This window comes from Ruegeria sp. HKCCD6426 (assembly GCF_057221115.1).
In genome coordinates this window covers 288,358-345,635 of sequence record NZ_JBWVBF010000005.1, presented here as the reverse complement: position 1 = coordinate 345,635, position 57,278 = coordinate 288,358, and the positions used below count along the sequence as shown (strand labels likewise).

Annotated in this window: 53 protein-coding genes (2 of these 53 only partly in view); 26 read left to right on the top strand and 27 right to left on the bottom strand. The window is 57.2% G+C overall.

Going from position 1 to position 57,278, the window contains the following annotated elements; translation table 11 throughout:
• From AC2TDA_RS16530 to AC2TDA_RS16490, 9 genes are all read left to right on the top strand, one after another.
• Nucleotides 1-122, top strand: the 3' portion of a protein-coding gene (locus AC2TDA_RS16530; RefSeq protein WP_480879809.1) for a hypothetical protein. Its footprint begins 820 nt before the window's first position; the window shows 122 of its 942 coding nt (coding positions 821-942); its start codon lies off the left edge, out of view; it ends in the stop codon at nt 120-122.
• Entirely contained in the window at nt 109-585 is a 477-nt protein-coding gene (locus AC2TDA_RS16525) for a hypothetical protein (RefSeq protein ID WP_480847046.1), read from the top strand. The genes AC2TDA_RS16530 and AC2TDA_RS16525 overlap by 14 nt, the downstream gene beginning before the upstream one ends.
• Nucleotides 582-2,486, top strand: coding sequence for a GMC family oxidoreductase (locus AC2TDA_RS16520; RefSeq protein WP_480879808.1), 1,905 nt, complete (start codon nt 582-584; stop codon nt 2,484-2,486). The genes AC2TDA_RS16525 and AC2TDA_RS16520 overlap by 4 nt, the downstream gene beginning before the upstream one ends.
• Complete coding sequence (locus AC2TDA_RS16515; RefSeq protein WP_480879807.1) at nt 2,483-3,571, top strand: ferritin-like domain-containing protein; 1,089 nt, start codon at nt 2,483-2,485, stop codon at nt 3,569-3,571. Before AC2TDA_RS16520 ends, AC2TDA_RS16515 begins: the two co-directional genes overlap by 4 nt.
• Before the next feature lie 269 nt (nt 3,572-3,840).
• Nucleotides 3,841-4,779 (top strand): LysR substrate-binding domain-containing protein, encoded by a 939-nt coding sequence (locus AC2TDA_RS16510; RefSeq protein WP_480879806.1) that lies wholly within the window; start codon nt 3,841-3,843, stop codon nt 4,777-4,779.
• Nucleotides 4,780-4,919: 140 nt separating this feature from the next.
• Nucleotides 4,920-6,080: an acyl-CoA dehydrogenase family protein gene (locus tag AC2TDA_RS16505; protein ID WP_480879804.1), complete on the top strand. Its 1,161-nt coding sequence runs from the start codon at nt 4,920-4,922 to the stop codon at nt 6,078-6,080.
• Nucleotides 6,080-7,192, top strand: a complete 1,113-nt coding sequence (locus AC2TDA_RS16500; RefSeq protein ID WP_480879802.1) for a CaiB/BaiF CoA transferase family protein — start codon at nt 6,080-6,082, stop codon at nt 7,190-7,192. The genes AC2TDA_RS16505 and AC2TDA_RS16500 overlap by 1 nt, the downstream gene beginning before the upstream one ends.
• A gap of 9 nt (nt 7,193-7,201) precedes the next feature.
• On the top strand, nt 7,202-8,038 hold the full coding sequence (locus tag AC2TDA_RS16495; protein ID WP_480879801.1) for an HTD2 family dehydratase: 837 nt from the start codon (nt 7,202-7,204) through the stop codon (nt 8,036-8,038).
• Entirely contained in the window at nt 8,032-8,844 is an 813-nt protein-coding gene (locus tag AC2TDA_RS16490) for an HpcH/HpaI aldolase/citrate lyase family protein (RefSeq protein ID WP_480879800.1), read from the top strand. Before AC2TDA_RS16495 ends, AC2TDA_RS16490 begins: the two co-directional genes overlap by 7 nt.
• 36 nt (nt 8,845-8,880) lie before the next feature.
• Here the strand turns inward: AC2TDA_RS16490 and AC2TDA_RS16485 are convergent, their stop codons facing one another.
• The 3 genes from AC2TDA_RS16485 to AC2TDA_RS16475 form a co-directional block, all read right to left on the bottom strand.
• Nucleotides 8,881-9,660: a carnitinyl-CoA dehydratase gene (locus AC2TDA_RS16485; protein ID WP_480847058.1), complete on the bottom strand. Its 780-nt coding sequence runs from the start codon at nt 9,658-9,660 to the stop codon at nt 8,881-8,883.
• 3 nt (nt 9,661-9,663) lie between these two features.
• Nucleotides 9,664-11,679, bottom strand: a complete 2,016-nt coding sequence (locus tag AC2TDA_RS16480; RefSeq protein WP_480879798.1) for an acetate--CoA ligase family protein — start codon at nt 11,677-11,679, stop codon at nt 9,664-9,666.
• A 101-nt stretch (nt 11,680-11,780) separates the two neighbouring features.
• The gene (locus AC2TDA_RS16475) at nt 11,781-12,941 is read right to left on the bottom strand and encodes an acyl-CoA dehydrogenase family protein (protein ID WP_480847061.1); all 1,161 of its coding nucleotides are present in this window, start codon (nt 12,939-12,941) and stop codon (nt 11,781-11,783) included.
• 102 nt (nt 12,942-13,043) lie between these two features.
• On the opposite strand from AC2TDA_RS16475, the gene AC2TDA_RS16470 reads away from it, so the two are divergent.
• Complete coding sequence (locus AC2TDA_RS16470) at nt 13,044-13,958, top strand: GlxA family transcriptional regulator (protein WP_480879797.1); 915 nt, start codon at nt 13,044-13,046, stop codon at nt 13,956-13,958.
• A 113-nt stretch (nt 13,959-14,071) separates the two neighbouring features.
• Here the strand turns inward: AC2TDA_RS16470 and AC2TDA_RS16465 are convergent, their stop codons facing one another.
• From AC2TDA_RS16465 to AC2TDA_RS16405, 13 genes are all read right to left on the bottom strand, one after another.
• Nucleotides 14,072-14,737 (bottom strand): D-lyxose/D-mannose family sugar isomerase, encoded by a 666-nt coding sequence (locus AC2TDA_RS16465; protein ID WP_480879795.1) that lies wholly within the window; start codon nt 14,735-14,737, stop codon nt 14,072-14,074.
• Nucleotides 14,738-14,753: 16 nt separating this feature from the next.
• Nucleotides 14,754-15,680: a carbohydrate kinase family protein gene (locus tag AC2TDA_RS16460; protein WP_480879794.1), complete on the bottom strand. Its 927-nt coding sequence runs from the start codon at nt 15,678-15,680 to the stop codon at nt 14,754-14,756.
• 41 nt (nt 15,681-15,721) lie between these two features.
• Entirely contained in the window at nt 15,722-17,626 is a 1,905-nt protein-coding gene (locus tag AC2TDA_RS16455) for a family 1 glycosylhydrolase (RefSeq protein WP_480879793.1), read from the bottom strand.
• 95 nt (nt 17,627-17,721) lie between these two features.
• Nucleotides 17,722-19,626 (bottom strand): beta-galactosidase, encoded by a 1,905-nt coding sequence (locus AC2TDA_RS16450; RefSeq protein ID WP_480879791.1) that lies wholly within the window; start codon nt 19,624-19,626, stop codon nt 17,722-17,724.
• The gene (locus AC2TDA_RS16445; protein ID WP_480879789.1) at nt 19,623-20,483 is read right to left on the bottom strand and encodes an SMP-30/gluconolactonase/LRE family protein; all 861 of its coding nucleotides are present in this window, start codon (nt 20,481-20,483) and stop codon (nt 19,623-19,625) included. The genes AC2TDA_RS16450 and AC2TDA_RS16445 overlap by 4 nt, the downstream gene beginning before the upstream one ends.
• A complete protein-coding gene (locus tag AC2TDA_RS16440; RefSeq protein ID WP_480879787.1) occupies nt 20,480-21,085 on the bottom strand; it encodes a 2-dehydro-3-deoxy-6-phosphogalactonate aldolase in 606 nt (201 codons plus the stop codon). The genes AC2TDA_RS16445 and AC2TDA_RS16440 overlap by 4 nt, the downstream gene beginning before the upstream one ends.
• Nucleotides 21,082-21,975, bottom strand: a complete 894-nt coding sequence (locus AC2TDA_RS16435) for a 2-dehydro-3-deoxygalactonokinase (RefSeq protein ID WP_480879785.1) — start codon at nt 21,973-21,975, stop codon at nt 21,082-21,084. Before AC2TDA_RS16435 ends, AC2TDA_RS16440 begins: the two co-directional genes overlap by 4 nt.
• A gap of 4 nt (nt 21,976-21,979) precedes the next feature.
• Nucleotides 21,980-22,747, bottom strand: a complete 768-nt coding sequence (locus tag AC2TDA_RS16430) for an SDR family NAD(P)-dependent oxidoreductase (protein ID WP_480879783.1) — start codon at nt 22,745-22,747, stop codon at nt 21,980-21,982.
• Nucleotides 22,747-24,456 (bottom strand): IlvD/Edd family dehydratase, encoded by a 1,710-nt coding sequence (locus AC2TDA_RS16425; RefSeq protein ID WP_480879782.1) that lies wholly within the window; start codon nt 24,454-24,456, stop codon nt 22,747-22,749. The genes AC2TDA_RS16430 and AC2TDA_RS16425 overlap by 1 nt, the downstream gene beginning before the upstream one ends.
• A gap of 25 nt (nt 24,457-24,481) precedes the next feature.
• Nucleotides 24,482-25,822: an alpha-galactosidase gene (melA, locus tag AC2TDA_RS16420; RefSeq protein WP_480879780.1), complete on the bottom strand. Its 1,341-nt coding sequence runs from the start codon at nt 25,820-25,822 to the stop codon at nt 24,482-24,484.
• A gap of 22 nt (nt 25,823-25,844) precedes the next feature.
• Complete coding sequence (locus tag AC2TDA_RS16415) at nt 25,845-26,693, bottom strand: carbohydrate ABC transporter permease (protein WP_039543893.1); 849 nt, start codon at nt 26,691-26,693, stop codon at nt 25,845-25,847.
• A gap of 1 nt (nt 26,694) precedes the next feature.
• On the bottom strand, nt 26,695-27,621 hold the full coding sequence (locus tag AC2TDA_RS16410; RefSeq protein ID WP_480879778.1) for a carbohydrate ABC transporter permease: 927 nt from the start codon (nt 27,619-27,621) through the stop codon (nt 26,695-26,697).
• Between the two features lie 60 nt (nt 27,622-27,681).
• Nucleotides 27,682-28,941 carry an ABC transporter substrate-binding protein gene (locus AC2TDA_RS16405; RefSeq protein WP_480847082.1) on the bottom strand — a complete coding sequence of 420 codons (1,260 nt, stop codon included), beginning with the start codon at nt 28,939-28,941 and terminating at the stop codon, nt 27,682-27,684.
• Between the two features lie 142 nt (nt 28,942-29,083).
• On the opposite strand from AC2TDA_RS16405, the gene AC2TDA_RS16400 reads away from it, so the two are divergent.
• The 7 genes from AC2TDA_RS16400 (at nt 29,084) to AC2TDA_RS16370 (ending at nt 35,567) form a co-directional block, all read left to right on the top strand.
• Nucleotides 29,084-29,881 carry an IclR family transcriptional regulator gene (locus AC2TDA_RS16400; protein ID WP_480879777.1) on the top strand — a complete coding sequence of 266 codons (798 nt, stop codon included), beginning with the start codon at nt 29,084-29,086 and terminating at the stop codon, nt 29,879-29,881.
• Between the two features lie 5 nt (nt 29,882-29,886).
• On the top strand, nt 29,887-30,945 hold the full coding sequence (locus AC2TDA_RS16395; protein WP_480879775.1) for an ABC transporter ATP-binding protein: 1,059 nt from the start codon (nt 29,887-29,889) through the stop codon (nt 30,943-30,945).
• A 159-nt stretch (nt 30,946-31,104) separates the two neighbouring features.
• A complete protein-coding gene (locus AC2TDA_RS16390) occupies nt 31,105-32,064 on the top strand; it encodes a dihydrodipicolinate synthase family protein (protein WP_480879773.1) in 960 nt (319 codons plus the stop codon).
• Nucleotides 32,055-32,987 (top strand): 4-hydroxyproline epimerase, encoded by a 933-nt coding sequence (locus tag AC2TDA_RS16385; RefSeq protein ID WP_480879772.1) that lies wholly within the window; start codon nt 32,055-32,057, stop codon nt 32,985-32,987. Before AC2TDA_RS16390 ends, AC2TDA_RS16385 begins: the two co-directional genes overlap by 10 nt.
• Nucleotides 32,987-34,222 carry an NAD(P)/FAD-dependent oxidoreductase gene (locus AC2TDA_RS16380; protein ID WP_480879770.1) on the top strand — a complete coding sequence of 412 codons (1,236 nt, stop codon included), beginning with the start codon at nt 32,987-32,989 and terminating at the stop codon, nt 34,220-34,222. Before AC2TDA_RS16385 ends, AC2TDA_RS16380 begins: the two co-directional genes overlap by 1 nt.
• A gap of 10 nt (nt 34,223-34,232) precedes the next feature.
• The gene (locus tag AC2TDA_RS16375) at nt 34,233-35,267 is read left to right on the top strand and encodes a trans-3-hydroxy-L-proline dehydratase (RefSeq protein WP_480879768.1); all 1,035 of its coding nucleotides are present in this window, start codon (nt 34,233-34,235) and stop codon (nt 35,265-35,267) included.
• Between the two features lie 27 nt (nt 35,268-35,294).
• Nucleotides 35,295-35,567: a hypothetical protein gene (locus AC2TDA_RS16370; RefSeq protein ID WP_480879766.1), complete on the top strand. Its 273-nt coding sequence runs from the start codon at nt 35,295-35,297 to the stop codon at nt 35,565-35,567.
• Here the strand turns inward: AC2TDA_RS16370 and AC2TDA_RS16365 are convergent.
• Nucleotides 35,501-36,082, bottom strand: coding sequence for a YceI family protein (locus tag AC2TDA_RS16365; protein WP_480879765.1), 582 nt, complete (start codon nt 36,080-36,082; stop codon nt 35,501-35,503). The two genes, AC2TDA_RS16370 and AC2TDA_RS16365, sit on opposite strands and share 67 nt — an antisense overlap.
• 48 nt (nt 36,083-36,130) lie before the next feature.
• Here AC2TDA_RS16365 and AC2TDA_RS16360 point away from each other — a divergent pair, with 48 nt between their 5' ends.
• From AC2TDA_RS16360 to AC2TDA_RS16350, 3 genes are read left to right on the top strand one after another with little or no spacing between them, the layout of a single operon-like run.
• A complete protein-coding gene (locus AC2TDA_RS16360) occupies nt 36,131-36,703 on the top strand; it encodes an RNA polymerase sigma factor (RefSeq protein WP_480879763.1) in 573 nt (190 codons plus the stop codon).
• A complete protein-coding gene (locus AC2TDA_RS16355) occupies nt 36,700-37,437 on the top strand; it encodes an anti-sigma factor (RefSeq protein ID WP_480879761.1) in 738 nt (245 codons plus the stop codon). Before AC2TDA_RS16360 ends, AC2TDA_RS16355 begins: the two co-directional genes overlap by 4 nt.
• A gap of 59 nt (nt 37,438-37,496) precedes the next feature.
• Entirely contained in the window at nt 37,497-38,570 is a 1,074-nt protein-coding gene (locus tag AC2TDA_RS16350) for a helix-turn-helix domain-containing protein (protein ID WP_480879759.1), read from the top strand.
• On the opposite strand, the gene AC2TDA_RS16345 is transcribed toward AC2TDA_RS16350, so the two are convergent.
• Entirely contained in the window at nt 38,543-39,433 is an 891-nt protein-coding gene (locus AC2TDA_RS16345; protein WP_480879758.1) for a LysR family transcriptional regulator, read from the bottom strand. The genes AC2TDA_RS16350 and AC2TDA_RS16345 overlap by 28 nt on opposite strands.
• Nucleotides 39,434-39,541: 108 nt before the next feature.
• Between AC2TDA_RS16345 and AC2TDA_RS16340 the strand changes: the two genes are divergently transcribed.
• Together AC2TDA_RS16340 and AC2TDA_RS16335 are read left to right on the top strand one after the other, a co-directional pair.
• A complete protein-coding gene (locus tag AC2TDA_RS16340) occupies nt 39,542-40,543 on the top strand; it encodes a sterol desaturase family protein (protein WP_480847099.1) in 1,002 nt (333 codons plus the stop codon).
• 69 nt (nt 40,544-40,612) lie between these two features.
• On the top strand, nt 40,613-41,437 hold the full coding sequence (locus tag AC2TDA_RS16335) for a 3-methyl-2-oxobutanoate hydroxymethyltransferase (protein WP_480879757.1): 825 nt from the start codon (nt 40,613-40,615) through the stop codon (nt 41,435-41,437).
• Between the two features lie 18 nt (nt 41,438-41,455).
• On the opposite strand, the gene AC2TDA_RS16330 is transcribed toward AC2TDA_RS16335, so the two are convergent.
• Nucleotides 41,456-42,760, bottom strand: a complete 1,305-nt coding sequence (locus tag AC2TDA_RS16330; RefSeq protein ID WP_480879756.1) for a UDP-glucose dehydrogenase family protein — start codon at nt 42,758-42,760, stop codon at nt 41,456-41,458.
• A 160-nt stretch (nt 42,761-42,920) separates the two neighbouring features.
• On the opposite strand from AC2TDA_RS16330, the gene gmd reads away from it, so the two are divergent.
• Both gmd and fcl read left to right on the top strand, forming a co-directional pair.
• A complete protein-coding gene (gene gmd / locus AC2TDA_RS16325; RefSeq protein WP_480879755.1) occupies nt 42,921-44,045 on the top strand; it encodes a GDP-mannose 4,6-dehydratase in 1,125 nt (374 codons plus the stop codon).
• Nucleotides 44,046-44,054: 9 nt separating this feature from the next.
• A complete protein-coding gene (gene fcl, locus AC2TDA_RS16320; protein ID WP_480879753.1) occupies nt 44,055-45,032 on the top strand; it encodes a GDP-L-fucose synthase in 978 nt (325 codons plus the stop codon).
• Nucleotides 45,033-45,062: 30 nt separating this feature from the next.
• Here the strand turns inward: fcl and AC2TDA_RS16315 are convergent, their stop codons facing one another.
• From AC2TDA_RS16315 to AC2TDA_RS16280, 8 genes are all read right to left on the bottom strand, one after another.
• Nucleotides 45,063-46,139, bottom strand: coding sequence for a DUF2793 domain-containing protein (locus tag AC2TDA_RS16315; protein ID WP_480847106.1), 1,077 nt, complete (start codon nt 46,137-46,139; stop codon nt 45,063-45,065).
• Nucleotides 46,140-46,378: 239 nt separating this feature from the next.
• Nucleotides 46,379-47,815, bottom strand: a complete 1,437-nt coding sequence (locus AC2TDA_RS16310; protein WP_480879752.1) for a mannose-1-phosphate guanylyltransferase/mannose-6-phosphate isomerase — start codon at nt 47,813-47,815, stop codon at nt 46,379-46,381.
• A gap of 72 nt (nt 47,816-47,887) precedes the next feature.
• Entirely contained in the window at nt 47,888-48,781 is an 894-nt protein-coding gene (gene galU, locus AC2TDA_RS16305; RefSeq protein WP_480847109.1) for a UTP--glucose-1-phosphate uridylyltransferase GalU, read from the bottom strand.
• Nucleotides 48,782-49,085: 304 nt separating this feature from the next.
• Nucleotides 49,086-50,891 (bottom strand): ABC transporter ATP-binding protein, encoded by a 1,806-nt coding sequence (locus AC2TDA_RS16300; RefSeq protein ID WP_480847110.1) that lies wholly within the window; start codon nt 50,889-50,891, stop codon nt 49,086-49,088.
• Nucleotide 50,892: 1 nt separating this feature from the next.
• Complete coding sequence (locus AC2TDA_RS16295) at nt 50,893-51,822, bottom strand: ABC transporter permease subunit (RefSeq protein ID WP_480847111.1); 930 nt, start codon at nt 51,820-51,822, stop codon at nt 50,893-50,895.
• A 10-nt stretch (nt 51,823-51,832) separates the two neighbouring features.
• Nucleotides 51,833-52,756, bottom strand: a complete 924-nt coding sequence (gene oppB / locus AC2TDA_RS16290; protein WP_480847112.1) for an oligopeptide ABC transporter permease OppB — start codon at nt 52,754-52,756, stop codon at nt 51,833-51,835.
• Nucleotides 52,757-52,821: 65 nt separating this feature from the next.
• Nucleotides 52,822-54,450, bottom strand: coding sequence for a peptide ABC transporter substrate-binding protein (locus AC2TDA_RS16285; protein ID WP_480847113.1), 1,629 nt, complete (start codon nt 54,448-54,450; stop codon nt 52,822-52,824).
• Between the two features lie 391 nt (nt 54,451-54,841).
• Nucleotides 54,842-56,077, bottom strand: coding sequence for a lytic murein transglycosylase (locus AC2TDA_RS16280; RefSeq protein ID WP_480879751.1), 1,236 nt, complete (start codon nt 56,075-56,077; stop codon nt 54,842-54,844).
• A gap of 162 nt (nt 56,078-56,239) precedes the next feature.
• On the opposite strand from AC2TDA_RS16280, the gene AC2TDA_RS16275 reads away from it, so the two are divergent.
• Together AC2TDA_RS16275 and AC2TDA_RS16270 are read left to right on the top strand one after the other, a co-directional pair.
• Complete coding sequence (locus AC2TDA_RS16275; protein WP_480847116.1) at nt 56,240-57,202, top strand: cytochrome ubiquinol oxidase subunit II; 963 nt, start codon at nt 56,240-56,242, stop codon at nt 57,200-57,202.
• On the top strand, nt 57,199-57,278 hold the start of the coding sequence (locus AC2TDA_RS16270; RefSeq protein ID WP_480879749.1) for a cbb3-type cytochrome c oxidase subunit I. Its footprint extends 2,011 nt past the window's final position; only the first 80 of its 2,091 coding nucleotides appear in the window; its start codon is at nt 57,199-57,201; its stop codon lies off the right edge, out of view. Before AC2TDA_RS16275 ends, AC2TDA_RS16270 begins: the two co-directional genes overlap by 4 nt.

Here is a 57,278-nt window from a genome sequence, read left to right as displayed (position 1 = left end):
GCAGGTTGTTTACCGACATGACACCCGTCGCGGTGCAGGTCTTCGAAAGCCCGCCAGCCTGTTTCGAGCCGCGCGGGTTCTACGTGGACGCCATCGATGGAGATCGCCATGACCACGCATGATCAATCGCCCGATTATCAGGCCTTTTTGACCATCAGCGCTGTGTTGACAGGATATGACAGCGCCGAGTTGCAGGGCACAGGCTGCGCAGGGGAATACTGGCATCAGTTCCGACAGGTGCTGCCCGCAGAAATACTGAACCAGTTTCTGTCCCATGCTCAGGCGCTTGGTCAGAATGATGATGATGGGGTTATCCGCAAGATATACCTATCCGACAGATGTCTTGGCCCGGTTGCCCGCTCGCTTATTCAGCTTTGGTATATTGGGCAGTGGGTTCCGCTTTCGCAGGAATGGCGCGAGAGTTACGGGGCCTCGCGGTTTGACGTGGTCAAGATCATCTCGACGCGCGCATACAAGGAAGGGTTGGTCTGGGACGCCATCGGTGCCCACCCAATGGGTGCAAAACAACAGGGTTTTGGGGCGTGGAGTCTTGAACCTCCGGCGAAACGGGGGGTGGATCAATGAATGCGATATCAGACGACGACGTCACCTATGATGTCGTGATCGTCGGCGCAGGATTTGCCGGCGGAATTTTGGCGAAAGAGCTTGTTTCAGCAGGTCATTCCGTTCTGATCCTTGAAGCAGGTGCAGATCACGGCAAATCTTGGGAAACCTACCGATCTTATCTGGATCAGTATTACCTGTCCTTGGCGAAGACGCCGAATTCACCCTATCCGGACTTGCCCACTTTGCCATCGCCGTCTGTTCTGGACATCACGGCGGTCCGGGGCACCGAACCCGACACTAACGGGTATTTTGTCCAACGAGGTCCCCTGCCGTTTGGCAGCAATTATCTGCGTGCTTATGGCGGTACGTCGTTGCATTGGCTGGGTACAAGTCTGCGAATGATGCCGGCGGATTTCGAAATGCAGAGCCGTTTTGGCAAAGGGGTCGATTGGCCGTTTGGATATCAGGAAATTCGATCCGATTATGAAAAAGCCGAATGGGAGATCGGGGTTTCCGCCGACGCTGAAGAACAGACGCCTAAAGCGCTGGGAATTCGAACCTCTGGCCCACATGACGAAAAAGGATACTTCGCCAAGGGCTATGATTTTCCAATGCACTCGGTCCCTTCATCTTATGTGGACAACTTTTTTGCCCGCGCGGATGGAATGCCGATCGTGATTGGCGAGGATGCAAGGAATACCGTCAAGCTAAAGGTTTCACGCACGCCACAGGGCCGGAATTCGACCCCGCGCAAGCCTAAAAATGCCAAAGGGATCCCAGTCGGAGGGGAGACGAGGCGTCAGTTCCGCCCGCGTGGCGCAACGGGGCCATTTGCGTATATGGGCCAGCGATGCGAGGGCAATTCAAGCTGTATTCCGATCTGCCCGATTCAGGCAAAATACAATGCGATGAAGACGCTGGAGGACGCCAAACATACCGGCAAGCATCTTATGACGACGATCACGCAGGCCGTAGCGTCGAAGGTCGAACTGGGTGAAAACGGACGCGTATCGGGCATTGTCTACAAGAAATACCCGTTTCCAGGTGTCGCCCAGTACGATTTGCGCAGGGCCAAGGGCAAACAATATGTTCTTGCAGGTGGCGCAGTCGAGAATGTGACGCTGGCGCTGGCGTCCGAGATTTGCCGAACCAGTGGCGAATTGGGACGCAACCTGATGGATCACCCTTATATGATGACGTGGGGCGCGGCACCCGAACCCGTCGGCCCGTTTCGCGGGCCGGGCTCGACATCCAGCTACGCAAATTTCCGGGATGGGGTTTTCCGCGACCGGACGGCCGCATTCAGGCTGGAGATTGGCAACTGGGGCTGGAATTTTGCCACGGGGGCGCCGAACTCGGATGTGGCGCGTCTGGTGGAACAAGAGAATCTTTATGGCAAAGCTCTGCGAGACAAACTGTATCACGACGTTCAGCGGCAAGTACGTATCGGGACCCTGGTCGAACAACTGCCACGTGCGACAAACCGCGTGACGATTGATCCGGCCTATCGTACGCCGATGGGCGAATATCGCCCGGTGATCAGTTATGACATAGACGATTACTCGCGTGCCGGATTAGCGGCGGCATACGACACATGCGGGCAGATTTTTCAACGGTTGGGTATCCGCAATAATTCGGCTTACGAGCCGTCTGATGCCGGATATTTCACCTATGACGGTCGTGGATACACGGTGTTCGGTGCGGGCCATCTGGTTGGCACCCACCGGATTGGCACGGACAGGCACAATTCGGTGACCAACGATGTGATGCAAACCTGGGACCATGACAACCTTTGGCTGGTCGGAGCTGGATCCATGCCAACGATTGCGACGTCGAACCCGACTCTAACATTGTCAGCATTGGCATATAGGGCCGCCAGGGCCATCAAGGCTGCCGTTCGGAAGAGGAGCGCGACATGACTTCGAATGAAAAACTGTCCGCGGTGCGGAAACGGTTGCGTGGTTTGCTTCAGGATGCATTGATGTTGGAACTCTCCACAATCCCGCCTTATGCCACTGCGTGTTATTCCATACTGGAGCAAGGTCAATACGACCGATCCGAGCCTACCATTGTGAATGCCGAGCCCATCGAAGTGATCCGTCAAGTCATGGTCGAGGAAATGTTGCACATGGTGCTGGTGGCAAATGTCTTGAACGCCATCGGAGGCAAACCGGAACTGAACAACCCCAAGCTATTGCCACGTTACCCCGCGGCGCTGCTGGGCGGGCGTGGTCCGACTGTACATCTACGAAGGTTCACCCCGGAGCAGGTAAAAAGCTTTCGACGGATCGAAACCGCACCGAAAGACACCAGCCCTGCCAAACGGGGGGACTATCACACGATCGGAGGGTTCTACATATACATCCGGGAACAGTTGCAAAAGGCGTGTGATACCTTTGGCGACGGCGCGATTTTTGTCGGTGATGACCAGCGGCAAATCACAAATGCCGACTATTTTGGCGCCGGAGGCGAGGTGATCGAGGTGAGCGGTACACCGGCGAAGCGCCGCAAAGCCGCGTTGAAAGCGATCAAGGAAATCATGGAGGAAGGGGAGGGTGCTGATCTGGGACACAGGGCCGGAGACGGAGACATCATTCCCGGACCTGAAGGTCACGAAGATATTGCGCACTATTTCAAATTCAACGAAATCCTGCACAGCCGGTACTATCACCCTGACGATAGCGTCGACGGCCCGCCGACCGGTGGTGATCTGATCGTCGACTGGAGCGCCGTTTCTCCAATGCGTGACGATCCGACCGAGAGGGATTTCAAGAATGCGCCCGAAATCGCCGCGATATCTGCGGACTTCAATGATGCTTGGTCCGGTCTGCTGGATGGCCTGCAAATTGCGTTCAACAAAGACAAGGCCGCATTGCGTGCTTTGGTTCCGGCTATGTACGACATCAAGTCTCTGGCGCAAAAGTTGATGCGGATACCCTTGCCGGACGGGTCTGGCGAAACCGCCGGACCGACCTGGACCTATCGGGGAAATGGAAAGGGCTGAAACGAAGTTGCAAGTGCTTTTGAAATTGATGGTCTGACCCGAAAGATCATCTTCGATCAGGGCGGGGCGAATACAGCCTGCATCACGGTAATCAGTACGATGATGCGGGCTTTGTTTGCCCGATCCCTAATGAGATAGTCCGGCAGAAGTGCCTGATTGACGCCGCAAAACAGAATGCTGGGTTCATCTATCGACGGACCCAGCTGGCACTCTGTTCCAAATCCGCGATAGCACGACCTCTTTTTCCCGCTGATGTATAGCGATATTGTATGGAAATGGATGTAACTCAGCTTCGAACAATTATTCACGTTGCCGAACTTGGAAGCCTCTCGAAGGCCGCCGACAGGTTGCGTATTGCCCAACCAGCGCTCAGCCGTCAGGTGCGCTTATTGGAAGAGGAGCTTGGTGTTCGCTTGTTCGACCGCCATGGCCGGGGGATGGTCGTCACTGTGGCTGGGCAGGAAGTGCTGCGCCACGCTCAGCGTATCATGAACGAGATGGAAGAAATTCGAGCCTCAGTCGCTGACGAGGGTGCGCCATTAAGGGGACATGTGTCGATCGGTATGTCTCCCACTGTTGCCGACATTCTGTCTGTCCCGCTGGTCTCCGCTTTTCAGGAGCGGCATCCAGAGGCTACTTTGCGCATTGCCAGCGCCTACTCTGGGTATCTTCTTGATTGGTTGCACAGGGGGCAAGTTGATGTTGCAATCCTGTATGAAACCCGGCCGTCACGATCTTTGCGTTCCGATGCGCTTCTTGAAGAAGAACTGCACCTGATTGGATCACCGGACTCAGGTTTGTGGCGGGAAGATCCGGTAAGATTTAAGGCCCTGGAAGACAAAAGGCTGTTGCTGCCAAGCAGCGATCACGGGCTGCGCAAGATCGTCGATGATTGTGCGTCTGGCGCGGGGGTGACATTGAATGTCGGCGTTGAAGCGGACAGTTATTCGACGCTGAAGAATCTCGTGAAAACCGGTCATGGCTATACCATTCTGCCACTTGCACCGATTCACGAAGAGATCACGCGTGGACAATTGGCCCATGCGCCTTTGGTTTCACCCGCTCCGATGCGTCGCTTGATGATGTCTTTCCCGTCCGACCGTCCGACGACCCGGCTGGCGAAATTTGCCGGGAAGGTGCTGGTCGATACCACGCGCGATCTTGTCGAACGCGAAATCTGGTCAGGCAGAATGCTGACGGAAAGCTAGGTTCCAGCCTCGCTGAGATCGAATTTTGGCGCCATAGACCAGCTATCGAATTTTCATATAGCTGATAGCAAAACCTTATCTTTGTATTATCGCACGACGGCAGGTAACAGCAGGAAGACAGATACTATTGGAGCCTGCCCATGTCCGCCCAGACTGAAACCTATTCTGACATACGCGATGGCGTACGCGCTCTTTGTGCCCAGTTCCCCGCTGAATATCATCGCAAGATCGACGAAGACCGAGCCTATCCGGAAGAATTTGTCGACGCCTTGACCCGTGAAGGCTGGATGGCTGCTCTGATCCCCGAGGAATACGGCGGTTCGGGCCTTGGCCTGACCGAAGCCAGCGTAATCATGGAAGAGATCAATCGCGCAGGTGGGAACTCCGGTGCCTGTCACGGCCAGATGTACAATATGAACACGCTGGTGCGGCACGGGTCTGAAGAACAGCGGCAGAAATACCTGCCGTTGATCGCCGAAGGCAAGTTGCGGCTGCAATCCATGGGCGTCACAGAACCGACCACGGGCACCGATACCACCAAGATCAAGACCGCCGCCGTGAAAAAAGGCGACCGCTACGTTATCAACGGGCAGAAAGTTTGGATCTCTCGCGTCCAGCATTCCGACTTGATGATCCTTCTGGCCCGCACCACGCCGCTTTCCGAGGTGACAAAGAAATCGGAAGGCATGTCGATCTTCCTCGTCGATATCAAAGAGGCGATGAAGAACGGCATGCAGGTCAAGCCTATTGCCAACATGGTCAATCACGAAACCAACGAGTTGTTTTTCGACAACCTCGAAATACCCGAGGAAAACCTGATCGGCGAGGAGGGCAAAGGATTTAAGTACATCCTGACCGGTCTCAATGCCGAGCGGACTTTGATCGCCGCAGAGTGCATCGGTGACGGCTATTGGTTTACTGACAAAGTTACCGACTATGTGAGCGAGCGCACTGTATTTGGGCGGCCGATCGGGCAGAACCAAGGTGTGCAATTCCCGATTGCCGAAGCCTTCATCGAAGTCGAAGCGGCCAATCTTATGCGTTACAAGGCGTGCTCTTTGTACGATGCTGGCGCGCCCTGTGGGGCCGAGGCCAACATGGCCAAGTACCTCGCGGCCAAAGCCTCGTGGGAGGCGGCCAACGCCTGCATTCAGTTCCATGGTGGGTTCGGTTTCGCCAATGAATATGACATCGAACGCAAATTCCGTGAAACGCGGCTGTACCAAGTCGCGCCGATCTCGACCAACCTGATCCTGTCTTACGTTGCCGAGCACGTGCTGGGCATGCCGAGGTCGTTTTGATGGGTGCGTTGGACGGCATTCTGGTCGTGGCCATCGAACAGGCGGTGGCCGCGCCGATGTGCACCGTGCGCCTCGCAGATGCCGGGGCCCGGGTGATCAAGATCGAGCGAGAGGTGGGGGAGACAGCGCGAAATTACGATAAGGCCGTCAAGGGGACGTCGGCCTATTTTGCCTGGCTCAATCGTGGTAAGGAAAGCGCCGTCTTAAACCTAAAGGATACGAATGACTTAGAAGTGTTACGCGCGATGCTTCTACAGGCGGATGTGTTCGTGCAGAACCTGGTCCCCGGTGCTATGGACCGGATGGGGTTGTCTCCAGACGCCTTGAAGCGTGATTTTCCGCAACTGATTTCCGTGTCGATCCAGGGTTACGGGCGGGACACGCCTTACGCTGGCATGCGCGCCTATGACATGCTGGTGCAAGCCGAAAGCGGGCTGTGCGCTGTCACCGGAACTCCGGACACTCCGTCCAAGATCGGTGTATCAGCTGCCGATATTGCCACCGGTATGAATGCTCATGCCGCCGTATTGGAGGCCCTCTTGAAGCGGAGCAACACTGGGCACGGCGAACATATCGAGATATCCATGTTCGACGGAATTGCCGACTGGATGTCCGTTCCGCTGCTTCACTTTGAGCACACTGGTAAAGTGACCGGGCGATATGGTCTGTCGCATGCCTCGATCTACCCTTATCGGCCTTTCCGCTGCGCTGACGGAACACTGATCGTGGCGATTCAGAACAACGCCGAATGGTCGCGCCTCTGCGAGGGGGTCGTTCAGCGCCCGGACCTGCTGGACCGACCGGAATTTCAAAGCAATGCCGAGCGTGTTGCAAATCGCGTCTTGCTGGACGACGAGCTCGAACCGGAATTTGCGCGGCTTTCGGTAGATCAGGCTGTCGAGCGACTGGAAAAAGCCGGGGTCGCCTATGGGCGATACACGGAACTCAACGATCTGGGCGATCATCCCGCATTGCGTCGTACATCGGTGTCCTTGCCCGATGGTCAGGTTGTGACCATGCCGCGCCCAGCAGGGCGGGGCGACGGTTTTCAAGCGGGCCCTGTGCCGGGGCTAGGGGACCAGACTGACGCCATCCGAAACGAGTTTAGGTGAGGTCCAACGATGGAGAGCAATACGGACTTCACCCCATGGCTTGGGCGCACAAAATCCGCGGAACCAGAAGCCATCACTCCAAGGTTGATTGCTGGCTTTGAAGCCACGTTAGGTGAAACCACGGCGAAAGTTGAAGGTGCGCCGGCGGGCGTGCACTGGTGCCTTGCGCCATCCTCGGCAAGTCCTGATGAGCTTGGCCCCGATGGTCATCCCGCAAAAGGGGGGTTCCTGCCACCGGTTCCGTTGCCCCGGCGCATGTGGGCCGGTGGTCGTGTTGAGTTTCGCCACCCACTCCAATCGGGTGATGAGGTCTGCAAAAAATCACGGATCAAGTCGATTGATTGGAAAAACGGCAAGTCGGGCAGCTTGTGTTTTGTCACGGTTCGCCACGACTACGCGACCGAACGCGGCGTGGCGATCCGTGAAGACCAGAACATCGTATATCGCGATGCGCCCTTCGGACCTGTGCGACCCACAACCCCGGAAATCTGCACCAAGGTTTTTGAACGGGAGGTCGACGTCGCGGTCGATACGGTGCGACTGTTCCGCTACTCGGCGCTGACCTTCAACGCCCACCGGATCCACTATGATCTGCCCTACGCCAGAGACGTTGAATTCTATCCTGATCTTGTCATTCATGGCCCGTTACAGGCGACTTTCCTGTTGAATTTTGCCTCCAGCGCACGCGGAGCAATGCCCAAGACGTTCTCCTACCGCGGAGTCGCCCCGGCAACGGGCACACAGGCACTGAAATTGGGGCTACGGCGTTCGGACGCCGACACATTTGCTTTGTCCGTCGTCGCACAAAACGGCGTGGAAACTATGTCTGGAGAAGCCACATGGTGAAAAGTTTTCCCTTGATCGCGCCGCTTTTTGTACCCGCCAACAAGCCCGAACGCTTTTCAAAGGCGGCTGCAAGCGGCGCCGATGCAATCATTGTCGATCTTGAAGACGCTGTTCCACCTCAGGAAAAGGGCAGCGCCCGGGAAAATCTGGGCGCAGCGCTATCGAGTGTTCAGGTCCCGGTCTACGTGAGGGTCAACGCTATTGGCACGGAATGGTGCGAGCTGGATCTTAAGGCGGCGCAGAGCATTCCGATTGCCGGTATCATGCTGCCCAAGACTGAAAGCTCTGATGACTTGCATCATGTAGCGCGGAGGCTGGGAAACGACGTCCCGGTTCTTGCACTGGTCGAGACAGCCGTTGGCCTGGTCAAGCTACCAGAAATTTCCTCTGCTCCGAACGTCGCACAGATCGCATTTGGTTCGGTGGACTACTCGCTTGATCTGAATTGCAGCCCTTGCAGGGAAGCATTGTATCAGGCGAGGGTAGAGATTGTCTTACGGTCCCGGGTTGCCGGATTGCCGGCGCCCATTGACGGAGTGTGCACTGAATTATCAGATACAATCGTTCTTGAAGGCGACTGCGCCTACGCGTCCCGACTTGGGTTTGGTGGAAAAATGGCCATACATCCCAGGCAGATTTCGACTATTCAAGCCGCATTTACACCTTCTGATGACATGCTGGATTGGGCGAAACGGGTTTTGAATGCAGAAACCGATGCAAAAGGCGCAGCCTTCCAATTGGATGGCCGCATGATTGACAAGCCTATTGTCGAGAAAGCACGGCGCATTCTCGAAAAGTGGGGTTAACGATCCGCCATTGAGCCTTTTCCCCTCCGCCGAAGATCACTTTCCCTTCCAGACCGGATCGCGTTTTTCGGCAAAGGCACGCGCACCTTCCAACTGGTCCTCGCTGGCGTATAGAACGTCGACTGTGCGCAACTGGCGATTGGTGATGCGGTTCAATGCATCCTGGAACTTACTGTCTTCCGCGTCCCGTACGACTTCCTTGATCGCCGCGTAAACCAGCGGTGGGCCCGAAGCCAGCAAGCGGGCCAGCTCCCACGCTCGGTCCATTAGTTGATCGGCAGCAACAATCTCGTTTACCAGGCCCCACCGGTTGGCCTCTTCGGCGTCAAACCAGCGCCCGGTCAGCAGCAGTTCCATCGCGATGTGGTAGGGAATGCGCTTGGGAAGCTTGACACTGGCCGCATCGGCAACAGTGCCTGAGCGGATTTCAGGCAGGGCGAAGGTTGCATGTTCAGCAGCCAGGATCATGTCAGCTGAGATGGCCAGTTCCAGCCCGCCGCCGCAGGCGATGCCGTTCACTGCCGCGATAACCGGCTTGTTCATATCACGAAGTTCCTGCAGGCCGCCAAAGCCGCCAACGCCATAATCTCCGTCAACAGCATCGCCGTCGGCTGCTGCTTTCAAGTCCCAGCCAGGGCAAAAGAACTTTTCGCCTGCGCCGGTCAGGATAGCGACACGCAGTTCTGGATCATCCCGGAATTCGGCAAAAACCTCTCCCATGATCCGGCTGGTGGCCAGGTCAATAGCATTTGCTTTGGGCCGGTCGAGCGTAACCTCAAGGATCGCTCCTTCGCGGCGGGTTTTGATCGGGTCCATATCTCAGGCCTTTCTTATGAGGGCATCCACTGCAACGGCCTTGTCCGGCGTGCAAAGGAGCGGATTGATTTCGACCTCGCCAAGCGTGTCGGCATTTTGCATGACATAGGCCTGAACGGCCTGAATTGCGCGGATAATTGCATCCATATCAGCCGCTGGCTGACCACGGTAGCCTGCCAACAACGGTGCGATTTTCAGGCTTCCCAGGGCTGCCCGGATGTCATTCGGCGTACTGGGGACCAAAAGAGATGCCGTATCGCGCAGTACTTCGGTCAGGACGCCGCCCGCACCCAGCGTCAGGACGAACCCGTGCGCAGGATCGCGCACAACGCCAACCAACAGTTCGGCCACGGCTCCGGTGATCATCTCTTCGATCAAAATCTCTTCGGTGCCGATATCTGCGGCCACGTCCGCCACATCTGCGGCCTGTACCCCCAAGCGGACAGCGGCATGTTCGGACTTATGCGCCAGCCCGACGCCTTTCACCGCAAATGGTGCTTCAAGTTCTTGTGCAGCGGCACGAGCCTCAGCTGCGCGGCGCACCGTTCGGTTGCCCGGGATGCGCAACCCGAATTCGGCCAGCGTTTGTTTGGCCTCTCCCTCGCTCAGGGTCCGCGTCGCTTCGGCGCTGCCCGGCAGGCAGACGGGATCGGCCGCGGGTTCAGCGACTTGACCCGCTGCGCGTGTGGCAGACAGTGCTTCCCGCAGGCCCATCAGTGGGACAACGCCGCCCTCCATCAGAACCTGCGCGACATCTTCGGGCAGAAGTTCCGGCAGCGTTGCGGCAATGGCAAAGCGCGCACCGGTTTCGGCCCGAACTTTTAGTGCCGCACGTGAAGCGCATGTCCAATCGGCGGCATCGGTGGTCGGGTAGTCGACAATCGAGAAGGTCAGATCAATGTCATCTCCGGTCATCCCTGACCATGCCTGTGCCATCGCTTCTTTGTCGCGCCAGATATAAGTGTGGTAATCCAATGGGTTGTTCAACGCTACCATCGGCCCAAGTGCATCGCGCAATCTCGCTTGTTTGTCTTCAGACAGACGAGGGAAGGTCAAACCGGTACCAACGCTCATATCTGCGATCAGGCTAGCCTCGCCCCCCGAACAGCTAATCGAGGCGATGTTGCCGCCCGGCAGCGGGCCGTAGCAGTGCAGTAATTTCAGCGTCTCTAGGAAGTCGGGCAGGGAAGACAGGCGCGGAATGCCGAGACGGTTCAGCAGGGCTTGTGCCCCGGCATCGCTGCCGGCCAGCGAGGCTGTGTGAGACACGGTTGCTGCCTGCGCCTGCTCGGATGCGCCGACCTTGAGCGCAATCAGCGGGATATCCTTTTTGTGCGCCTTTGCGGCCAGCGCCTCCCATTCGCGGATATCCTTGAACCCTTCTATATGCAGGCCCACCGCTGTTACACGCGGATCGTCAATCAGGGAAGTCGCGATCTGCGCCTGGCTGGTTTGCGCCATGTTCCCGCAGGTCACCATATAGGCAATCGGCAACGCGCGTTTCTGCATGGTCAGGTTAATCGAGATGTTCGAGCTCTGCGTCAGGATCGCGACGCCCTTGTCGACCGGTGTGGCGCCATGTTGGTCCGGCCATAGCAACGCTCCGTCCAGTGCATTGATGAACCCATAACAGTTGGGCCCCAGAATGGGCATGTCACCAGCGGCGGCGATCAACCGATCCTGTAGATCTCCACCGGTGTCGTCCTCAGCTACCGCTTCCGAAAAGCCCGAGGCGAAACAGACCGCGCCGCCTGCGCCCATACGCGACAGTACCTCGACGGTTTCGATTGTAGCGTGACGGTTGATGCCGACAAAAACGGCGTCCGGCGCCTCGGGCAGGTCTTCGAGGTGCCCGTAGACTGAGTGGCCCGCGATTTCTTTGGCTTTGGGATGCACCGGCCAGATTTGCCCCGCATAACCCATGCGTCCCGATTGCAGGATAACCTGTTGGCACCAGGCGCCGCCACCAACGACGGCAATGGTTTTCGGGCGCAACAGCCTGGTAAGATCTTTGTGCATCGACAGTCCTGATCGTATCGTTGGATAGGCCCCGGCGGTGAATCGTTTCAACAGGCTGAGAGCGCGACCCGTTGAATGTTCTTCACCACCGGGAATTGGTCTTATGCACCCAAGGGACGCAAAAGATCGCGGCTGATGATGTGGCGCTGGATTTCGCTGGTGCCATCCCAAATCCGTTCAACACGAGCGTCGCGCCAGAAGCGTTCGATCGGGAAGTCATCCATAAGTCCCATGCCACCAAAGATTTGCAGCGTTGTATCCGTGACCCGTGCCAGCGCCTCGGACGCATATAGCTTGGCTGACGCGATTTCGCGGTTCGATGGCAGGTTCTGATCCAGACGCCAGGCAGCGGACAGGGTCAGCCAGTCGGCTGCGTCGATTTCAGTGATCATGTCCGCGATCTGGAAGCTTACGCCCTGGAACTTGCCGATTGGCTGGCCGAACTGCTTACGCTCGGCGGCGTAGTTCAGCGCGTAGTCAAAACACCGGCGCGCACGGCCGACCGAGAAGGCCGCAACTGTCAGACGCGTGGCGTAGAGCCATTCGTTCATCACCGCGAAACCGCCATCGACCTCCCCCAGCACCTGCGCGTCCGGCAGGCGGCAGTTGTCGAAATACAGGATATAGTTCTTGTATCCCTTGTGGCTGACAGAGTTATAGCCTTCTCGTACTTCAAAGCCCGGTGTGCCCCGATCCACCAGAAAGGTGGTTATCCGCTTCTTCGGGCCTTTCGGGGTTTCATCGACACCGGTGGCAATGAAGACGATAAAGAAATCTGCGTGCTCGGCGCCCGAGATGAAGTGTTTCGAGCCATTGACGACCCAATCACCGCCGTCGCGTACGGCCTGACATTTCATGCCACGCACGTCCGAGCCCGCATCCGGTTCGGTCATCGCCAGCGCATCCATCTTTTCCCCACGCACGGCTGGCAACAGGTAGCGTTCGCGCTGCTCGTCATTGCAGGCCATCAGGATATTTTGCGGTCGACCAAAGAAATGGGTCAGCGCCATGGATCCGCGGCCCAGTTCCCGCTCGACAAGGGTGAAATCGAGATGGGACAGTCCGGCACCGCCGACTTCTTCGGGGAAGTTGCAGGCATAGAATCCCAGATCGATGCACTTCTGCTTGATCTCATTGCCAAGCTCATGCGGTACCTGACCCGAGTGTTCGACGGCTGCTTCATGCGGGTAGATTTCGTTTTCCACAAAGCTGCGGACGGTGGAAACGATCATTTCCTGTTCGTCGGACAAACCAAAGTTCATAGCGCGGGTTCCTTTGATAGGTGATTGACGAATGAAACCGCAGTGCATTATGCAACGGCATGCCAAATTGGTGCCTGTTCGTGCAGAATTGGAATAAATTTGATGCAGAGATTCAACTTTCTTCTGTTTGACGGGTTCTCGAACCTCTGCCTTGCCAACATGGTTGAGCCCTTACGCGCGGCGAACACCCTATCCCGTAAGCCGCTCTATGCCTGGCGATTCTATTCCCCTGACGGAGAGCCCGTTCAAAGCTCTAGCGGCTTACAGGTTTCGCCGCATGACGCGTTGGGTAAAGAAAGCGGCGAAGCGCTGGTCGTCATGCCCTCTTATGGGTATCTTCGGCTGGACACCGCCCAAGTGACGCGCGCGCTCAGGCCTGCTGCCAAACGACATGCAAAACTGGCGGGTCTGGATACCGGCAGTTGGCTATTGGCCCGCGCTGGTCTGCTGGATAACCACCGTGCGACCATTCATTGGGACGAACTTTCGCGATTTGAAGAGACTTTTCCCAATGTCGACGTGGTTCAGGAAAGATATGTGATCGACGGAAACCGGATGACATGCCCGGGTGCGATGGCCGCCTATGAGCTGGCCGATGCTTTGATCCGTGCTGATCATGGGCCGCTGTTGTCCATGGAAGTCGCGCACCTGCTTATGAATCGGGGCACGCCGCAAGCCTACTCGCTTCCGATGAAGTCCGAGCATTCGCTTGTAAACCGCGTGCTGGCCATCATGCAGAACACGCTCGAAACACCGATGCAAATACCGGAGATTGCTAGGCAGTTGGGGTGTTCACAAAAGAAAATAGAATCCTGCATTCAAGCTGACCTAGGAACAACTCCACGTGCGCTATATCGGCGGCTACGATTGAATCTCGCCCGCAAGCTTGTTGCAGAGACCGAGCAATCGGTAGCCGAAATCGCAAGTCGCTGTGGCTATGAAAACCCCAGCGCAATGACGCGGGCGTTTCGGGCTGAGTTCGGACAAACTCCTACTGCTTTCAGAATTGGTGCATGACCCAAGGGGCATTTCTTGCGGGTTGAAAGTGTAAGTTCGCCAAACTTGCCAGCGATTGAGTGCTCTGGACGCTGATGCTCAGGAAACACCGCAGCGGTGGAAGCGATTTGATCCTAATAGTCCGCGACCAGCAGAAAATCGGGGTCGGCGTCTTCCTCGATAGTGGCAAAGCGCGGAATGGGATCTTCGAACACGTTGTCGGTGCGGTCGTCATTGACGGTCGAGACCTCGCCAATCAGGCAGTCCCCTTGTTCTGCCCAGAATGCATGCCAGATGCCGGGCATCAGAGTCACGCTTTGACCCGGCTTCAATCGCAAATGCTCGCCGGGTTGGATCGTGACAGGACAACCGTCACTGGGAACCACGACCGGCGTGTCGCGGTCAATGTCGCCTTCAGGGTTCGAGGCATAGATTTCCATCACCAGGTCGCCACCACCCCGGTTGATGATGTCTTCGGCCTTGAGGATGTGGCGATGCATCGGCGACAGCTGCTTCTCCTGTGAGATCAGAAGCTTTTCCGCATAAAGCATGCCGCGCCCTTGGCCCAGGTCGTTCACGTCGCCGTTCCGCAAGGTGAAAAGGAACAGACCCAGCTCATCGAACCGGCCCTGTCCGTAATCCGTAATATCCCAGCCCAGCCCGCGTTCGCGGATACCTGCGGCTTGAGCGCTGCGCATCTGGTCAGGTGACCAGTCGGCAAAGGGCGGAAGAACAGCGCCAAACGAATGGATGAAGGCCTGCGCCTCAGTCTTGATGCGGTTGATGTCGGAACGTTTCATGGACGTCTCATCTTTTTCAAAGTTCATGCGCCCAGGGTGGATTTGCTCCGGCGCGGGACACGGTTACGGCTGCTACTTCAGCGCCCTTGGCCAGAGCTGCGCGCAGGTTTTCAGGGGGCAGGGCGCGCAGGGCGAGTTTGTTCAAGTGACCGGCTTGTTCCAATTCAGCCAGAACGCCCGCATTGAACGTGTCGCCTGCGCCGACGGTGTCGACAACCTGTACGGGTTTGACGGGTACCGAGACTTCGGTTCCATCTGTCAGATAACCGGTCGCGCCTTCGCTGCCGCGCGTAATGATCACTACGGAGGGACCGGCCTGCAACAACAGAGGTACTTTTTCGGCGAGGCTCTCGGGGCCAGGGATGATCCAGTCCAGATCCTCATCTGACACCTTGACGATGTCACACTGAGCGATCATCCGGTTTAGCCGGGTGCGGTAGCGGGTTTGGTCCGTGATGAAACCGGGGCGAATGTTTGGATCCATCATAACGGCGCGATCCGCACCATGACGTTCCAGCAGGGCCGCATAAGCGTCTGCGCAGGGCTCACATGCGAGGCTGATCCCTCCGAAATAGAGCGCACTTGCGGTTGGCAATTGATCTGGCATGTCCTCGGGACGCAGCATACGACCGGCTGAGTTTTCGTCGACAAAACTGTATGTGGCGTGACCGTCTTGCAGCTGTACAAACGCCAGAGTTGCTGGACGGTCCGACCGGATCAAATGGGTCGTATCCACGTGGCTGGACTGCAATGCGTCTGCCAGTTGTTTTCCGAACATATCTGTCGACAGGCCCGTCAGCATACCTGCCGGCGCGCCCAGACGTCCCAATGCGATGGCCGTATTGAAGATGGCACCGCCGGAATACGGAACATACCCTTCAGTTCCAGAAACCGTGGGTTCGGCAATCATGTCGATCAGGGCTTCTCCGCAGCACAGGATCATTTCAGCGTCCTTTTCAGGTGGCAGGCCTTAATACGGTTTACTTAGTGCTCGAGCGCATTTTTGCAGAAATTGTTAGCGCCAACAATGCCGAATTCATCTTGTTCTGAAACATATAGGTTCATCGACTGGCGCAACGCGTCAAACCGGCCGCCCGCGTTGAAGGCGCGCAGGAAATCCTGCCCAAAGAGCCAGCGGTTTTTTTCCGCGACTCCACCGACCAGAAAGATCCCCCCTGCGGGCACCAGCGCTACAGCCAGATCGCCCATAATAGCCCCCAAGTGTTCTGTGAACATCCGTGCGGTTTTGACTGCGCATGCGTCATTCCCGTCCCGGGCGTCCTGCAGAATGTCTTTTGCGGACCGGACGGGAGTGTCAGATTGTCCTCCGGCAATCCCTACGGCCTGGTACAGGATCGGCAAGCCGGTGCCGCTTAGGAACATCTCGGCTTCCAGCGTCAGGCTGTCGCCAAAGAAACAGTCCGGTGCAATTTTCCGTGCGGCGTCAAACACATCGACTTCATCCCGGTGGCGGGGGGATAGGCCCATATGGCCGCCTTCACCCGAGAGGGTGTGGAAATGCCCCTCGAAATACAGCAGCGCGCCGACCCCCAGCCCAGTACCGGGACCAACGACCAACCGTGTACCCATAGGCGGAGTGGTAGCACCTTGAAGAACCTCGACGTCTTTACTGGTGATCTCGGCCACTGACCACGCAGCGGCGGTGAAGTCATTGATAACAAACGTGTGCTGCGCTCCGGTGGCGCGCGCCAGTTCCGTCTCGGACAAGTCCAGATTGGCGTTTGTCAGGCGGATGCTTCCGTCCTTCACCGGTCCTGCCCCGGCGGCCACCACAGCGCGCGGATCAGTTCCGATCGTGTCGCGTAGGTCGTGCAGTGCTTCGCGCAGATCGGCCAGCGTACCGGTGGGGTGTTTGTGCAGGTCCGTTAGCTCTCCGTTTGTCACCACGCCAAGCCGCGTGTTGGTGCCACCGATATCGGCCACCAGGTTCCAATGATCATGCACATTTCCCGGTGAACTCACCCATGGTGAGGGCATCCCGTCTGAGGTCACGACGGATTTCAAGGCACCTATCGCTGCCTCGTCTGTCGTTTGAAGAAAATACCCCTGCACCGGGAGTGAACTATCCAGCATTGCCGACAAGTTGTCGAGTTGATCAGAAAGGTCAGCCGGTGCTGTGGCAGGTGCAGTAACAAAAATAGGAATGTTCTTGGTGTTATCGCACTGGATGCTCTGAAGACACTCGGCAAGCTGAACCAGATTAGATTCAGGAATTGTCAGGCCGCACCAGTCGACCGGTACTGAAATTGTTTCAAGGTCGTGTCTCCATCCTGCCGGCAAGTGGGGCTCAAGTGTTTCAAGCAGATCGACTGGATATTCGCCGTTAAACATCATATTGAACAGAACAGAGGCTACCGGGGTTTCCGTGCAGATTTCTGCTCCCAGATTGGTCATCCCATAGCCACGCATCGCTTGTATCGCGCGACCATTGGCCATTAGCTGATGATGCATGCTACGGGCCGCGGTACGAAGATCCTGCTTTTGATTGCCGGCAGCCAATCCTGATGGACACTCTATCTGAGGCGCGGCACTGAACACGCGGTCGCCAATGCGGGCCATGACAATCTCGGCGAAATCGCCAAAATAGCTGGCGACGTCGCTATTGCGCCAACCACCCAGATCTTCCAATTCCGGAGGCAAGACAGAGTGGTCCAGTATGCCGCATGGGCGCAGCCCATATTCTAATGCGTCATCAACCAACTTGTCGCAATCATCCAGCGCGACTGGATCAACCTGACCGCGCCCATGCGGGACAACGTGCGCCCAGCAGATCGAAAAGCGATAGGCATCAAACCCGCGAACCGGTTTTGCAGGGGCCGCCAGACCAAAGAGAAAGGACCTGGGAAAATCGGATCGGGTTTTGTTCATTATCACAACCTGTTTGTGGCCTGATCTGCCGTCAAGCCACCTATCAGGTTATGTTAGCGGTATCAATTCTTTCGGATGTCAGATTTCAAAGGCAATCAGTCCGGGTCTGAAAAGACAACGTCACACCCATTGATCTCGATACCGTTCCAGGTGACCGGATCAGCGTTGTAGTTGATCAGCACGTCGTGGCTTGCTGTCTGACGTCTGCGCAAGCCTCCGGGCATAGGGTGGAGGGGCAGCCCGGTCTGTTGAGTGGCCATTGCGATCACTCGATCCCATAATTCATCATCCGGGAAGCCGGCCAGATACCATATCCCGTCAACCCCCTTCAGCGCCGGATTCCCATCTTGGTAGGACAACAAGTCTGGCGCCGTGCCGGATAGGCGCTCCACCCAATGAGCAGCGGTACCGCCGCCTTGTACTGGACGTTCAGAGCCCGGCGGTATTGTTTCGACCAAATCAACATCGCAATCCATGGCCGACAGGCCGGGACGCCCCGGACCGGGGATCTGGAAGTCCCGGGTGATTGCGCCCGTGCGCGGCCCCAGTACGGCAAGGTCGCAGCCTTCGGTCAAATTCTGGACCAATCCTTCGTCGAGTGTAGCCAAACCGGGGGCGAGGATCAGCTTGTAGCGGTCAGGCGGGACATTTGAGGTTGAAACAAAATCAACCGAAAGTCCGGCCCGTCGCAACGCACGATAGGCCGAGAAAACAAGACGGAAGTAATCGAAACCGGCTCCAAGAGGTTGCGTTGCCCACGCCCAGTCCGAGGCATAGTCGAACAGGATTGCCACTTGGGCTTTGTAGAGTGAGACGTCGCCCAGTTTGGCCAGATCATCGGCAGTCTGGCGGGCCTCGGCCAGTCCGGGGGCGTCCCGGACCGAGGGTGTTTGCAGCCCTGCATGCATTTGTTCCTGTCCGAACGGTGCCTGTCGCCAGCGGAAATAGCTAACGACCTCGGCGCCATGCGCTATGGCCTCCAGCGACCAAAGGCGGACCATGCCGGGCAGCGGGGCCGGGTTGTACGGAGCCCAGTTCACGGGGCCGGGTTGTTGTTCCATCACCCACCAGCGCCCGCGCCCAACCGCACGGTAGAGGTCATGGTGAAAGGCCTGCATGTCCGGGTCACCCTGCTGCAGAAAGGCGGATTTGTGCACGGCATCGGCTTCAAGCCTGTCCGACAGAAAGCCGATGGGATAGCTGTCCCATGTCGCGATGTCCAAGTCCTGACCAACCTTGAAATGGTCAAACGTCAGAATGCGCCCCATGTAGTTATGTAGTAGGGGCGCATCTGTCAGCGGGCGCAGCACGTCCACCTGCGCTTTGTTAAACGCCACCACCTGGTCCGAGCTGAACCGGCGGAAGGCCAACACATGCGCCGGGTTGGGTTCGGTCACGGTCTGGTTGGGCAAGTCAATCTGATCGAAGCTACCATACTCCATCGACCAGAATACGTTGCCCCAAGCTGCGTTCAGTGCCTCGATCGAGCCGTACTGATCCGCCAGCCAAATCCGAAAGGACTGCAGGGCAGTGTGGCTGTAGCTGAGCGTGGTGTCATGACAACCATATTCATTGTCGATCTGCCAAGCCGCCACATGCGGGTTGCGCCCATAACGTTCGCCCATGATCCGGGCGATGCGCGTGCATTCGTCTATGTAACCCTGATGACTGAAGCAGTAGTGGCGCCGCGAGCCGAACTTGCGCGGAGCGCCGCCTTCGTCCGCCGCCAGCATGTCCAGGTGTTTGTCCAACATCCAGCGTGGTGGTGTTGTCGTCGGTGTGCCCAGAACGACTTTCAGCCCTGCGCTGCCCAGCGATTCAATTGCCCGGTCCAGCCAATCCAAGCGCAGATCACCTGGTGAAGGTTCCATCCGACTCCACGCAAATTCACCGATGCGGACCCATGTCAGACCGGTTTCAACCATGCGGGTTGCATCCGTCGTCCACATCGCTTCGGGCCAGTGTTCCGGGTAGTAGCAAACGCCAAGTTCGGGTTTCATAGAAGGACTCGGTGTTCAGGCTGACCACGCCCTGCGTTGGGTGCGGCAAGGGTCATGCCGTTTGTCGGTTGAATTTCAAGCGTATCCGCATCCAGCCCTTCGCGGGCCGTCGTGCAAAAAAGCGTTGTCAGATCGTCCCCACCAAAGGCGGGGCAAGATGTGTGAGCCGCCGCGAACCTAATCGCCTTCAGGAACCGGCCTTCGGTGTCGTAAGCGGCCACGCGGGAGGCGCCCCACTGTGCTATCCAGATGTTGCCCGCGCTGTCCACGACAGCACCGTCCGGGTTCAGCCCGTCCGCGCGCAGGTCGAGAAAGACAGACGGGTCGCCCTCGGGCCAGCCGGTGTCAGGGCTCAGGGCCCACCGCATGACCTGTTTCGTCATTGTATCCGAAAAATATGCGCAGGATTTATCTGGTGCGAAACAGATAGCGTTAGAGATAGTCACGTCCGGCACAAGTTGGCGCAGTTCGCCGCGCCAAAACCGGTAGATCGCTCCGGCTCCGGGTTCGGCGTTCTTACCCATGGTGCCGATCCAGAAGCCGCCCCAGGGATCGGCACGCCCGTCATTCGAACGTGTTACGGAGTTGTTGGCCTCCAGCGGAGCAACCAGTTCTTTCTGACTGTCTAGCAGGTTGAACCGCCACAAACCGGTTTCCGAGGCGATCAGCAGCGTGCTGCGGTCCACCCAGCCCGCCGCCGAGACGTGTTCATTAAACGTCCAGCTTTTTGGTTTCCCATTTTCTTGGGACATCATCCGGCGGCCGACAATGTCGAACCAGAACAGTTGCCGCCGGGCCGGGTGCCATAGCGGGCCTTCACCCAGCTCGCAGGCGCGGTCATCATGAATCTGGCTCATGCAATAGCCTCATCATAGGCCGAGACGATCTTCTGCGCGCGCGCAGTGACGTCGTCAATCGATAAGCCCGGTTTGTAAAGCGCCGAACCGATGCCAAACCCATCCGCACTAGCCTTGATCCACGTGCCGAAGTTTTCAGAGCCCGCACCGCCAACGGCGAAAACCAGAGTGCCCGCGGGTAGTACAGCCCGCAGCGCGGACAGTCCTTCGGGCCCGGCCATCGTTCCGGGAAACAGTTTCAAACCGGAGGCTCCGGCCCGCAAGGCGGTAAAGGCTTCCGTCGGCGTGAAAACACCGGGCCAACTCTCCAACCCCAGCCCAACCGAGCGTCGGATCACCTCAGTGTCGCAGTTCGGCGACACGATAAGTTTGCCACCTGCATTTGCCACCGCATCGACCTGATCTGTGCTTAGAACAGTGCCAGCCCCGATCAGGGCACTATCCCCGAATTGGTCGGCCATAATTCTAATGCTTTCAAGCGGTTCTGGTGAGTTCAGCGGTACTTCGATCCGATCTATGCCGGCTGCGATCAGGGCGTGCGCTACGGGCGCCGCCTCGGAGGGCCTAAGGCCGCGCAGAATTGCGATGATGGGGCGGCTCATGCAGTTTGCCTCGTCAGGTTGCGGGCCATGGTCAAACCGGCCAGAGTGGATTGCGTGGCATTCGCCGTTTCGACAAAGGCGCCCTGTTTTTGCAGTGCTTTGACATAGAAATCGGACAGACCCTCGGCTCCGACGACTGCGATCTGTTGGCCCAGCCAATAAGGGCGCGAGGCCGCAAGTTCCGCGCCGATCAGCAATCCGGACAGGCGTGCCCGTGCAACGTTTGGGTTCTGAGAATGCAGTAAGTCCGCAGCACGCAGCCCGAACAGACGCGCAGCCAGCTGTTCCGGTTTCGACAGAGCATCCTCGACGGCTTCGACGAAGGCGGTGTCTTCCCAGCCATCCCCAACCGAGTGCCGTAAAACCGATTGGCTGCGCAGCAGGTCGAACAATTCGCCCGTCATGAAGGTGCGGAAGCTGACGACTTCGCCGGCGCTGACCTGTACCCATTTCGTATGGGTGCCGGGCAGGCAGATCACTCCGTCCCAGTTGGGGCGGGTCGACAGGAAGCCGGCGATCTGAGTTTCCTCGCCCCGCATCACGTCCGGTGGGGTGTTCTGCTTCAAACCGGGCACCACAAAGGCGCGGATGCGAGAGTCGGTATTCGGCACCCGGATTGGAACACCGGGCAAAGGTGCAGAGGGCACTGCCGTATACGGTGCCTCGACCCAGCCCTGTCGCGCACCTACCATGCCGCATGCAATCACATCGACCGGAGCATCGCCGAGCCAGTGCCCCACCAGCGTAAGCAGCGTGTCCTGGAAGTCACCCTTGGCCACGCGGGACATACCATGATCCGACTGCGCGGCATCCAGTACTGTGCCGCCTCGCATGGCCCAGGTCCGAAGGTGAGACGTTCCCCAGTCGACGGCAATCCATTCTGTATTCATAGCTTCACCCCGATACCACAACGCCGCCATCGACGGCCATGCACTGGCCGGTCATGGCCCGGCTGGCGTTGGAAGCCAGAAACAGTGTCGGTGCAACCATGTCCTCGGGTGTCAGATGCTCTTTGAGGCATTGGCGGCCCAGATGTGCGGCCAGATCATCGGGCGTGGCCCACATATCCAACTGCTTTTGCGTCAGCACCCATCCCGGTGCCAGAGCGTTGACACGGATTTTCTGAGGCCCCAATTCGCGCGCCAGCGATCTTGTCATCCCGGTGATCCCGGCATTCGATGTGGTGTAGATCGGGTATCCCGCGTTGCCCATCATATAGCTGATCGAGCTGAAATTGATGATTGCCCCACCTTTGCCCTGCATCTGTCGTGCAGCTTCCTGGCAGGCAAAGTAATAGGCCTTCAGGTTCACCTCTATCATCCAGTCCCAGAATTCGGGCGTAGTTTCGTTCAGAGAGTGCCGTTTGTCGTTGGCGGCGTTGTTGACAAGTACGTTCAGTGAGCCATGCGCCTCGGCGGCCTTGGCCATGGTGGCATGCAGCAATTCAGTATCGGTCATGTCGCCTTGCAGGAACAAAGGCGCGCGGCCGTGTTTGTCGCGCATCTCTTCGACGAAACCGCTGGCGTCGGATCTGCCGATGAAGGCGACCTTCGCACCTTGCTCCATGAAACCGTCCGTCAGCGCGGCGCCAACTCCCGATCCGCCGCCGGTGATGAAGACCGATGCGCCGCTCAGGTCGTGAAATGTGGCTGGTTGGTCCATCAGTGGCTCTCTCTTGTCACAAGGCGTGTGTCTTTGCCGACGAGGAAATCAAGGTCTGCGCCCTGATCGGCCTGTAAGACGTGATCGATATAGAGTTTCGCGTAGCCGCGGGTGTAATGCGGCGCGTCCGGTTGCCATGCGGCGCGACGGGCGTCCAGTTCCTTTTGGTCGACCAACAGCTCCAGCTCGCCTTTGCTGGCGGAAACCCGAATGCGATCACCGGTTTTGACCAGCGCCAGCGTGCCGCCTGCCTGGGCTTCGGGGCTGACATGCAGGATGACGGTGCCATAGGCGGTGCCAGACATGCGCGCGTCCGAGATACGGATCATGTCGCGCACACCTTCCTTCACCAGCTTGGCCGGGATCGGCATATTGCCGACCTCTGGCATGCCGGGATAGCCCTTGGGGCCGCACCCCTTGAGCACAAGAATGGTCTCGGGCGTGACCGGCAGGTCGTCGCGGTCGATATTGGCTTTCAGGTCTTCGATATTTTCGAAAACGTAGGCCTCGGTCTCGGTTTCCAACAATTCATCTGTTGCCGCTGAGGGTTTTACAATGGCGCCGTTCGGGGCCAGATTGCCGTGCAGGACACGCAGGCCCGCAGCAGGTTTTACCGGCTCGTTGAAGGGGCGGATGACATCTGTGTTGAAACACTCGGCGCCGTCATAATGGGCCGAGATGTCCTTATTCAGAACGGTTTTGGCCGGGCGCAGGAAGGGTTTGAGTTCGTTCAGAACGACCGGCACGCCGCCGGCATAGCAGAAATCTTCCATTAGGTATTTGCCCGAAGGCATACAGTTAACCAACAACGGAATTTCCGAGCCGATCTCGAAATCCTTGAGCGTCAGATCCACGCCCACACGCCCCGCCAGCGCCAGAAGGTGAACCACCGCATTGGTCGAACCGCCGACGGCGGCGTTGGTCAGGATGGCGTTTTCAAACGCTTCCTTGGTCAGGATATCCGACGGTTTCAGGTCTTCATCCACCATCTCGACAATTCGTTTGCCTGTCAGATGCGCCAGCGCCATGCGGCGGGCGTCGACAGCGGGCAGAGCGGCATTGGTGGGCAGGCTCATGCCCATCGCTTCGACCAATGAGGCCATGGTCGAGGCCGTGCCCATCGTCATGCAGACCCCGGCACTGCGCGACATGCCGGACTCGGCACTCATGAAATCCTTGAGGGTCATCTCACCAGCGCGAACGGCTTCGGAGAATTTCCAGACGTCGGTGCCCGAGCCGATATCCTGCCCGCGATACTTGCCGTTCAGCATCGGGCCGGAACTGACGACGATCGACGGCAGATCGACGGAAGCCGCGCCCATCAATTGTCCCGGTGTGGTCTTGTCGCAGCCACCCAGAAGGACCACGCCGTCTATGCCATAAGCACGAATGGATTCCTCGACATCCATCGCCAATAGATTGCGAAACAGCATGGCAGTGGGCTTCATCTGCGTCTCGCCCAGCGACATGACCGGGAATTCGACCGGAAATCCACCGGCCTCCCAGACACCGCGTTTGACGCCTTCGGCCAGATCCCGCAGGCCAGAGTTGCAGGGGGTCAGTTCAGACCACGTGTTGCAGATGCCGATAATGGGGCGACCATCAAAAGCGTGATCCGGAAAACCCTGGTTTTTCATCCACGATCGGTGGATGAACCCATCTTTGTCCAGCTTGCCATACCAATGCTGTGAACGGCGTTTTTTTGTCATTGTTTTCAGCCTTCTAAAATTGGGCTCAGGCGGCCTTGGCAGGTTTGCACCAATCGGGCAACCAGTCGGCATGCGCTACCAGAAGATCATTTACCAGATTTCGGATCTGCCGCAGGTCCAGTTCTGCTGCGGTGTGGGGGTCCATCATGGCCGCGTAATAGATAAACTCGGGGTTCTGCTCAACCAGCGCCCGAACAGTTAACTCCTGTACGTTGATCTGAGTGCGCATCAGCGCGATCAATTGCGGTGGAACGTCAGTGACGACCGATGGCTGGACACCGTTGGAGTCCACAAGACACGGGGTCTCGACCGCAGCCCCCAGCGGCAACTGGGGTATTTGTCCAGTGTTGGGTAGGTTGCCGTAGGCCGTGTAGGGCGTATCGGTGACGACTGCATTCATCAGGTCGGCGGCGAACTCGTGGCTGCGAATGACCTCGATATCCCGCCCGTCGGTCAGGGTCTTGGCCTGTTCCTTCCAGCTTGCAACCTGCTCCTGGCAGCGTGTTGGGTATTCGTCCAGTGGGATGCTGAACTGTTCGATCAGATCTTCGCGCCCGTCTTTGATGAACCACGGCACGTATTCGGCCAGATGTTCCGAGCTTTCGGTGCAGAAGTAACCCAGGTGCTCCATCACCTCGTACCGCACTTTGTTGGGGCAGCGCGGCATCAGAAGCGGAGGTTTCGGGAAGCGACCATCCGCATATCCCTGACGTAGGGCAGGGTAGAGATCGCGCCCCTGATGTTCCAATCGCAGGAAGAAGGCGACGTGATTGACGCCCGCGACCTTGTAGCGGAACTCGTTTTTGGGAATGTCCAGATCATGCGCCAGTTCTTCGACCGTGTTCTGCACCGAATGGCAAAGCCCTACATGTTTCAACGACGGAAATCGCTCGGACAGCGCCCAAGTGTTGATGGCCATCGGATTGACGTATTGCAGCAGAGTCGCATTCGGGCAGACTTGCATCATGTCCCGAGCCACATCCCAGAGTACCGGAACCGTACGCAGTCCGCGCATAATGCCTCCGATGCCCAACGTATCGGCAATCGTCTGGCGCAGGCCATATTGCTTGGGGATTTCGAAATCCGTTACCGTGCAGGGTTTGTAACCACCGATTTGGAATGCGGTAATCACGAAATCGGCCCCTTCCAGCGCTGCACGGCGATCTGTGTGCGTGGACACTGTCGCGCCGGTGCCGAGAGAGCGGATCATGGCTTTTGCGACGGCTTCGCTTTCAGCCAGACGAACCGGGTCGATATCCATCAGCGCAAAGTGGCTGTCGGCAAGCGCCGGGGTCAGCAGAGCGTCGCCCACGATATTCTGCATGAAAATCGTGGAGCCCGCCCCGATAAACGTGATCTTAGTCATTCTGCAAACCCTTGGTTTGGCGTTATTTTACGGCACCGAGGGTCAGACCCGCGATGAAGTGTTTCTGCATGAGGAAGAACATGGCCACCGGCGGCAGCGCCGCGACGATGGAGCCTGCACTCATTAACTGATAGGCGGCCCTGAATTGGGCGTTAAAGCTGGTGATGCCTGCGGTGACAGGCTGGCTTTCCGCGCCTTGGGTCAAAACAACGGCCCAGAAATAGTCGTTCCAGATGAAGGTGAAGATTAGCACGCTGAGCGCCGCAATTGCAGGCTTCATCAGCGGCAGGACCACGTACCAGAAGATGCGCCATTCGCTGATGCCTTCGACCCTGGCGGCCTCGATTAGTTCAAAGGGCAGGGCGCGGATGAAGTTGCGCATGAACAGCGTGCAGAACCCGGTCTGGAACGCGATGTGGAACAAAACTAAGCCGGTTTTTGTATTGTACAGGCCAAGTTGCAAGGTCAGATCGCGCACCGGGACCATCAGGATCTGGAACGGGACGAAGTTGCCCGCCACAAACATGAAGAAAATCCAGAGGTTCGATTTGAACTTGTAGATCCCCAGCGCAAAGCCGGTCATGCAGCTAAGCGCCACGGCTCCGATCACCGTGGGGACCGTGATCAGGAACGAGTTCAGCAGATAGCGCGGCATGTCTGAGTTGAAGAACACCTGCCCATAGTTGAACGCGCCTTCAAAGCTGGACGGCATGCCCCAGTAATTTGCGTTGGTGAAGTCCGCCTCGGGCTTGACCGAGAACAGGGCGACCGCCAACAGCGGGCCAAGCCACAACAACAATGCCAAGGGAAGCATGGCCTGATAGGTGATCTGCGCTGCGCGGGGTTGTTTTTCGATGGGTTTGGGAAACATCTCAGTGCCCCTTCTCTTCGCGATACATCGACCACAGGAAATAGGCGATGAAGCATAGCATGATCAGGAACAGGATCACGGCGATGGCCGCTCCGTATCCCATGCGGAAACCGTATTCGGACAGCGCGACCTCGAACATGTAATAGGCCAACACGCGGGACGAGCCGAACGGGCCGCCTTGGGTCATGATCGAGATCAGGTCGAAGCTGCGCAACGCGCCGATAATTGTGACGACAAAGGCGATGAACGTGGCGGGGCGCAGCTGCGGCAGGATGATGTGCCACAACATCCGCGCGCCTTTGGCACCGTCGAGACGGCCGGCCTCAATCTGTTCGGGGTCAACGGCGTTCAGGCCGGTCAAGTAGAGGATCATACAATAGGCCGTTTGTGGCCAGAGCCCGGCGAAGATGATGCCGTAAGTCACGAACCGCTCATCGCCCAGCACGTTGAGCGGACCCATACCGAACAGTCCGAGGAATTCGTTCAGCAGACCGAAGGTCGGATCATAAAACCACGTGAACACGAGGCCGACAACGACCTGAGAGATAACAAAGGGGAAGAAAAACAAAGATTTGTAGAGGCGGATACCTACAACTGTCTGGTTCAGGAACAACGCGATGAACAGGCCCGCCGGGATCGCTGCGAGATACAGGATCAGCCAGATCAGGTTGTTCTTGAGCGAGATGAAGAACGCGTCGCGGTCGACCCATTCCCAGTAGAGATCCTCGTAATTTCGAACGCCGACATATTCGGCAGCGCCCAGCCCGTCCCATTCGTAAAGCGACAGGTTGAAGGACTGAAATACCGGGATGATCACATAGACCATGAAGAACAGCAGACCCGGTGCGAGAAACAGCCAGGGGGCAAGGCGTTGCTGGTTGCGATGGAACCAGCTTTCCTGTTCGGGGATGTCGACGGCAACGGTCATGAATAGATTTTCCGGTTTTTTGGGGGTAGGCCGGGCTGCTGCCCGGCCCTGGTCCAGAGATTACTGGTCGTAGATACGACCGCGGGCCCGTTCCAGCTTGGCCAGAATCTTGTCCACGTTGTCAGGTTTGACCATGAATTCCTGGAAACCTTCCATCGAGGCCTTGGCCATTTCCGCAGGCGCGTCACGATCCCAGAACTGGGCGACGCCTCCGGGGCTGTTGGACGACAGCATTTCAAAACCCTGATTCAGGAACTTGTCGTCATCAACTGAGGAATTGGCGTTCACAGGCAGCTGCCCAAGGTTCTTGCCATTGTTGATCTCGGTCTGTTCGTCCGGGGAAACGACAAAGCGCAGGAACTCGCGTGCGGCTTCCTTGTTCGAAGCGTTTGCTGGAATGTGGAACGTGTCGGTCGGCGCGTCTTCGGCCAGTTCGACATCGGGATTGATCGCTACGAACTGGTAGAAGTCCAGCTGATCGTCGGTCAGACCCGCTTCACGAAGGGGTGCCACGGCAAAGTTGCCCATCAGGTAAGCGGTCGCATCGCCCTTGACCATGAAGGGCAGGGCTTCCTGCCAGCTATAGGTCTGGTGGTTGTCGATGAAGGCGCCCATGTCGATCAGCTGTTTCCAGTTGGCAAAGGTCTGTTTGACCCGGTCATCTTCCCAGCTGACCTTGCCTGCTGCCAGATCCTGATGGAAATCGAACCCGTTGGTGCGCATGTTCAGGTAGTCGAACCAGCCGCCCGCGGTCCACAGGAACTTGGTGCCGATAGTGTAGCATGCGCGCCCGGAATCGATGATCTTCTGACAGTTGGCAAGCTCTTCTTCCCAGGTGGTCGGTTCGCTCAGACCGAGTTCATCAAAGATGTCTTTGCGATAGTAAACACCCCACTGATAGTAGGAATAGGGCACGCCCCACTGCTTACCATCGATCGTCATCGCGCCCTTGGTCGAGGCCAGATTGTCGCCAATCGCAGGCTCCGCCCACAGGTCCGACACGTCCTCGAACAATCCCGCCTCGACGTAAGGTCTCATCCGGTTTGCCGCGTACCATGTCGCAACGTCGGGCGTGTCCGCAGTCAGAAAATTGCGGATCTGGGTCTTGTAAGCCTCACGGTCGATAACGGTGGTTTCGATGGTCAGGTCCGGGTGCTGTGCCTGGAACCGCTCGATCATCGCTTCCATCGTCGCGCGGGGCGCCGGGTTCGATGTGTCAAGAAAGATCCGCAGCTCGCCGGTCAGTTCAGCCGACGCCGGCGCTGCAATTGCCACACTGGCAGCCAGTGCTGCCGCAGTGCGCTTGAAGATGGAATGCATGGTTTCCTCCCTTAGCTTCCATTTTTGAGGTTCCAAATAATGAAACCTAGTTTTATATATTGAAAACTACACATCGAATCGGTTAGCGTTGTCAAGACCCCCGCACTGACGCTGTGGGGTATGTGGAGGAGATCAAGCACCCGTGGCTGGCGACGGAACAATAGGCAAAGCATGTGACGTGCTTGAGCAAGTAGCGGCGTTTCAACGCCCGGTGCGCTTTGCGGAATTGCTGGACAACAGCGATTTTCCTAAAGCGTCGCTGTATCGTTTTCTGCAATCCCTGACCAATCAGGGAATGTTGTCATATGACCCAGACAGGCAGACCTATGCGCCGGGCCTAAGATTGGTGCGGCTGGCCCATGCGGCCTGGACGCAGAGTTCGCTGGCTCCTATTGCGCGGCCGTTTCTGGATGCGCTTAGCCGCGAGACCGGAGAAACGGTTCATCTGGCGCAGCTCGATTCCAGCCAGGTCCTGTATGTAGACAAGCGGAACGCGGCGCAGCCGGTCGAGATGTATTCGCAGGCTGGCAAGGTTGGCCCGGCTTACTGCACTGGGGTCGGTAAGGCGATGATGGCATTTCTTGATGAAAATGCGCTGAACAAGACGATGTCTCAGCAGAGCTTTCACCGCTTTACCGACAAGACGCTGACCTCTGAGAAAGAACTGCGGGCTGATCTCGACTTGATCCGCAGCCGTGGATACGCCGTCGACGATGAAGAACATGAACCCGGCATTATCTGTATTGCTTGCCCTATCCTGACTTCGGGTGGGCGGATGCTAGGTGCGATTTCAGTGACAGGTTCGACCGGACGCATGGATTTCGATCAATTGGAAGCCTGGGTTCCCCGCGTGCGGCACGTGGCTGAACAGATCGGGACCGAGGCACAGGCATGGCGGTTCCCTGAAACCCGCCGGATGGCCAATAACGACAGGATGTAAGCGACATGACAGGTGTAACTCTGAACCGTGCGATCAAACGGTATGGCCAGACGCAAGTGATCCACGGCGTCGATCTACAAATCGAAGACGGCGAATTCTGCGTTTTTGTTGGTCCCTCGGGTTGTGGAAAATCCACGCTGTTGCGCATGATCGCGGGGCTTGAGGAAACGTCCGAGGGGGAAATCCACATCGGTGTGCGCGACGTCACCCACATGGACCCGGCCAAGCGCGGCGTAGCGATGGTGTTCCAGACCTATGCTCTCTACCCCCACATGAGTGTGGCGGAGAATATGGGTTTTGGTCTGCGTATGAACGGGGTGCCAAAGGCCGAGATCAACAAAAAGGTTCAGGAGGCATCGGGCATTCTGAAACTGGATCAATATCTCAAACGCAAACCAAAGGCCCTATCGGGCGGTCAGCGTCAGCGCGTCGCTATTGGACGGGCCATAGTGCGTGGCCCCGAAGTGTTTCTGTTCGACGAACCTCTGTCCAATCTTGATGCCGAATTGCGCGTTGAGATGCGTGTGGAAATCGCACGTCTGCACAACGAAATTGGCGCGACGATGATCTATGTGACTCACGATCAGGTCGAGGCGATGACTATGGCCGACAAGATAGTGGTGCTGCGCGATGGGCGCATCGAACAGGTCGGTGCCCCGATGGACCTGTATCGCGATCCCGATAACCGCTTTGTAGCGGGCTTCATCGGGTCGCCCGCGATGAATTTCCTCGAGTGCGATGTAGTAGATGGATTTGTCCGTCACCCCGCGTTAACCGACTCGATTCCGGTCACCAATTCGGTGCCAGCGGATGCAGCCAAGGTGACATTGGGTATCCGACCGGAACACATTCAAGTTGATCGCTCTGGCGGTGTATGCACCGTCGATCTTACAGAGGCCTTGGGCGGCGTGTCGTATTCCTATCTGCTGACACCAAACGGCGACAAGCTGATTGTGGAAGAGCGCGATGATCAGCGTAGCAAGCAGGGTGACATGATCGGTATATCTGTCCGTCCGGAACGTGCGATGCTGTTTGATCCGGACACCGGGCTGAGGCTGCGGTAATCGTAAAACCCTGAAGCAGAAATGAGCGCGGTGCCCCACACGGGTTACCGCGTTTTTTTTCTTCGAACGAATCCAAAGGTTCGCGTATCCAATAACCGATACGCCGTATTTGAACGCGAAACCAGCGCACACGCAATTGCCCGTCAAAGGAAAGAATTCATGCAATCAGACGTTTTCTCCGGTACCATGCCCGCCCTCATGACACCCTGTACACTAAACCGCGCGCCTGATTTCGATGCGTTGGTACGTAAGGGTCAACAGATGATTGAGGCCGGGATGTCGGCCGTTGTCTACTGCGGTTCGATGGGCGACTGGCCACTGCTGACAGACGCGCAGCGGATGGAAGGGGTCGAGCGACTGATTGGCGCCGGTCTCCCGGTTGTGGTCGGCGCTGGGGCAATCAATACGAAATCTGCGGTGGCTCATGCTGCGCACGCGCAGAAAGTGGGCGCGGCTGGTCTGATGGTGATCCCACGAGTTCTGTCGCGGGGAAGTTCTCCTGCTGCGCAGAAAAACCACTTCCAAGCGATCCTGTCCGCCGCGCCGAATGTGCCCGCAATCATTTACAACAGCCCGTATTATGGCTTTGCGACACGGGCAGATCTGTTCTTTGCGCTGCGAGCCGAACACTCTAACCTGCTAGGGTTCAAGGAGTTCGGTGGTAAGGACGACCTGCGATACGCGGCTGAAAACATCACCAGTCAGGATGATCAGGTCACGTTGATGGTCGGTGTCGATACCGAGGTCTATCATGGCTTTGTCAACTGCGGTGCAACCGGCTCAATCACCGGAATCGGCACTGCTCTGCCGCATGAGGCGCTGTTGCTGGCCGCGCTGTCGCAAAAAGCAGCTCAGGGTCATGCCGAAGCACGCCGGCGCGCACAAGAATTGACCGATGCCTTCCATGTTCTGTCCAGCTTCGATGAAGGGCCGGATCTGGTTCTCTATTACAAGCACCTGCTGGTCTTGAACGGAGAACCCGAATACCGTCTACACTTCAATGAAACCGACGAACTGACCGATGCACAGCGAAACTATTGCGAACAACAATATGCCCTGTTCCGCAACTGGTTTGCCGACTGGTCGAAGCAAGGCGGAGTGATTGCTGAATGCATGTGATCGACAGCCACACCGGAGGTGAACCCACACGGGTGATCCTAGACGGAGCGCCTGACCTGGGATCCGGTCCATTGGCCATACGTGCCCACCAGTTGGCGACCGAGCACGAAGTGTTTTACCGCTCGATCATGCTGGAGCCGCGCGGGCAGCCGGCAATGGTCGCGGCTTTGTTGGTTGAACCGGTAGATCCCACATGCGTGGCTGGCGTGATTTACTTCGATGTGGATGCCGTACTGGGTATGTGCGGCCACGGGACTATCGGTTTGGCGGTGACGCTGGCGCATTTGGGGCGGATCGATGTCGGCACACATCGCATTGAAACCCCGGCTGGGGTCGTCACGGTTGAGTTGCATGATCCAAACACCGTGACAGTAACGAATATCGAAAGTCGTCGGGTGCGCCGTGCAGTAACGCTGAACGTGCCCGGTTTCGGGTTAGTGACCGGAGATGTCGCCTATGGTGGCAATTGGTTCTTCATCATCGATCCCAGCCCGATCCCTGTTGAGCCCGGCAACATTCGTCAGATGACCGACGCCGCAATTGCCATTCGCGAGGCCACAATCGCGCAGGGGATTGGGGGCGAGAAGGGCGAGCCTGTGGATCATGTGATCTTTCAGGGCGCTTCTCCGCGTGAAGGCGTGCACAGCCGAAACTTTGTCCTTTGTCCGGATGACGCCTATGACCGATCCCCATGCGGGACCGGTAGCTCCGCGCGGCTGGCCTGTCTGGCGGCCGAAGGTCAATTGGCCGCCGGAGAAGAAATCGTGCAGGAAAGCGTCATTGGCAGCTCTTATCATCTGTCCTATCGGTCGGGGCCGGGCGGGGGCGTCATCCCTATGATCACGGGGCAGGCCTTTGTGATGTCCGAGGGGCGATTGATCTTTGACCCCAAAGACCCGTTCAGAGAAGGCATTGAAACCTGATGCCGCAGGTTATCGTCATTGGGGCAGGCGTCATCGGCATCAGCACAGCGCTCGAGCTGCAACGGCTGGGTCACCAAGTACGCGTTTTTGATCGCAAGGGCGTGGTGGCGGAGACGTCGGCTGGCAACGCAGGCGCTTTCGCCTTTTCAGAAGTCGAGCCGCTGGCGACGCCGGGCATTATGCGTAAGGCTCCAAAATGGTTGCTGGATCCGTTGGGTCCACTGTCGATTCCGACAGCATATGCGTTTCAAATCGCACCTTGGATGTATCGGTTCTGGCGCGCTAGCCGCCCGGATCGCTATCAAAACCTGTTGGGCGCCCAGGCCAGCCTGATGGAATTGTCCAGTGCAGCCCTGACACGGCAGATTGTCTCGGTTGATGGCGAGGCTTTGATGCAACGCGACGGCCAGATGCAACTCTATGAAGGCGAGGCGGAATACCGTGCCAGCCTTCCCACTTGGGAATTGCGCCGCCGCCAAGGGATCGAATTCGAACTGCTGGAAAGCCCTGAGGCGATAGCCGAGAAACAACCGGGCCTGTGCCCGCGGTTCACACATGCAGGATTCACGCCCAATTGGCTGAATGTCGTCGACCCGAAAACATGGGTCGAGCATCTGGCCCGGGTCTTCCGCGACCGCGGGGGGCAGATCGAGCAAAAGGAAGTGTTGGGTTTAGCGCCGACTTCCAATGGTGTTCGAGTGTCCTGCGCAAATGGCACGACAGAAGTGGCCAAAGTGGTATTGTCGGCTGGCGCGTGGTCCCACCATCTGGCACGGACGCTCGGTGATAAAATTCCGCTCGAGACAGAGCGCGGCTATAATACGACCCTTCCGGAAGGGGCGTTCGATCTTAGGATGCATCTGACATTTTCCAGTCACGGTTTTGTGGCCAGCCGCATCAACGGCGGCGTGCGTATCGGCGGAGCGGTTGAATTGGGTGGACTGAACTTGCCCCCCAATTACAAACGCGCCGAGACGCTGTTGACGAAGGCGCAGAAATTCTTGCCGGGACTGAAAACCGAGGGCGGTATGCAATGGATGGGATTTCGTCCGTCGCTGCCGGACAGTATTCCGGTTATCAGTGCGTCGCCGAAATCCCCGAATGTTATATATGCGTTTGGGCATGGCCACCTGGGTCTGACACAATCGGCCGGAACGGCCGAGATGGTAGGGGCCATGGTCGCTGGCCAAATGCCGCGGATTTCACCTGGTGCGTTCTCTGCAACACGGTTTTGAAAGGGCAAAAATGCGCAGCAGCAAAACCATTCATGTCATTTCAGCCCATGCCGAGGGTGAAGTCGGCGACGTGATCGTCGGTGGGGTGGCTCCGCCACCTGGTGATACAGTTTGGGATCAGCGCGCATACATTGCCCGTGATCAGACATTGCGAAACTTTGTGCTGAACGAGCCCCGAGGGGGCGTTTTTCGCCATGTAAACCTGTTGGTGCCGCCCAAACACCCCGAGGCTGACGCCGCATTTATCGTTATGGAGCCGGAAGACACTCCGCCTATGTCCGGTTCGAACTCGATCTGTGTTTCAACCGTTCTGTTGGACGGCGGGATCATCCCGATGCAGGAGCCGGAAACCCGTATGACGCTTGAAGCCCCGGGCGGCCTGGTTCTGGTTCGGGCTGAATGCCGCAATGGCAAGGCCGAGCGGATCTTTGTGCAGAACCTACCCAGCTTTGCGGACAAGATCGCTGTTCCGCTTGAAGTGCCGGGAGTTGGAACTTTGAGCGTGGACACGGCCTATGGCGGGGACAGCTTTGTTGTGGTCGACGCTGCCGCGTTAGGTTTTGATATTGTCGAGGCCGAGGCCCGCGATATCGCCTGTCTGGGCGTCGCGATCACCAATGCCGCGAATGATCAGCTTGGCTTTTCGCATCCTGAAAACCCCGATTGGGATCACATTTCGTTCTGTGCGTTTTGCGGCCCATTGGAAAAGACAGCAACTGGCCTGCGTGGAAAATCTGCAGTTGCGATCCAGCCGGGCAAAGTCGACAGGTCCCCGACCGGAACGGCGGTTTCGGCGCGCATAGCGCTGATGGCGGCAAAGGGCGAAATGCAGATCGGGCAGAGTTTCCAGGCGGTTTCCATCATCGGCTCGCAGTTCACGGGCCGGATTGTACAGGCAACCTGTATCGGCGATCGCAATGCGATCGTACCTGAAATCTCTGGCCGGGGCTGGATTACCGGTGTGCATCAGCACATGCTGGACCCGGACGATCCCTGGCCCGGTGGATACCGTCTAAGCGACACTTGGGGGGCTGGTTCGCCCTAAGAAAGCGGATAGTCCCTTGGCAACGAAATGAGAAACAACCTTCCAAAGCAGCTGGATGCCGAAGGGCTGGTGGAGTTGGCGAATAAGCGGCAGAATCATCAGGAATTGCTGCGCTTGGCACAGGCCGGTCAGGTCGACGCAGCCTGCGCTCTGTTGGCGGCGCATATCGGGGAAGCGAAGGTGCGGTTGCTGACACTGATGGCTGCCCGACATGGCACAGAGTTTCAGCGGTCTCAGCTGTCCAGAGTGAACATCAGCCGAGCGGTCACAGGCACAGTCCGCGTGATGCCCGGCAACTGAGCCAGTTCCATCAACTTGTCCACGCCTGCTGTTACGCCGGCGTCTTCGGCGCTGATAAAGACCATGTCATTGGTTGAGACCATGACTGAATATTCGGATATGCGCAAAACGAACATCTCGGTCGTGAAATCCACATCGGTGCCCACAAGCGACAATTTGGCCTCGACCTCGAAAGTCTCGCTTTTGCCCACGTCAAGTTTCGAGACTGCGTCCATGTCAATCCGTGCTGACAATGTGGCCGATGCCGCTTTGCGGAACACGTGCTCGATCATGCGTTCATTGCGAATGTCGATATTGGTCTCGACCGAGGACAGGTCGACATCAATCTTTACCCAACCGTCCTCACTTACGTGACCGGACAGATTGGTGAAGGAATTGACCTCTCCGATGTCGTCGATTTTGACCGTACCATAGGCCAGATGTGAAGCATCCGAGTTCAGCGTCCAATTGGCCGCAAAGGCCGGAGCTGCAATAATTATCGACGCAATCGTGATCGCCTTGAACAGAAGTTTCATTTCTTTCCTCCAGAGTCTGTGTCAGTCCTGAACCCGCGGGCCCGGCTCGTGAAAGACAAACACACACAGGTCGCAATTTATTCGATGAGCGGTGAATTGAGTTCCGAACAGGCCGTACGCGGCGCGATCCAGACGCACTCCAAACGCGTTTGGCGGTTTGGTCTTGCGTTGTCTGGGGCTTCGGACATTGCCGATGACCTGTTGCAGGCAACTTGCCTGCGCGCGTTGGAGCGTCATCATCAGGTGACGTCGCATGCGCGGCTGGACAGTTGGCTGATGACGATCTGCCGTTCAATTTGGCTGAACGAACTGCGCGCCCGGTCCGTTCGCAAGGCACAGGCGCTGTCGGTCACGCCCGAGGCAGAACTGGTGGCGACAGGACCGGATGCAGAAACGAATATTTTTGCCGCTGAAGTGTTTACCCTAGTGATGCAACTGCCAGAAGCGCAGAGGGAAACAGTGATGCTTGTGTTTGTCGAAGGCTACAGCTACCGCGAGGCCGCGGCGTTGCTCGAGGTTCCCATCGGCACAATCATGAGTCGGCTGTCAAATGCCCGGCAGAAATTGAAAACCGCAATGCAGCACGATGCACTTGACACCGTTCGACGGGGTGGCAAATGAAGTTTTCTGATGAGACGCTGCTGTCGTATCTGGAAGGCGATCTGGACGAAGACCAGAGCCGCGTAATTGAGGATGCAATTGAGGCCGATCCCACGCTCGAGGCCCGCCTGATGGCATTGGACCCGATTGCGAATGTAGTTCAGGAGGTGTTCCAGAACGTCCCGGCGAAACCCCCTGAAATAGATCTGCCGACCCCGGCGCCGGTGTCGCATGCGGCTGGCACTTTTCGTCTGATCGGGGTGGCGGCGTCTGGGGCGATCATTGCTGTTTCCGCGACTTTCTGGGCTACACGGCCGTCTGATCTCGGTTGGGCTGAGCAGGCTGCGATCTACCAATCGCTCTATGTGCCGGACACAATTGCAGAGCTGGACAACTCTCCAGTTACGCTAGACGCACAGTTCACACTGGCCGAGGCGCAGCTGGGGCGTTCCCTAAACCGTGAGGTGTTGGAAAACTTACCGGGTCTCGATTTAAAGCGGGCGCAGGTTTTGTCGTTCAACGGAAAGCCTTTGGTTCAGGTCGTATACTCGGATGGGCAAGGGCAGCCATTTGCGTTCTGCGTCATTCGACAAGGGCCTGGGGCCGAGGATAAGCCGGTAAAACACTCTGTTCTCAGCGGGTTGGCAACCGCAACCTGGGCACAGGACGGGTTTGGCTATATGGTGTTAGGCCATGATGCACAGACGGATTTGATGGGCCAACTGAATGTTCTTACATCCAGCTTTGCCGGGTGATGGGTTCTTTGTCGTAAAATCACTTGAGAACGAACCGAAATGCCCGAAGAATACCGGCCATGAAATCCAAGCGCATCCTGCCCGAACTGGAAGAGGCCGAGGATGGCCCGGCAAGTATCTATGACACCGAGCCGCCCGAGGACGAAGACCTGTGGTTCATGCCGCCTTTGGACGAAGAGTCCGAAAGCGATTTTCTGTTCCCCGGCAGACGTGCGGACCAGCGGCTGCTGTTTGATCATAGAGACTGGCGCGCGGCGCAAGCAGAATTGTCTTTTGAGCTGGCCGATCTGGCGGCGACGTTTGGGGCGCTGGACGAACGTCTACGCGCAGGGCCCAAAGGGTGGGGCCATCGTCTGGCGCTGATGGAGGTTTCAGACCTCGGATGGTGGACCGGCGACCGGATCAGTGTCGACCGCCTGGCCTTATGGACAGGGCTGCGGATCGGGGCGACCGGCGACGACGTGCAGGCCCTGTTCCGAGCCGGATGGGCGGTCCGGCGGCTGACGTCCGGAGCCGAACCGTCAGACGGAGGGTGGGAGATCGGTTTGACCGCATTTCTTGACCGTATTGCGCAAGGCATTGATGAGATACCGGAAACCGTCGCTGATTTGGCGGAATTGATGGGCAACGCCGCTGGCCTACATCCGGTAACTCAATCTGCGATCGCCTTCCACGCCTGGCGCGCACTGTCACAGGGCATCGGGCAAGATACAGAAGCCGCTATAATTGCGGCACGCCACGCTGCGACTATGGGTCGGGGCGGTGCATTGTTTATGCCGCTTACCTTATCTGGTCCTGGTGCTTTGCGTGGTGCTGGAGAGCCGAATGAAAAACTGTCCGCTTGGATTCATGGTGCTGGGCAAGCGGCACTGGCGGCGTTGCTCCATCTTGATCGGGTCCGCACATGGGAACAGCGCGCGACAGAGGCCACCGCGGACCTGAGCGGGCGCACGCCGCCAGTTCTGATCGAGGTCCTGACGGCTTGGCCAATGGTCTCGGCCCCTCTGGCCGAAGAATTGACAAAAGCCTCGCGAGCTGCGGTGCAACGAAACTTGGACCTGTTCACCAAACGCGGCCTGATCCGTGAGGTCACTGGACAAGGGCGCTATCGCGTCTGGAACGCTGCGCTGTAGTCCAGCAACCATTCTCTAAATACGCGCGCTGCGGGACGCAAAGCGGTGCGGGATGGGTAGGTCAGATGATAGGCCTCTTGCCCCGGACAGATGATGTCCGGAAGACAGGGCACAAGTCCGGACAGGCTCATGATCCGATCCGAGGCAGGCGCGCGGGCCAGCGCGATACCGCCTCCGCAAGCTGAAAGCTCGGCGGCCATCAGTGAATTGTCGGCAAAGAAATAGTGTGCCTGACCCGTCGACAACCGGAGCGTTTCGAATAGATGCGGCCAACTTGCGCGGTGGGTCGAGACTTCGATCAGAGTGAACCTCAGCAAATCTTGCGGTTTGGTGATCTGAGCAGCGATATCCGGCGGCGCAACCGGGTATAGTTGCTCGCGCAACAGTTCGTCGCTTTCGGTACCGAACAATGCAGGGTTTCCGAAAACGATCTGCAAGTCGGTAAAACGATTGGCAAAATCCGAGATCAAGTTGCCCGTGGAGAGCGACAGGTTGATTTGTGGTTGCGTGGCCTGAAACTCGGGCAATCCCCGCGCCAGCACCCCATGGGCAAACAGCAGGACGGATTGCACAAACAGTCTCTGTTCCCGCGTTTCCCCGAACAGCCCGGTGGTGGCTGTTTCAAGCATCAACAGCGATTGCTGAACCGAGGGAAGATAGGCCCGCCCGGTCTCGGTCAGTGTCACTGCATGGGCGTGTCGGTGAAACAGGGGCGTGCCCAATCGGGTTTCCAGCGCCTTGACCTGTTGGCTGACGGCGGCTGCGGACATGTTCAGTTGTACCGCCGCCCGTGCAAAACTTTCGGTACGGGCCGCGGCCTCGAACACGCGCAACCAGTTGAGAGAGGGGATACGAGTGGTCATGTGTGCAGGCTAAGCAAAACTTGGCCTGACCTGCAATACATAGCGTTCTGAGGTATCCGCGATTGCAGGTAAGAATTCGACCAGCGAATAGAACAGATGAGTCACGCCATGACCGAACCGACCTTACCCACACGCCCCAAACGCAAGATTTGGAACTACACACCGCAACTGCCGATCCAGACCTCTCCCTATTGGGACTGGCCGATGAAGCCGCTGGCTGTGCTGAAATACCTGCTGCAAAGCTGGAATCCACTGGCGTTGCGCGCGTTTCTGTTGGTGTTCGCCATCATAACGTGGACTTACCTGACCCCTTCGCTGGCACGGATCGAGACGTTAAGCTGGGATTGGGTGGCCGAGATTTGGTTTCGCAATTTCTGCATTCTGATGGTGGTTGCAGGAGGTCTTCACCTGGCATTGTGGAAGTTCCGCACGCAGCAGGACGAATACCGTTACGACATGCGCCCGATGATGAAGGGCGCCAAGATTTTTACCTTTAAAAATCAGGTCTGGGACAACATGTTCTGGACCCTCGGCCCGGCACTGACCTTCTGGACGTTTTGGGAGTGTTTCATCCTCTATTCCTACGCCAATGGCTGGGTCACAATGATCACCTTCGACAGCTACCCGGTCTGGTTTGTCGCGATGGTGGTCTTCATTCCGATCTGGGCGGGCTTTCATTTCTATTGGCTGCACCGCCTGCTACATGTCGGGACCCTTTATACCAAAGTCCACGCCTGGCATCACCGCAATATCAATACCGGGCCGTGGTCCGGACTGGCGATGCACCCGGTCGAGAGCTTCTTTCTGATGTTCGATACGATGATCTTTTTCCTGCTGCCGTCGCACCCGATCCACGCCATCTTCCTGCTGTTCCATCATGGGATCGGTGCGCCTGTGTCTCACGCCGGATTTGAGCACTTGAAACTCGGCAAAAATGCCAAGTTCCAGGTGGGCGATTTCTTCCACCAACTGCATCACAAGTTTTTCGACTGCAATTATGGCACCTGGGAAACGCCCTGGGATGAATGGTTTAACACCTTCCATGACGGAACAGACGAAGGGAATGAAATGGTCAAGGAACGCCGCCGCAAAATCTGGGCTGCCGAATAATCAATCAGCAATTCTCAGCTGCCGGGTCTTTCGGGACTCGGCAATTGCTATCTAACAACAGGGACCGTCATGAAGAATATTTACACATTTGGCCGCCGCCCGGCGCAGAGGAACTACACCGTCAAAGACCTGTTGGACCTTAAGAAAACTGACCAGCGGATGACCATGTGTAATCCGGCGAACGAGGCCGAAATCCAGGCATGCGTTGACGCCGGAATTGACCTGCTGACACTTTGGGACGTGCATCTGGACATGGCGCGAGAGATTGCACCCACCCATTTCGCGGGCACCGCGATGAATTGGGGTCAGTTTTCCACCAATGACGAAATCATGCGCCACGCTATCGAGTGCATGGAAAAAGGCGCCGACATGTATTTTACCAACCGCTCATACGAAGTGGTTGAAATGCTGGCGCGTGAGAGCATCCCAGTGCAGGTTCACATGGGTCTGGTTCCGTCTCTTAGCCATTGGGCGGGCGGGTTGCGTGCCTTTGGTCGGACCTCAGATGAGGCGATGCAGATCTATCGAACCTTCAAACGCTACGAAGATGCTGGCGCCATAGCGTGCGAGATTGAATGCGTGGCCGAGGACACGCTGAACTTGCTGAACGACAAGACCTCGATCGTTACCATCTCGCTGGGGTCGGGCAATGCGGGCGATGTGATTTTCCTGTTTATGGCCGACATATGCGGCGAGGCTGAAAACCCTCCGCGCCACGCGCACGCCTTTGGCGATCTGGGTCGTCTGCACAAGCAAGTGTACCAGGAACGGGTAACAGCGCTAAAAGAGTTCCAGTCCGAAGTCCGCGCCAGAAATTTTCCCTATCCGGCACAGTCTATTGCGATGCGCGACGGTGAGCTGGCAAAGCTGCAGGAAGCGTTGGATAAAGTCTGACGACCCTACCCGGTGCTCTCAGCGCCCGACGCCTACATAGGTATCAAAACCGGATTTCAGCACCTGGCTTTCAGAATAGATGTTGCGCAGATCAACCATGCGGGCAGTTCGCATGGTTTCGGCCATCTCATTCAGATTTAGCGCGCGGAATTCGTTCCACTCGGTCAGCAATACCACGACATCCGCATCTTTGGCCGCCGCATAAGGCTCCTCGACCCAGTCAACGCCGGGCAGCAGAGCTTCGCCCTCGGACCGGCCCTGCGGGTCGACGACCCGTACCTTTGCGCCTCCGCCGATCAGCGCGGGCACGATGGTCAGCGACGGCGCGTCGCGCATGTCGTCGGTATTGGGTTTGAAGGTGACGCCCAGCACCGCGATGGTCTTGCCATTGAAATTGTCGTCGCAGGCCTCGCGGATTTTCTCGATCATCCGTTTCTTGACCCCGTCATTTACACGAATGACTGTCTCGGTGATCTGCATCGGGTAGGCATATTCCTGTCCGATCCGAGCCAATGCCGCGGTGTCTTTCGGAAAGCATGAGCCGCCATACCCGGGGCCAGCGTGCAGGAATTTGTTGCCAATCCGTCCATCCAGGCCGATGCCACGCGACACTTCCTTGACGTCCGCGCCGACCCGTTCGCACAGACCCGCAATTTCATTGATGAAGGTGATCTTGGTCGCCAAAAAGGCATTGGCGGCGTATTTAATCATTTCCGCGCTTTCCAGATCGGTGGTCAGGATTGGATAGTCGCGTAGGTAAAGGGGTCGATAAACCTCGTTCATGACCTCAGCGGCGCGATCTGTTTCAATGCCGACGACCACTCTGTCGGGGCGCATGAAATCGTCAATGGCGGCCCCTTCACGTAGGAACTCCGGGTTCGAGGCAACATCAAACTCGGCCTGCGGATTTGTTTCCGAGATCACATTATGAACCATCCGGTTTGTTCCGACCGGCACCGTCGATTTGGTCACGATCACAGTATAGCCTGTGACGGCCTGCGCGATCTCTTTTGCGGCGGCTGTGACATAAGTCAGGTCTGCATGACCATCGCCGCGACGGGTAGGCGTGCCAACTGCAATGAACACAGCATCCGCGCCGCTCACGGCCGCGGCCAGATCGGTGGTGAAACTCAGACGGCCTGCGGCGACATTCTTGGCCATCAAGACATCCAGCCCGGGCTCGTAGATCGGAATTTCGCCGGCCTGCAGCATCTCGATCTTGTTGGCGGCCTTGTCGACGCAGATCACATCGTGCCCGAAATCCGAGAAACACACACCCGACACAAGCCCCACATACCCGGTGCCAATCATCGCAATGCGCATAGTTCAAATTCCTTTTTTGTTATAGGCGCCCTTAGAGAAGGCACAGTCCTAGAAACCGAAGATGGATTCAATCCCTTATGGGACCTTGGGTTGCTTTCCGCGGCTTCTTACTGTCTTTGGAACAGAAGAAAAGTGTTTTGGAACAGGGCGGGGCGTATTCATGGCCAAGACTGCGTTGATTACAGGCATTACAGGTCAGGATGGGTCTTACCTAGCCGAGCTTTTGCTGAGTAAAGGCTATGAGGTTCATGGCATCAAACGGCGCGCGTCTTCGTTCAACACTCAGCGGATCGACCATATCTATCAGGACCCGCACGAGCCGGACCCCAAGCTGCGTCTGCACTACGGCGATCTAAGCGATACATCGAACCTGACCCGCATCATGCAGCAGGTTCAGCCGGATGAAGTGTATAACCTGGGCGCCCAATCCCATGTTGCCGTCAGTTTCGAAGCGCCGGAGTATACAGCTGACGTTGATGCCTTGGGTACGTTGCGCTTGCTTGAGGCGATCCGGTTTCTGGGGCTGGAGAAGAAAACCCGGTTCTATCAGGCTTCGACTTCCGAATTATACGGGCTGGTGCAGGAAAGACCGCAACGCGAGACAACTCCATTTCACCCTCGTTCGCCATATGCGGTGGCCAAGCTCTATTCCTATTGGATCACAGTGAACTATCGTGAGGCCTATGGGATGTATGCCTGCAATGGCATCCTGTTCAATCACGAAAGCCCGCGTCGGGGCGAGACATTTGTCACCCGTAAGATCACCAGGGGGCTGGCCAATATCGCCCAAGGGCTCGAAGATTGTCTCTACATGGGAAATATCGACAGCCTGCGCGATTGGGGTCATGCCAAAGATTATGTGCAGATGCAGTGGCTGATGCTACAACAGGAAACGCCCGAAGATTATGTAATTGCCACGGGCAAGCAATATTCGGTGCGTCAGTTCATCGAATGGTCCGCGGCCGAGCTTGGCGTCCGTCTGGAGTTTTACGGCGAAGGCGTGAATGAGATTGCGACGGTCACCGCCGTTGAAAGTGACAATGCCCCAGCCCTAAAGCCGGGCGACGTGATCATGCGGATTGACCCCCAGTATTTCCGCCCGGCCGAGGTGGACAGCTTGTTGGGTGATGCATCAAAAGCGAAACAGAAACTGGGCTGGGAGCCCGAGCTTTCCGTGCAGGAGATGTGTGCGGAAATGGTCGCCGAAGACCTGATAACCGCCAAGCGCCATGCCTTGCTGAAACAGCACGGTCTGGAAATACCCGTCACATTGGAAAATGGCTAAGGGGACGATATGCGCAAGATCTATATCGCAGGGCATCGCGGTATGGTTGGCAGTGCGATCCTGCGCAGGTTGCAGCAGCGTCAATCAGCAGGTGAAGCGTTGGAGCTGGTCACCCGCACCCGCGCCGAACTGGACCTGACCGATCAGGCCGCAGTGCGCGCCTTCATGCAGGCCGAACGTCCAGATGTCGTAATCCTGGCGGCCGCAAAGGTGGGCGGCATTCATGCCAATAACTCCTTTCCGGCCGATTTCATCTATGAAAACCTGATGATCGAATGCAATGTGATCCATCAGGCCTTTGCCGCTGGTGTTCAAAGCCTTCTGCAACTTGGCAGTTCCTGCATTTACCCGCGAGATGTTCCCCAGCCGATGCGCGAGGATGCGCTGCTGACCGGTGTGCTCGAGCCCACAAACGAACCTTATGCGGTGGCCAAGATCGCCGGGATCAAGCTGTGTGAAAGCTACAACCGGCAATTCGGGGTCGACTATCGCTCAGTCATGCCGACCAACTTGTACGGGCCCGGAGATAACTTTCACCCGGAAAACAGCCATGTTCTACCTGCCCTGATCCGTCGCTTTCACGAAGCACAGCGCGATGGGGTTGACGAGGTGGTGATCTGGGGCACCGGCACCCCGCGACGCGAATTCCTGCATGTGGATGACATGGCCGATGCGGCGCTGTTTGTTCTGGACCTTCCGCGCGACGTCTATGATGCGAACACCCAACCGATGCTCAGCCATATCAATATCGGAAGTGGACATGATATCTCGATTGCCGATCTCGCCGTGCTGGTCGCTGAAACGACAGGTTTTACCGGACGCATAACGCAGGATGCCAGCAAACCGGATGGCCCTATGCGCAAGCTTATGGATGTGTCCCGCTTGCGTGATATGGGCTGGCAGGATCGAATTCAACTGGATGACGGTATCCGCGAAACCTATGCTTGGTTTCTTAAGCAGGCCGACACGGACCTACGCAACAAATAACCGCCCGGACTCACGCCCGGGCGGTGGTTTTCAGTACCATCGCCCGATTGCCGTGAGCGCCGGAACGGCCAACGAGGCATCTGAAGAGGTTGACAGCACCTGCCAGGTGACGTCCGTGGTAGAAGCGGCATCAAAGCTGAGGAACCGCGCGATCTTGCCAGCGGTACCGCTTAGGACAGGTGTGGTGCCTGCAGCAAAACTGGACGGGAAATTCCACGTACTTGAGCTACTTGCAAACAAAGCACCGTCCGTTGCGGTGCATCCGACTGCGGTCAACGCAGCGGAACAAATCTGCGTTCCGTCGGCAAATCGGACATAGTCGCCATCGGCTGTGCTGCCTCGTTCAATCACTGCGCCGGTAGGGGCGCCGCCGTTTTCGGATACTGACCCCAATAAGTTGCCGGGCCCATACCCGTAATCCGCGCGCATGAGACGGCCCATGGTCGTGTCATCTGCGCTTGCCTGAACGGCTGCCCCGTTGGAAATACCCGTTGCAGGATCGAAACTCAGTGCTTCGGTCCAAGAGCTTCCGTCCGCTGAGACCTTGATGGAGAAACCGTTGCCGCCCGACAGGCCCATTTCCGCGTGTCCCATCCAGTTCGACTGGAACAACAGCGAGGCAGTATCACCGGCACCTGCCTTGTTGATTTTCAGTTGATGACCGCCGCCGTCATGGCTTAGCAACGTGGCCGGAGACCGAACGGACAGACGGTTGGTGCTGTCATACCCGGTTGCGATGCCCAGACCGCCTAAGTTCTGGGCCGCGATTGGCGGATCGATCCAGTTTGTGCCATCCCAGACTTTCAGCTGCTTCGCTGCCTGATCCCACGCCCGCCACCCAATTTCGGGCACGACGAAATGCCAGGCATTATCCAGCCATGCGGCCAGCTTGCCCGCCTGACCGTTCCATTCAGCGACAGGGTTGCCGCCAAGCGCGTGGACTTCACCTTGCTCGGGAACGGCGGGCGGGGTTGTTGCTTGCAGCGAAGCAACAGTCAGCTGCACGACCAGATCCAGCTGTCGCAGCGCTTCGTTATGGGTGACGTGTTTCTGCGCCTGTGCAGGTTGCAGATAGGGTAGGTTCAATCGGGGTGAGCTTTGCGACATGGGCGTCCTCCTGAGACCGTCGGTCCATCAATGATTGCGCGTCAAACTGCCGTGGCAGGTCTGAATCCCGCCTCACCGGGGCGTACTCCCCGGAAGAACTTTGTTAACCAGTGAATTTCCATCGCCGAAACAGAAGCTATCGATGAATGGCTTTTGTTTCGCAAATTGGTGGGGAAGAGTGATTGATTCTACCTATCGGCAGGTATTGCGGTGATCACCGGGGAATCCTGTAACGCCCCTCAATCTCGGGCGTAAATATCCTCGTAGCGGACAATGTCGTCTTCGCCCAAATAAGTCCCGGTCTGAACTTCGATCAACACCATGGGGACCTTACCGGGGTTCTCCATTCGATGAACCGCGCCCAGTGGGATGTAAACGGACTCGTTTTCGGATACGAGGCGTTCTTCTTCGCCGATCGTAACCTTGGCCGTGCCTTCGACCACGATCCAGTGCTCGGATCGGTGATGATGCGATTGCAGGCTCAGTGCCGCGCCCGGATGGACGTGAATGCGTTTGACCTGAAACCGCTCTCCGACGACCAAGCTTTCAAACCAGCCCCACGGGCGATGATCGACGGGTAATTCTTCGGCTTGTTTCGCGCCTTTTGCCTTCAGTGCTGCAACTGCCTGTTTGACGTCCTGCGCCTTGTCCATGCTTGCAACAAGAACAGCGTCAGGCATGGCAACTGTGATTACGTTCTCAAGACCCATCGCAACCACTTCTTGCGTGGGCGACTCCGAGCGCACTAACACGTTGTGGCAGTCAATGGCGGTGACTTCGCCGGTTGTGGCAACGCCACTAGCATCAGGATTGCTCAGCTCTTGCACGGCAGACCAGCTGCCGACGTCAGACCATCCGGCCGCATAAGGTACTACACTGAGATTGCTGGCTTTTTCCATAACGGCATAGTCGATCGAGATATCCTGAACCTTTGCCCATGCATCAGCGTCGAGGCGCAAAAAGCCAAGATCCGTTTTGGCCCCTTTGACAGCGGCTTGAACCGGGTCCAACAGATCAGGAGCGTGCTGTTGAAAGGCAGCAATGATATCCTTGACGCCAAAAAGGAAAATACCTGAATTCCAAAGGTATGTGCCTTCGTCCACCATGGCCCTGGCGCTGTGCAGATCCGGTTTCTCAACGAACCGATCCAGCGGAACCGTGGCGTCTGTGATGTCAGGTGCGTGGCGGAGCTTTAGGTAGCCATATCCCGTTTCTGGCCTGTCAGGTGTGATGCCGAAGGTCACCAGATCGCCTCGTTCTTCTATAGCTTCGGCGCCTCGCGCGACGGCCGCATGAAAAGCAGGCTTGTCTGGAACGACATGGTCGGACGGTGCCACCAGCATCACAGCATCAGGATCGGACTCTGCCAGATACAAGGCTGCGGCCAGAACGGCCGGAGCCGTGTTGCGCCCCTCGGGCTCGATCAGAACCGGTCCGGGATCGATGTCAACAGCGGCCAGTTGTTCAGGCACTACAAAGCGAAAGGCTTCGTTGGTCAGAATCAAAGGTTTGGCATAACGCGCATCTGCCGGTCCACGAAGTCTGTCGGCACATTCCTGAAGAAGGCTGGTGTCGCCAATCAAGGGCACAAACTGCTTGGGGTAACTCTTGCGCGAAAGAGGCCACAGGCGCGTTCCGGATCCGCCACAAAGGATGACAGGGCAAATTTTCTTCATGGTGCACCCGCCGTGTGACCGCATTGAAACCCGAGGTTCTTGAGAGTTGCCGGATTAGCGCAAGGCATTCAGTTACTGAGCAGCCCTGTTCGCAACAATGAGGTCATGCAGGTACCGGTTCAAATCATCGCGCAGGTCATCTCGGGCCAGAGCAAATGCCACCGTTGCCTGCAGAAAACCCGACTTGGACCCGCAATCAAACCGTTGCCCGTCAAACTTGTAGCCAAAGACTGGCACACCGTTCCCGATGTCCTCTGCGATAGCATCGGTCAGCTGGATTTCACCCCCGCTGCCTTTTTTCATTTGGTTCAGATTGTACAGAACCGAAGGCCCGAGGATATATCGCCCGATTACCGCAAGGTTTGACGGGGCCTCTTCTGGCTTTGGCTTTTCGATCATCCCTTTCGCACGGGTCACGGCGCCAACGTTCTCACTGACATCCAAGATGCCGTAAGAACTTGTCATTTCCGCCGGTACCTCCATCGCGGCAACCATGTTGCCTCCGGTTTCCTCATACGCCTCGATCATCTGCTGAAGGCAAGGCTTGTCGCCAGCGATGACGTCATCAGGCAGCATGACAGCAAAGGGCTCGTCCCCGATCAGTCGCCGTGCGCACCAGACAGCGTGGCCCAAACCCAGCGCTTTGTGCTGTCGGATATAAGCGATAGCACCGCTTTCCATATTTGTTGCATTCAAGGTCTCAAGCAATTCGTCTTTGCCTTTGGCCTTCAGTTCCTGTTCGAGCACCAGATTATGGTCGAAATAGTCCTCGAGCGCGGACTTCCCGCGCGAAGTCACAAAGATGAATTCCTTGATACCGGCTGCCCGGGCCTCGTCGATCGCATATTGAACCAAGGGTCGGTCAACAAGTGTCATGATCTCTTTGGGGACAGATTTTGTCGCTGGCAAGAACCGGGTGCCCAGCCCTGCTACGGGAAAAATCGCCTTAGTGACCTTACGTGTCATGTGACCTCTCAAATTCAATTTACTTTGGACAATCCGCAGCATTTTGAGAATAGCTCATATTCTGCGAAGCCAGGTTAATCAATGTCGTGCAACGTAGCTGACTCGTATTAGTTAAAACCTGCCATTTTCCAGGAGGCAGAGTCAAAAGCTTGAGCGCGGGAAATTGCCGGTATCGTGCCAAACACTGTTGAATTGCGGCAGGTTGTCGCGAAGTTTGCATTGCTCTGGCCTGCAAGTGGAAAAACATTTGCGACACGTCACACAAAGCATCCCCAAAGCCGGTTTGACGGCTTTGGGGAACAGTCTACGCGTTGCCCATGATGGTTTCGAGCGGGTCATGTTCGGCTACGAAATGGTCCGGAGCGATTTCGCTCAACTTCGGAACGTAGTTTGCCTCACCAGCCGCTAAGCGACTGGGCAAAAACCGAAGTGCCGCCTTGGGGTCCATGGGCGAGGGTAACTCACCGGGCAGTTTCAGGCGTGTGCGGCTGCGCTCCACGTCCGGATCGGGAATCGGCACGGCCGAGATCAGCGACTTCGTGTAGGGATGGATCGGCTCAGAGCAGATCACTTCACCATCGCCCAGCTCGACAATGCGTCCCAGATACAGAACCATGATCCGGTTCGACACAGCCCGAACCACCGATAGGTCGTGGCTGATGAAGATCATCGACAGGCCGAACTCTTGTTGCAATTCGCGCAACAATTCCACGATTTGAGCTTGAATGGACACATCCAGAGCTGAAACGGCCTCGTCGCAGATAATCAGCTTGGGCTTGTTGATCATTGCCCGCGCGATTCCCACACGCTGGTTCTGCCCTCCAGATAGCTCGTGAGGGTAGCGGTTGATCATATTGGCCTTCAGCCCCACCCTCTCCATCATTTCGGCGACCAATTCCTTACGTTCACGCTCGGTCAGGTCGGGGCGATAGGTCTTCAGTGGCTCGGCAATCGAAGCTGAAATCGTCATGCGTGGATCAAGACTGGCCAGCGGATCCTGAAATACAATTTGCAGATCCTTACGGTACTTGTTCAGTTCGGCCCGTTTCAGCCCGACGATTGGATGGCCCAGCCAGCTGACATTGCCGCCGCTGGGTTCGATCAGCTGGAGTACCGCACGCGCAAGCGTGGACTTGCCACAGCCGGATTCACCCACAACTCCCAACGTTTCGCCCTTGCGGATATCAAAGCTGACTCCGTCAACGGCCTTTAGCGGTACCTTGTGCCCAAACAGGCCGCCCGGAACGTGGATCGGGAAGTGAACTTTGACGTCGTCGACCTTAAGCAGCGGTTCATCCGTCTTGCCCAATGCTTTGGGTGCGTCACCGGCATCGATCCGCGGCATCGCCTCGAGCAACGTGCGGGTGTACTCGTGCTGCGGTGCGCGGAAGATTTCACGCGTGTCTCCGGCTTCGACGAATGCACCCATCCGCATGACCTGAATGCGATCGCACATCCGCGCGACGACGCCCATGTCGTGAGTGATCAGGGCGATCGCGGTGCCTTCGTCCTTTTGCAGGCGTACCATCAGATCAAGAATGTCGGCCTGTACGGTGACGTCCAGCGCAGTTGTCGGTTCGTCCGCAATCAGCAGCTTTGGGTTGCACAGCATCGACATGGCAATCATGACCCGTTGGCGCATACCGCCCGACAATTCGTGCGGATACTGATCCAGGCGGCGCTTTGCCTCTGGAATGCGGACACGATCCAGCCAATCCAGGCAGCGCGCCCGCGCAGCTGAACCTTGCAGGCCTTCATGCACCTGCAACACTTCGCGCATTTGCTGGCCAATCCGCAGGTGCGGGGTCAGGGCGGTCAGCGGATCCTGAAAAATCATGCCGACATCGTCACCGCGGATTTTGTTCAGCTTGTTCACGGGTAGGTTCAGGATTTCCTTGCCGTTCAGCAGGGCCGATCCGGATGCACGCCCGGCCGTCGGTAACAACCCCATCGCCGCCATGAAAGTCTGGCTTTTGCCCGACCCGCTTTCGCCGACAATGCCGAGGCATTCACCGGGATTGATGTCAAAGCTGATGCCTTTGACGGCCTCGACCACACCATCAGGTGTATCAAAGCGGACGCTCAGGTCCTTAACAGAGAACAGGCTCATATCAACGATCCTTCGGGTCTAAAGCGTCACGCAAACCATCACCGATGAAGAACATGGTGATGATGATGGCGACATAGAATGTCAGGGGGTATATCAGCTGCCACAGGGTGCCATAGCCCATGGTTCCAGCCCCTTCGGCGATCAGACGGCCCAGCGAGGTGTAGGGTTCTGAAATCCCAAGTCCCAAGAATGAGATGAAGCTTTCTGTCAGGATCATCTCGGGCACCAGCAGCGAGGCATACACGATCACCACACCCAGCAAGTTGGGCAGGATGTGGCGGTACATGATCGTAAATTCACTGACACCGGCGGCACGCGCGGCCTCGATAAATTCGCGGTTCTTCAAGGTCAGTGTTTGGCCTCGGACAATCCGGGCCATGGTCAGCCAACCGACCGCACCAAGCGCGATGAACAGCATGAAGAATGATCGCCCGGCCACAACCAGTAGAAGGATGATGACAAGTGTTGCAGGGATCGCCAGCAAGATATCCACGAACCGCATCATGACGCTGTCCGTCCGGCCGCCGATATACCCGGCAGCAATGCCGTAACAGGTTCCGACGATCAGAGCTGTCGCTGCCCCGATCAGGCCAACCAGCAGCGACGTGGTCGTCGCCTGAATGACCCGGCTGTATAGATCACGCCCCAGATCATCGACACCGAAATAGTGTCCGGATTCGACGGATGGCATACCCATCCCGCGCACGTCACCCATGACGTTCCAGTCGATTTCCTCGTTGCTCCACACCGCGAAATAGGGACCGATGATCGTGAAAAGCACGATCAGACCCAAAATGAAAACGCTTGCCATTGCAGCTTTGTTTCGGACAAAACGCATGCGCGCGTCCTGCCAGAGTGAACGCCCCTGAACGACCGTGTAATCGGTGATCTCTTCGGCCAGATGGGCGGCTTTTTGTGATTTTCCAAGCATTGCCAGTCCCTCAGTACCGGATTTTCGGATCGAACCAGGCATAAGCCAGATCGGTCAGCAGGTTGACGATTACAGTCAGCGCGCCATAGAGGATCGTTACCCCCAGTAGCACCGCGTAGTCGCGGGACAGAGCAGAGCCCACGTAGGCCTGGCCCAGGCCGCCGGTCGAAAAGTAGATGTCGACAAAGACAGAACCTGTCAGCACGTAGACAAAGACTGGCCCTAGATAGGACACGACCGGAAGCAGCGTGGGTTTCAGCGCATGGCGCCAGATCACGGTTCTGGTGGGCAGGCCTTTCGCCCGCGCGGTGCGAATGAAGTTCGAGTTCAGAACCTCAAGCATCGATGATCGCGTAATCCGCGCGATAGATCCCATATAGGACGTCGCCAGTGCGATAACGGGCATGATCAGGTATTGCCACTGACCACCGTTCCAGCCACCGCCCGGCAGCCATCCCAGCCACAGGGTGAAGGTCAGGATCAGGATCGGTCCCATGATGAAGTTCGGTAGCGCTTGCGCCGCAATCCCCAGACCCACGGCGAAGTAATCGATCCAGCTATTATGCTTGATCGCCGCCGCGATGCCGAGGCTGACGCCCACTGCGGTCGCAAGAAGAAACGACAGCGAGCCATAAGTCAGCGAAATCGGGAAACCTTGCGCGATGATGTCATTGACGTCCCGGTCCTTGAACTTGAAGGACGGGCCGAAATCGAAATGCACGACGATGTTGTACAGGTAATCCCACAGCTGTTTCCACAGCGGTTGGTCCAGCCCGTACCGCGCCTCAATGTTGGCCAGAACCTGCGGCGGCAAGGGCCGCTCTGAGGTAAAGGGCCCTCCGGGCGCGAAGTGCATCAGAAAGAAACAGGCGACGATCAGCAATAGGATCGTCGGAATGGCAACCAGCAGTCGCCGCAAACTATAGGCAAGCATTCCATGCCCCCATTATTGGCGCTGCCCCGGAAAGTGTCCCGGGGCAGTGCGTGATCAAAGGATGATTAATCTGCGAGCTTGTACAGGTTCTTCGAGTACCAGTTCTGCTCGACATTGTTCACCGGCCAGTTCCCGACGTCGCTATCCATCATGTAGACACCGGCATAGTGGTAGATCGGGATAACCGGAGTTTCCTGGGCGATGATGCGCTCGACCTCGGTGTACAGCGGGGCTGGATCATCCGAGGTTTTCGCCTCGGTCAGCAATTCGTCAACGCGGGCGTTGTTGTACTTGCCGTCGTTGTAGCCTGAGTCCGACTGCAGCAGATCCAGGAAGGTGGACGCTTCGTTATAGTCGCCACACCATGCGCCACGGGCCAGTTCAAAGTTCTGGTTACCGCGTTCTTCCAGGAAGACCTTCCATTCCATGTTGGCCAGTTCGGCGTTTACGCCCAGCTTTTGTTTCCACATCTGGCTCAACGCAACGGCGACCTTCTTGTGGTTCTCTGCGGTATTATAAACCATTTCAAAGCTCAGCGGATTATCCGGGCCATAACCGGCTTCTGCCAGTAGTTCCTTCGCCAGTTCGTCACGCTCGGCTTGAGACATCGACGCCATTTCGACTGCCGGTACGGTGAAACCCGCAGTTGCTTCGGGCGCGAAAGTGTAGGCCTCGGGCTGACCACCAGCCAATACTTTTTCGGTGATGATCGCACGGTCTACAGCCAGCGAAAGGGCCTGACGGACGTTCGGATCCTTGAAGGCTTCGGGGCCGCTGTCGGACACATTGAAGGTGTAATAGTAGTTACACAGGCGCGGGAAGCTGATGGCCTCGTCCGGATGCTCCTGCTTCAGCCGCGGGTACTGACCGGCTGGGATTTCAGTGCGATCCAGCTCACCGGCCAGATAGCGGGTCAGCGCGACGTTTTCGTCGTTGATGACCAGCGCCACAACTTTTTCAACGATAGTGTTGTCGTTGTCCCAGTACATTTCGTTACGCTCGCGCACGGAACGTTCCTGCGGAAGGTGCTCGGTCAGAACATAGGCACCGTTCGAAACGATGTTTTCCGGCTTCGTCCAGGCGTCACCAAATTCCTCAATCACTTTTTGCGGCGCAGGGAAGGTGGTCGAATGCGTTGTCATCTGCGGGAAGTAGGGCAGAGGTGCGCTCAGACGGACTTCCAGCGTTTTGTCGTCGATGGCTTTGACGCCCAGATCGTCAATCGATGCGTTGCCTGCGATGATCTCGGCGGCGTTCTCGATCGACATCAGTTCCATGAACCACGCGTAGGGCGACGACAGGGCGGGATCGACGGCGCGTTTCCAGGCAAACACAAAGTCGCCTGCGGTCACCGGATCACCATTCGACCACTTCGCATTGTCGCGCAGAGTAAAGGTATAGACGTCTTTGGTGTCGTTGGTGGTATAGCCTGTGGCAACACCCGGAACCAGATTCCCGTCCTCGTCCTGGTTCATCAGACCTTCGAACAGGTCACGTACGATTTCCGCGCCAGAAACGTCTTCGACGACCTGCGGGTCAACCGAGCTGTGTTCGTCCAGAATGCGATAGGTAAAGGTTTGATCATCTGCCAGCGCTTCGCCGGTAACAGGATGAGTTCCAGCCGCCATAACAGCGCCGGTGATCATGGTTGAGGACAATAGTCCTGCCAGTGAGGTTCGGATGATTTTCTTCATATGTCTTACTCCCATTTTTTGGTGTCGGGTGCTCGCAACTTCAGGTGCGTGGCGACCCTGATCCGTTGTATTTCCGGTAATCAATTGGGATTCGCTTTGATCCAGATCGTGCGGGAACGCGAAACTCGTGTCGTACTGACTCCAGTGATATGTCGGAAATCCAATTGCGAAAGCCTTCTTTCACTGCGGCGGAAGGTGGCACCTTTTTAACAAAGGTAAAAGGTTTTGTGGTGAAATGAGCGGGGGAAGGCCGAATGGAACCGTAACAGGGTCGGCCGCTGAAATAATATTTTGAAACTCCCGGCAGCTATGACATTTTCGTGAAGCGCAAATATTCAGCTGTTTATATGAGTCCCGCGCAGCCGTTGTCCGCCGCGAATCGCTTGGGCTTTCAGGGGGCCAGTTGGGCTTTCATGCGGGCCTCGGGAAAGCAGGTTGGCGCGCGACCGGTTGCCTCTTGCCAGCGCCCGATGGATCTGCGGGTTTTGTAACCCGGCAGCCCGTCTGCTCCTCCGACATCATGCCCGTGTTGTTCCAGCGCCTGCTGCATTCTGGTGATGTCCGAACGGTAGAGGCCACCAACATTGCCCCACCGACTGCTGAAATCCCCGACACCATAGTTGATACGGTCCCCCACGTGGCCGACAAACAGTGCGTAGAGGTCACTGGTGTTGTAATCCTTGAGGACATAGAAATTCGGAGTAACGATGAAGGCGGGACCATTGCGCCCCGCAGGCATCATTAGATAGCCCTCTGCCGACAGTTCATGTGCCGGAAACGGTCGCCCCGATACTCTTGTGATTCCCATAGCAGCCCAATCTTTAATCAGCCGCCCCTGATCTGGGCCTTCCAATGTGCAGGACATATCGCCTGGCACGACCACCTCGAACCCCCAGTCCCGCCCTTCGACCCAGCCGTGCCTGTCAAGGTAATTACCGATCGAGGCGAGTGTATCTGCAGGCGATGCCCAGATATCGGCGCGACCGTCGCCATCGCCATCGGCGGCGTAGGTCAGAAAGCTGGAAGGCATGAACTGCGGTTGCCCCAATGCCCCGGCCCAGCTGCTTTTCATCCCCCGCCCCGAGACATGGCCCGCTTCGGCGATCTGCAAAGCGGCGATGAGCTCGCTCGTGAAAAAATCCGCTCGGGTGCTCATAAACCCCTTGGTGCCAAGAACCTGAAACGCATCGTGGCGGATCGGCACCTGGCCATACCCGCTTTCGCGGCCCCAGATCGCCAACAGGATGCTTGACGGAACACCCGTTTCCGTCTCGACCAGTGCAAGAATTTGTGCGTGTCGCTTGGCCATCTTCCGGCCAACGGACGTGGCGCCCTGCACCGCGTTTGCATTGAAATACCGGCCAGGAGAGCCAAATTCGGCCTGTTGCTGCTTTTTGCGACCAATGGGTTTGTGACCGGGGGGCACTAGATCCGGCAGATCCCAGTTCAATGTCACTCCGGAAAAGGCCTGCTCAACAGTGCTGCGGGACACGCCTTTGGCCGATGCCTGTGGCCATACATTTTGCCAGATCCAGTCCTGAAACTGCCGCTCGATTGCCGCTCGATCCTGCGCCAGTGCTGCTGTTGCATGCAGGCAGAACAGAAAGGTGATAGCAAACCGAAACATCACCCTCAGGTCTCGCCCGACGGCTATTGCATGTCAATAATGTACTAGTACGGGCCACCATTATCTGTCCCTGTACGGTGTCGTTCGGAATATTCCTTGAGAAATTGTCAGACTCTGCCGATAGTTGACCGTATTGGACTTATAATTTGAGGGCGAGCAGGCGTGACCATTTTCAGGATGTTCTGTGCAACCGTGCCAGCACTTTTGGGTGTTGCTGCGGTTCTTGCATCCTCCCAGGGCGCATTGGCCAGTGACAGTTTCATGGATCCTCAAGGACCGATTGCAGCGGTGCAAAAAACGCATCTGCTGCGTGCGACGGGGCTGATCCTGATCGCAGTGATTCCGGTACTGGTTCTGGTTCCGTTGATTGCTCTGCGCTATCGCCGGCGTAAGAACAGTGCCGCCGCCTACAGGCCCAATTGGGATTTCTCACCCGGGCTGGAGTTTCTTATGTGGGGTGTGCCTGTAGTCATCGTGGCCATCCTGTCGTTTTATCTTTGGAAAGCTACACACCGACTGGATCCTTATTCCGCCCCTTTTGGCGAAGAACCAGCGCTGCGGGTGCAGGTTGTCGGATTGGATTGGAAGTGGCTGTTCATCTATCCCGATCTCGGCATTGCCAGTGTCGGAGAGCTGGGCATCCCAGTGAAACAGCAGGTCGCGATGACGTTGACGACGGACACTGTCATGCAATCCTTCATGATCCCGGCGCTGGCGGGCCAGATCTACGCCATGCCGGGGATGACAACGCAGCTGCATGTAGTGGCCGATACGCCCGAGACGATGCAAGGCGAAAACACGCAGTATAACGGACGCGGCTTTACCAAGCAGAAATTCAGTACGGTCGCCATGCAAGCGGATGAATTCAACGCATGGGTCGAGGGCGTGCGTCAGAACGGCATTACGTTGGATCCGCCAACGTATGAGACGCTTGCCATGCGCACGGACCGGGACGAGGTTCAGGCCGCACTCGGGACAGATAAGATGCCTGAAACCGCGTTGTATTTTACGTTGGATGACGGCGATCTTTTCCACAGCATTCTGCAACGTTACCACAATGGCAAGCCGCTGCCACAGGACCAACAACCCGGAACGTCAACCTTCGGGCAGGAGGCTAGTCAATGACAACCACAGATACTGGGTTCTTTGGTCGCCTCACTTGGGATGCGTTTCCTGTCGCTGGGCTAATCCAGAACCCAAG

Coding starts and splice junctions, on each gene's coding strand:
- AC2TDA_RS16525 (WP_480847046.1), top strand. CDS start 109: ATGACCACGCATGATCAATCGCCCGATTATCAGGCCTTTTTGACCATC.
- AC2TDA_RS16520 (WP_480879808.1), top strand. CDS start 582: ATGAATGCGATATCAGACGACGACGTCACCTATGATGTCGTGATCGTC.
- AC2TDA_RS16515 (WP_480879807.1), top strand. CDS start 2,483: ATGACTTCGAATGAAAAACTGTCCGCGGTGCGGAAACGGTTGCGTGGT.
- AC2TDA_RS16510 (WP_480879806.1), top strand. CDS start 3,841: ATGGAAATGGATGTAACTCAGCTTCGAACAATTATTCACGTTGCCGAA.
- AC2TDA_RS16505 (WP_480879804.1), top strand. CDS start 4,920: ATGTCCGCCCAGACTGAAACCTATTCTGACATACGCGATGGCGTACGC.
- AC2TDA_RS16500 (WP_480879802.1), top strand. CDS start 6,080: ATGGGTGCGTTGGACGGCATTCTGGTCGTGGCCATCGAACAGGCGGTG.
- AC2TDA_RS16495 (WP_480879801.1), top strand. CDS start 7,202: ATGGAGAGCAATACGGACTTCACCCCATGGCTTGGGCGCACAAAATCC.
- AC2TDA_RS16490 (WP_480879800.1), top strand. CDS start 8,032: ATGGTGAAAAGTTTTCCCTTGATCGCGCCGCTTTTTGTACCCGCCAAC.
- AC2TDA_RS16485 (WP_480847058.1), bottom strand. CDS start 9,660: ATGGACCCGATCAAAACCCGCCGCGAAGGAGCGATCCTTGAGGTTACG.
- AC2TDA_RS16480 (WP_480879798.1), bottom strand. CDS start 11,679: ATGCACAAAGATCTTACCAGGCTGTTGCGCCCGAAAACCATTGCCGTC.
- AC2TDA_RS16475 (WP_480847061.1), bottom strand. CDS start 12,941: ATGAACTTTGGTTTGTCCGACGAACAGGAAATGATCGTTTCCACCGTC.
- AC2TDA_RS16470 (WP_480879797.1), top strand. CDS start 13,044: ATGCAGAGATTCAACTTTCTTCTGTTTGACGGGTTCTCGAACCTCTGC.
- AC2TDA_RS16465 (WP_480879795.1), bottom strand. CDS start 14,737: ATGAAACGTTCCGACATCAACCGCATCAAGACTGAGGCGCAGGCCTTC.
- AC2TDA_RS16460 (WP_480879794.1), bottom strand. CDS start 15,680: ATGATCCTGTGCTGCGGAGAAGCCCTGATCGACATGATTGCCGAACCC.
- AC2TDA_RS16455 (WP_480879793.1), bottom strand. CDS start 17,626: ATGAACAAAACCCGATCCGATTTTCCCAGGTCCTTTCTCTTTGGTCTG.
- AC2TDA_RS16450 (WP_480879791.1), bottom strand. CDS start 19,626: ATGAAACCCGAACTTGGCGTTTGCTACTACCCGGAACACTGGCCCGAA.
- AC2TDA_RS16445 (WP_480879789.1), bottom strand. CDS start 20,483: ATGAGCCAGATTCATGATGACCGCGCCTGCGAGCTGGGTGAAGGCCCG.
- AC2TDA_RS16440 (WP_480879787.1), bottom strand. CDS start 21,085: ATGAGCCGCCCCATCATCGCAATTCTGCGCGGCCTTAGGCCCTCCGAG.
- AC2TDA_RS16435 (WP_480879785.1), bottom strand. CDS start 21,975: ATGAATACAGAATGGATTGCCGTCGACTGGGGAACGTCTCACCTTCGG.
- AC2TDA_RS16430 (WP_480879783.1), bottom strand. CDS start 22,747: ATGGACCAACCAGCCACATTTCACGACCTGAGCGGCGCATCGGTCTTC.
- AC2TDA_RS16425 (WP_480879782.1), bottom strand. CDS start 24,456: ATGACAAAAAAACGCCGTTCACAGCATTGGTATGGCAAGCTGGACAAA.
- melA (WP_480879780.1), bottom strand. CDS start 25,822: ATGACTAAGATCACGTTTATCGGGGCGGGCTCCACGATTTTCATGCAG.
- AC2TDA_RS16415 (WP_039543893.1), bottom strand. CDS start 26,693: ATGTTTCCCAAACCCATCGAAAAACAACCCCGCGCAGCGCAGATCACC.
- AC2TDA_RS16410 (WP_480879778.1), bottom strand. CDS start 27,621: ATGACCGTTGCCGTCGACATCCCCGAACAGGAAAGCTGGTTCCATCGC.
- AC2TDA_RS16405 (WP_480847082.1), bottom strand. CDS start 28,941: ATGCATTCCATCTTCAAGCGCACTGCGGCAGCACTGGCTGCCAGTGTG.
- AC2TDA_RS16395 (WP_480879775.1), top strand. CDS start 29,887: ATGACAGGTGTAACTCTGAACCGTGCGATCAAACGGTATGGCCAGACG.
- AC2TDA_RS16390 (WP_480879773.1), top strand. CDS start 31,105: ATGCAATCAGACGTTTTCTCCGGTACCATGCCCGCCCTCATGACACCC.
- AC2TDA_RS16385 (WP_480879772.1), top strand. CDS start 32,055: ATGCATGTGATCGACAGCCACACCGGAGGTGAACCCACACGGGTGATC.
- AC2TDA_RS16380 (WP_480879770.1), top strand. CDS start 32,987: ATGCCGCAGGTTATCGTCATTGGGGCAGGCGTCATCGGCATCAGCACA.
- AC2TDA_RS16375 (WP_480879768.1), top strand. CDS start 34,233: ATGCGCAGCAGCAAAACCATTCATGTCATTTCAGCCCATGCCGAGGGT.
- AC2TDA_RS16370 (WP_480879766.1), top strand. CDS start 35,295: ATGAGAAACAACCTTCCAAAGCAGCTGGATGCCGAAGGGCTGGTGGAG.
- AC2TDA_RS16365 (WP_480879765.1), bottom strand. CDS start 36,082: ATGAAACTTCTGTTCAAGGCGATCACGATTGCGTCGATAATTATTGCA.
- AC2TDA_RS16355 (WP_480879761.1), top strand. CDS start 36,700: ATGAAGTTTTCTGATGAGACGCTGCTGTCGTATCTGGAAGGCGATCTG.
- AC2TDA_RS16350 (WP_480879759.1), top strand. CDS start 37,497: ATGAAATCCAAGCGCATCCTGCCCGAACTGGAAGAGGCCGAGGATGGC.
- AC2TDA_RS16345 (WP_480879758.1), bottom strand. CDS start 39,433: ATGACCACTCGTATCCCCTCTCTCAACTGGTTGCGCGTGTTCGAGGCC.
- AC2TDA_RS16340 (WP_480847099.1), top strand. CDS start 39,542: ATGACCGAACCGACCTTACCCACACGCCCCAAACGCAAGATTTGGAAC.
- AC2TDA_RS16335 (WP_480879757.1), top strand. CDS start 40,613: ATGAAGAATATTTACACATTTGGCCGCCGCCCGGCGCAGAGGAACTAC.
- AC2TDA_RS16330 (WP_480879756.1), bottom strand. CDS start 42,760: ATGCGCATTGCGATGATTGGCACCGGGTATGTGGGGCTTGTGTCGGGT.
- gmd (WP_480879755.1), top strand. CDS start 42,921: ATGGCCAAGACTGCGTTGATTACAGGCATTACAGGTCAGGATGGGTCT.
- fcl (WP_480879753.1), top strand. CDS start 44,055: ATGCGCAAGATCTATATCGCAGGGCATCGCGGTATGGTTGGCAGTGCG.
- AC2TDA_RS16315 (WP_480847106.1), bottom strand. CDS start 46,139: ATGTCGCAAAGCTCACCCCGATTGAACCTACCCTATCTGCAACCTGCA.
- AC2TDA_RS16310 (WP_480879752.1), bottom strand. CDS start 47,815: ATGAAGAAAATTTGCCCTGTCATCCTTTGTGGCGGATCCGGAACGCGC.
- galU (WP_480847109.1), bottom strand. CDS start 48,781: ATGACACGTAAGGTCACTAAGGCGATTTTTCCCGTAGCAGGGCTGGGC.
- AC2TDA_RS16300 (WP_480847110.1), bottom strand. CDS start 50,891: ATGAGCCTGTTCTCTGTTAAGGACCTGAGCGTCCGCTTTGATACACCT.
- AC2TDA_RS16295 (WP_480847111.1), bottom strand. CDS start 51,822: ATGCTTGGAAAATCACAAAAAGCCGCCCATCTGGCCGAAGAGATCACC.
- oppB (WP_480847112.1), bottom strand. CDS start 52,756: ATGCTTGCCTATAGTTTGCGGCGACTGCTGGTTGCCATTCCGACGATC.
- AC2TDA_RS16285 (WP_480847113.1), bottom strand. CDS start 54,450: ATGAAGAAAATCATCCGAACCTCACTGGCAGGACTATTGTCCTCAACC.
- AC2TDA_RS16280 (WP_480879751.1), bottom strand. CDS start 56,077: ATGTTTCGGTTTGCTATCACCTTTCTGTTCTGCCTGCATGCAACAGCA.